At 59.4% G+C, this 55,575-nt stretch carries 43 protein-coding genes and 7 pseudogenes; 22 read left to right on the forward strand and 28 right to left on the reverse strand.

The genetic code is table 11. From position 1 onward, the window contains the following. The 4 genes from X756_RS0135465 to X756_RS139165 all read right to left on the reverse strand — a co-directional run. The coding region (locus X756_RS0135465) for an FAD-binding oxidoreductase (RefSeq protein WP_156941416.1) at positions 1–503 on the reverse strand (503 nt) is incomplete at its 3' end. A 65-nt stretch (positions 504–568) separates the two neighbouring features. Further along, complete coding sequence (locus X756_RS1000000168150; RefSeq protein ID WP_084569978.1) at positions 569–1,183, reverse strand: short chain dehydrogenase; 615 nt, start codon at positions 1,181–1,183, stop codon at positions 569–571. Positions 1,184–1,200: 17 nt separating this feature from the next. Continuing rightward, a complete protein-coding gene (locus X756_RS139170) occupies positions 1,201–2,073 on the reverse strand; it encodes a dihydrodipicolinate synthase family protein (RefSeq protein WP_023731455.1) in 873 nt (290 codons plus the stop codon). 17 nt (positions 2,074–2,090) lie between these two features. Next, positions 2,091–3,446, reverse strand: coding sequence for an FAD-binding oxidoreductase (locus tag X756_RS139165; RefSeq protein ID WP_245264585.1), 1,356 nt, complete (start codon positions 3,444–3,446; stop codon positions 2,091–2,093). Positions 3,447–3,583: 137 nt separating this feature from the next. Between X756_RS139165 and X756_RS139160 the strand changes: the two genes are divergently transcribed. The 7 genes and pseudogenes from X756_RS139160 (at position 3,584) to dddP (ending at position 10,332) form a co-directional block, all read left to right on the forward strand. Next, the gene (locus X756_RS139160) at positions 3,584–4,492 is read left to right on the forward strand and encodes a LysR substrate-binding domain-containing protein (RefSeq protein WP_023731458.1); all 909 of its coding nucleotides are present in this window, start codon (positions 3,584–3,586) and stop codon (positions 4,490–4,492) included. Between the two features lie 243 nt (positions 4,493–4,735). Beyond that, complete coding sequence (locus tag X756_RS139155; protein ID WP_031239487.1) at positions 4,736–6,277, forward strand: trimethylamine methyltransferase family protein; 1,542 nt, start codon at positions 4,736–4,738, stop codon at positions 6,275–6,277. 62 nt (positions 6,278–6,339) lie between these two features. Next, the gene (locus tag X756_RS139150; protein ID WP_023731460.1) at positions 6,340–7,989 is read left to right on the forward strand and encodes an ABC transporter substrate-binding protein; all 1,650 of its coding nucleotides are present in this window, start codon (positions 6,340–6,342) and stop codon (positions 7,987–7,989) included. A 93-nt stretch (positions 7,990–8,082) separates the two neighbouring features. Next, positions 8,083–8,460: pseudogene (locus X756_RS1000000169005) on the forward strand (B12-binding domain-containing protein); the annotation flags it as partial. Between the two features lies 1 nt (position 8,461). Beyond that, a pseudogene (locus X756_RS1000000169010) lies at positions 8,462–8,749 on the forward strand (cobalamin-dependent protein); the annotation flags it as partial. 4 nt (positions 8,750–8,753) lie between these two features. Then, positions 8,754–8,927: pseudogene (locus X756_RS1000000169015) on the forward strand (cobalamin-binding protein); the annotation flags it as partial. A 73-nt stretch (positions 8,928–9,000) separates the two neighbouring features. Further along, entirely contained in the window at positions 9,001–10,332 is a 1,332-nt protein-coding gene (gene dddP / locus X756_RS139145) for a dimethylsulfonioproprionate lyase DddP (RefSeq protein WP_023731463.1), read from the forward strand. 119 nt (positions 10,333–10,451) lie between these two features. Here dddP and X756_RS0135475 read toward each other — a convergent pair whose 3' ends face one another. From X756_RS0135475 to X756_RS139130, 4 genes are all read right to left on the reverse strand, one after another. Further along, a complete protein-coding gene (locus X756_RS0135475) occupies positions 10,452–11,690 on the reverse strand; it encodes a GlxA family transcriptional regulator (protein ID WP_023731464.1) in 1,239 nt (412 codons plus the stop codon). Continuing rightward, entirely contained in the window at positions 11,687–12,736 is a 1,050-nt protein-coding gene (locus X756_RS139140; protein WP_023731465.1) for a betaine/proline/choline family ABC transporter ATP-binding protein, read from the reverse strand. Before X756_RS139140 ends, X756_RS0135475 begins: the two co-directional genes overlap by 4 nt. Continuing rightward, entirely contained in the window at positions 12,733–13,617 is an 885-nt protein-coding gene (locus X756_RS139135) for a proline/glycine betaine ABC transporter permease (RefSeq protein ID WP_031239491.1), read from the reverse strand. The genes X756_RS139140 and X756_RS139135 overlap by 4 nt, the downstream gene beginning before the upstream one ends. A 168-nt stretch (positions 13,618–13,785) precedes the next feature. Continuing rightward, positions 13,786–14,769 carry a glycine betaine ABC transporter substrate-binding protein gene (locus X756_RS139130; protein WP_031239494.1) on the reverse strand — a complete coding sequence of 328 codons (984 nt, stop codon included), beginning with the start codon at positions 14,767–14,769 and terminating at the stop codon, positions 13,786–13,788. Between the two features lie 301 nt (positions 14,770–15,070). Between X756_RS139130 and X756_RS139125 the strand changes: the two genes are divergently transcribed. The 5 genes from X756_RS139125 (at position 15,071) to X756_RS139105 (ending at position 20,320) form a co-directional block, all read left to right on the forward strand. Continuing rightward, positions 15,071–15,775: a GntR family transcriptional regulator gene (locus X756_RS139125; RefSeq protein ID WP_023731468.1), complete on the forward strand. Its 705-nt coding sequence runs from the start codon at positions 15,071–15,073 to the stop codon at positions 15,773–15,775. Positions 15,776–15,788: 13 nt separating this feature from the next. Continuing rightward, the gene (locus X756_RS139120) at positions 15,789–16,694 is read left to right on the forward strand and encodes a dihydrodipicolinate synthase family protein (protein WP_023731469.1); all 906 of its coding nucleotides are present in this window, start codon (positions 15,789–15,791) and stop codon (positions 16,692–16,694) included. Between the two features lie 2 nt (positions 16,695–16,696). Then, positions 16,697–18,196, forward strand: coding sequence for an aldehyde dehydrogenase (locus X756_RS139115; RefSeq protein WP_023731470.1), 1,500 nt, complete (start codon positions 16,697–16,699; stop codon positions 18,194–18,196). Positions 18,197–18,267: 71 nt separating this feature from the next. Further along, a complete protein-coding gene (locus X756_RS139110; RefSeq protein ID WP_023731471.1) occupies positions 18,268–19,533 on the forward strand; it encodes an FAD-binding oxidoreductase in 1,266 nt (421 codons plus the stop codon). Then, the gene (locus X756_RS139105) at positions 19,526–20,320 is read left to right on the forward strand and encodes an SDR family NAD(P)-dependent oxidoreductase (protein ID WP_023731472.1); all 795 of its coding nucleotides are present in this window, start codon (positions 19,526–19,528) and stop codon (positions 20,318–20,320) included. The genes X756_RS139110 and X756_RS139105 overlap by 8 nt, the downstream gene beginning before the upstream one ends. Here X756_RS139105 and X756_RS139100 read toward each other — a convergent pair whose 3' ends face one another. The 4 genes from X756_RS139100 to X756_RS139085 all read right to left on the reverse strand — a co-directional run bounded on the left by X756_RS139100 (position 20,321) and on the right by X756_RS139085 (position 24,546). Continuing rightward, positions 20,321–21,058, reverse strand: a complete 738-nt coding sequence (locus X756_RS139100; RefSeq protein ID WP_023731473.1) for an SDR family oxidoreductase — start codon at positions 21,056–21,058, stop codon at positions 20,321–20,323. Positions 21,059–21,060: 2 nt separating this feature from the next. After that, positions 21,061–21,780, reverse strand: a complete 720-nt coding sequence (locus X756_RS139095) for an SDR family oxidoreductase (RefSeq protein WP_031239501.1) — start codon at positions 21,778–21,780, stop codon at positions 21,061–21,063. 85 nt (positions 21,781–21,865) lie between these two features. Further along, positions 21,866–23,422, reverse strand: a complete 1,557-nt coding sequence (locus X756_RS139090) for a trimethylamine methyltransferase family protein (protein WP_031239502.1) — start codon at positions 23,420–23,422, stop codon at positions 21,866–21,868. A gap of 245 nt (positions 23,423–23,667) precedes the next feature. Beyond that, a complete protein-coding gene (locus tag X756_RS139085) occupies positions 23,668–24,546 on the reverse strand; it encodes a LysR family transcriptional regulator (protein ID WP_023731476.1) in 879 nt (292 codons plus the stop codon). 156 nt (positions 24,547–24,702) lie between these two features. On the opposite strand from X756_RS139085, the gene X756_RS139080 reads away from it, so the two are divergent. After that, a complete protein-coding gene (locus X756_RS139080; protein WP_023731477.1) occupies positions 24,703–25,941 on the forward strand; it encodes an aromatic ring-hydroxylating dioxygenase subunit alpha in 1,239 nt (412 codons plus the stop codon). A gap of 4 nt (positions 25,942–25,945) precedes the next feature. Next, the gene (locus X756_RS139075; RefSeq protein WP_031239504.1) at positions 25,946–27,007 is read left to right on the forward strand and encodes a hybrid-cluster NAD(P)-dependent oxidoreductase; all 1,062 of its coding nucleotides are present in this window, start codon (positions 25,946–25,948) and stop codon (positions 27,005–27,007) included. Between the two features lie 120 nt (positions 27,008–27,127). Here X756_RS139075 and X756_RS139070 read toward each other — a convergent pair whose 3' ends face one another. Together X756_RS139070 and X756_RS139065 are read right to left on the reverse strand one after the other, a co-directional pair. Next, positions 27,128–27,730, reverse strand: a complete 603-nt coding sequence (locus X756_RS139070) for a dimethylsulfoniopropionate lyase (RefSeq protein ID WP_023731479.1) — start codon at positions 27,728–27,730, stop codon at positions 27,128–27,130. A 46-nt stretch (positions 27,731–27,776) separates the two neighbouring features. Continuing rightward, positions 27,777–29,813: an NADH:flavin oxidoreductase gene (locus X756_RS139065; RefSeq protein WP_023731480.1), complete on the reverse strand. Its 2,037-nt coding sequence runs from the start codon at positions 29,811–29,813 to the stop codon at positions 27,777–27,779. A 148-nt stretch (positions 29,814–29,961) separates the two neighbouring features. On the opposite strand from X756_RS139065, the gene X756_RS139060 reads away from it, so the two are divergent. The 3 genes from X756_RS139060 to X756_RS139050 are packed head-to-tail and all read left to right on the forward strand — an operon-like array spanning position 29,962 to position 33,430. Next, a complete protein-coding gene (locus tag X756_RS139060; RefSeq protein WP_031239506.1) occupies positions 29,962–30,591 on the forward strand; it encodes a TetR/AcrR family transcriptional regulator in 630 nt (209 codons plus the stop codon). 15 nt (positions 30,592–30,606) lie between these two features. Then, a complete protein-coding gene (locus tag X756_RS139055; protein ID WP_023731482.1) occupies positions 30,607–31,401 on the forward strand; it encodes a pyrroline-5-carboxylate reductase dimerization domain-containing protein in 795 nt (264 codons plus the stop codon). A 43-nt stretch (positions 31,402–31,444) separates the two neighbouring features. Then, on the forward strand, positions 31,445–33,430 hold the full coding sequence (locus X756_RS139050; protein ID WP_023731483.1) for an FAD-dependent oxidoreductase: 1,986 nt from the start codon (positions 31,445–31,447) through the stop codon (positions 33,428–33,430). Here X756_RS139050 and X756_RS1000000169020 read toward each other — a convergent pair. The 4 genes and pseudogenes from X756_RS1000000169020 to X756_RS1000000170125 all read right to left on the reverse strand — a co-directional run. Next, positions 33,425–33,601: pseudogene (locus X756_RS1000000169020) on the reverse strand (cobalamin-binding protein); the annotation flags it as partial. The gene X756_RS139050 and the pseudogene X756_RS1000000169020 sit on opposite strands and share 6 nt — an antisense overlap. A 4-nt stretch (positions 33,602–33,605) precedes the next feature. Further along, positions 33,606–33,830 (reverse strand): annotated as a pseudogene (locus tag X756_RS1000000169025) (cobalamin-dependent protein); the annotation flags it as partial. Between the two features lie 761 nt (positions 33,831–34,591). After that, entirely contained in the window at positions 34,592–35,353 is a 762-nt protein-coding gene (locus tag X756_RS139045; protein ID WP_023731486.1) for a hypothetical protein, read from the reverse strand. 454 nt (positions 35,354–35,807) lie between these two features. Beyond that, positions 35,808–36,440: pseudogene (locus tag X756_RS1000000170125) on the reverse strand (tyrosine-type recombinase/integrase). 547 nt (positions 36,441–36,987) lie between these two features. On the opposite strand from X756_RS1000000170125, the gene X756_RS139040 reads away from it, so the two are divergent. After that, entirely contained in the window at positions 36,988–37,878 is an 891-nt protein-coding gene (locus X756_RS139040) for a LysR substrate-binding domain-containing protein (protein ID WP_023731488.1), read from the forward strand. A 133-nt stretch (positions 37,879–38,011) separates the two neighbouring features. Here X756_RS139040 and X756_RS139035 read toward each other — a convergent pair whose 3' ends face one another. Together X756_RS139035 and X756_RS139030 are read right to left on the reverse strand one after the other, a co-directional pair. Next, entirely contained in the window at positions 38,012–38,524 is a 513-nt protein-coding gene (locus X756_RS139035) for a hypothetical protein (protein ID WP_023731489.1), read from the reverse strand. Between the two features lie 221 nt (positions 38,525–38,745). Next, on the reverse strand, positions 38,746–39,378 hold the full coding sequence (locus tag X756_RS139030) for a tyrosine-type recombinase/integrase (protein WP_023697492.1): 633 nt from the start codon (positions 39,376–39,378) through the stop codon (positions 38,746–38,748). Between the two features lie 355 nt (positions 39,379–39,733). On the opposite strand from X756_RS139030, the gene X756_RS139025 reads away from it, so the two are divergent. Then, on the forward strand, positions 39,734–42,367 hold the full coding sequence (locus X756_RS139025; RefSeq protein WP_023731490.1) for a PD-(D/E)XK nuclease family protein: 2,634 nt from the start codon (positions 39,734–39,736) through the stop codon (positions 42,365–42,367). Beyond that, on the forward strand, positions 42,367–45,669 hold the full coding sequence (locus X756_RS139020; RefSeq protein ID WP_023731491.1) for a UvrD-helicase domain-containing protein: 3,303 nt from the start codon (positions 42,367–42,369) through the stop codon (positions 45,667–45,669). The genes X756_RS139025 and X756_RS139020 overlap by 1 nt, the downstream gene beginning before the upstream one ends. A gap of 231 nt (positions 45,670–45,900) precedes the next feature. Here the strand turns inward: X756_RS139020 and X756_RS139015 are convergent, their stop codons facing one another. The 3 genes from X756_RS139015 to X756_RS139005 form a co-directional block, all read right to left on the reverse strand. Beyond that, on the reverse strand, positions 45,901–47,313 hold the full coding sequence (locus tag X756_RS139015; protein WP_155923635.1) for a hypothetical protein: 1,413 nt from the start codon (positions 47,311–47,313) through the stop codon (positions 45,901–45,903). Continuing rightward, complete coding sequence (locus tag X756_RS139010) at positions 47,303–48,508, reverse strand: MFS transporter (RefSeq protein WP_023673783.1); 1,206 nt, start codon at positions 48,506–48,508, stop codon at positions 47,303–47,305. The genes X756_RS139015 and X756_RS139010 overlap by 11 nt, the downstream gene beginning before the upstream one ends. 106 nt (positions 48,509–48,614) lie before the next feature. Then, complete coding sequence (locus X756_RS139005; protein WP_023829990.1) at positions 48,615–49,502, reverse strand: AraC family transcriptional regulator; 888 nt, start codon at positions 49,500–49,502, stop codon at positions 48,615–48,617. A gap of 278 nt (positions 49,503–49,780) precedes the next feature. Between X756_RS139005 and X756_RS139000 the strand changes: the two genes are divergently transcribed. Together X756_RS139000 and X756_RS138995 are read left to right on the forward strand one after the other, a co-directional pair. Further along, the gene (locus X756_RS139000) at positions 49,781–50,776 is read left to right on the forward strand and encodes a class I SAM-dependent methyltransferase (RefSeq protein ID WP_023694972.1); all 996 of its coding nucleotides are present in this window, start codon (positions 49,781–49,783) and stop codon (positions 50,774–50,776) included. A gap of 11 nt (positions 50,777–50,787) precedes the next feature. Continuing rightward, positions 50,788–51,723: a LysR family transcriptional regulator gene (locus X756_RS138995; RefSeq protein ID WP_023716199.1), complete on the forward strand. Its 936-nt coding sequence runs from the start codon at positions 50,788–50,790 to the stop codon at positions 51,721–51,723. Between the two features lie 56 nt (positions 51,724–51,779). Here the strand turns inward: X756_RS138995 and X756_RS138990 are convergent, their stop codons facing one another. The 5 genes and pseudogenes from X756_RS138990 to X756_RS1000000169525 all read right to left on the reverse strand — a co-directional run. Then, positions 51,780–52,007 carry a DUF2274 domain-containing protein gene (locus X756_RS138990; protein WP_023716200.1) on the reverse strand — a complete coding sequence of 76 codons (228 nt, stop codon included), beginning with the start codon at positions 52,005–52,007 and terminating at the stop codon, positions 51,780–51,782. A gap of 1 nt (position 52,008) precedes the next feature. Beyond that, complete coding sequence (locus X756_RS138985) at positions 52,009–53,253, reverse strand: TrbI/VirB10 family protein (protein ID WP_023694970.1); 1,245 nt, start codon at positions 53,251–53,253, stop codon at positions 52,009–52,011. Next, positions 53,250–54,389 (reverse strand): P-type conjugative transfer protein TrbG, encoded by a 1,140-nt coding sequence (gene trbG / locus X756_RS138980; protein ID WP_023829991.1) that lies wholly within the window; start codon positions 54,387–54,389, stop codon positions 53,250–53,252. Before trbG ends, X756_RS138985 begins: the two co-directional genes overlap by 4 nt. Beyond that, positions 54,386–55,069: a conjugal transfer protein TrbF gene (trbF, locus tag X756_RS138975; protein ID WP_023731494.1), complete on the reverse strand. Its 684-nt coding sequence runs from the start codon at positions 55,067–55,069 to the stop codon at positions 54,386–54,388. The genes trbG and trbF overlap by 4 nt, the downstream gene beginning before the upstream one ends. A gap of 2 nt (positions 55,070–55,071) precedes the next feature. Then, a pseudogene (locus X756_RS1000000169525) lies at positions 55,072–55,575 on the reverse strand (P-type conjugative transfer protein TrbL); the annotation flags it as partial.

Consider the following 55,575-nt stretch of genomic DNA (forward strand, 5'->3'; position numbering starts at 1 on the left):
TCCGACTTTCCGCCCTTCTCCTCGGCCAGCGCCATGGCGATGTTGGCGGGATCGCACTGGCCGTCGAGCGGCAGATGCACGGCGCCGACCACGTCGGACACGTTCAGATGCGGGTACATTGCCTTGACTTCACCAGGCGAGATCTCGCGCACATCGACATCGAAGGCGCGGGCGAGCGAGGCCTGCCGGTAAATCTCGTGCTTGCGCTCCTCGGTCAGCGCCACGGTGATCGAGCCGACCTGGCGCATGCCGGTGCCGACTTCCGTTTCGGCCTCCAGCTTGACGTAGAGGTCGGCCGAATATTTCGCCAGTCGCGTCATGTTCTGCGAGCCGCGCAGCTGCCCGATCAGCCCAGCGGCGTGCCAGGTCGTGCCCGAGGTCAGCTGCTTGCGTTCGAGCAAGACGACGTCGGTCCAGCCGAGCTTGGCCAGATGATAAGCGACCGAGCAGCCGGACACGCCGCCGCCGATGATCACGGCGCGGGATTTGGACGGAACAATCAAGCGGTCTTACTCCCGTTACCAGACTAATCCGTGCGGGCAACCAAACGGCCGTCGATGCAGTCAGCTCAGCGATCTCGTGACCATCCAATCCTGTAAATGCATCCAGTTTGCTTGCCCTCGACACTTTTAACGTAACCAAGCACCACATCGTTTGTGGCGACGGCCTTCGAACCCTGAAAGTAGGGACTGTAGAGCCGAGACGACTCCTCGAGCATAGTCGGACTTACCAGATTGATCCGCCGATCTTGGCGAAGCTCAATTGCAGCACTTCGGACAAATCCCTCGAGCGCGCCATTGACCATCGCGGATGATGTTCCGAGCGGTATCGGATCGTCGTTCGTTGGACCGGAGGTCAACGTGAACGATCCTTCCTCACGAAGGAATCCAAGTCCAAGTCTGACAAGGTTCACCTGCCCTATGAGTTTGCTTTGCAAGCCGATTGCATATTGCTCAATGGTGAACTCCGCGAGCGGGCCGAAATGAACCGTGCCCGCTGTGCATACCAGGGCATCGAACTCGCCGATCTGGCTGAACATTCGACTTATGCTCGAGGGATCGTCGATATCGACCCGGAAATCGCCGGTGCTTCGGCCGACAGCTATGACATCATGCCGTCTGCCGAGTTCGGCCGACACCGCCTTGCCGATCACGCCACTCGCACCAACATGAACTATTCTCACGAAGCCTTCCCGTCGCTCTAGACGCCCAGTGGTTCAAGCGAACGGCGAAGCTGCGCTTCTTGATCTGCCGATAGCTTTCTCAATGGGCTGCGAACATTCCCTGTTCCGTAGCCGCGCAGTTGCGCCGCTCGAAGTACCGACGGCGTATAGGGCGACCTCCAGATAAAGAGCAACGAGGGCAACATGCGCTGCCAGAGCGCTAGCGCCTGTTCGTATTCCTTGCGGTCTACCAATCTATATAGCTCGACCGCTTCAGAAGGCATGTAATTCGCACCGCCCCATATGACCCCGCGTGCCCCGGCCATCAGCGCGTAGAGTGTGGTGGTGTCGCAGCCATTGAGGACCGTGCCGCTTGTCTGCAGGTATTCCTGATGGACAGTAAAGTCCCCTGCACTGTCCTTGATGTAGTTGAAGTTCTTCAACTGGCTCAGGCGCTCAAACAGCTGTGGTGAAACCGAAATGCCGGTGGCCTGTGGAATGTTGTAGCCGACCAGGTCGATACCTAGTTCAGCATCGACCGCTTTGTAGAAGTCGAAGATTCCCTGCTCATCACTCGGACCCTCCAGGTAGGGTGGCAGCACCATCAATGCGTCGGCGCCGACGGACTCCGCGTGACGCGACCTTCTGATGACTTCGTCCATATTCAAAGCGGAGGTCTGGCAAATGACGTTGCAGCGACCAGCTATTCGCTTTGCGCCTACTTCGTAGAGGCGGTTGCACTCGGCCTCGGTAAGATAGGGATGTTGCCCGGTCCCTGCGCCAAGCACCAGCCCGTGAACACCTGCGGCGACGTACTTGTCGATCAGATCCTCGAAAATCGAATAGTTGATCGCACCATTCTCATCGAACGGTGTTTGCATTGCCAGATTTATGCCCTTCAGGTCCGCCATGATCTCTCTCGTTGTATCTAGACTTCAGCGCCGGCCTGTCGGAAACGGACGGCGGTTAGGATTCGAACGCCCATCGCTGTGACAGGCCTGGGATACGGCTTGCTGGGACTTGCGCGAGTCTTGAGGATGTCGACTACCGGCGACGATCGCGCTGACGCCAGGTCGGCTATGGCCTTGCCGAAGGCAGCTCCTCGCGCGACGCCTGTACCGTTGCAGAATGCGGCGCCGTAGACCTTCTCCGCCAACTCGCCGAAGACCATTCCGCCATTTTGCGCGAGAGTAAGAAGGCCACCCCAACTGGCCTCGAAGCCCATCGACGAGAGCTCCGGCCACCGCCGATCTAATGCGATCTGCTGCTGCACCCGTGCCTTCATCACGTCCTGCGTGGTGGTCTTGAAGTCAGTCGCATAGGAATAGACGTTGCGAAGGAACAGCCGGTTGTCGATCGTGCGACGAACCGTCGTGCCGAAGCTGTTGGCTGGGATAAGTCCGTAGGCTCTCTTATTCCCCACCTGCGAAAGCTCGCTCTCGGTGAGCTGTCGTGTCATGCTCGCAAATGTGTACAGCGGTATGGCGCGGTTGTCGAAGAAACCGAACTTGGTCAGATAGCCTGACGCGCAGATGATGACCTTCGACGCCCTGATAGTTCCGGTGGGGGTCTCGCAGACGTGCTTCGGTGCCCCGAACTGCACCGCCACGATGGGGGTGTTTTCGTGAACGGTGACGTTCGCAGGCAGGCTTCTTGTCGCATTCTGGAGATATTTCGCAGGCTGGACCAAGACGGTGCCGGGATGATGCAAGGCTTTGATGTAGTGCTTGCTGCCGGTGATCGCCTGAATTTCGGGGGTCTCCACCCAGCTGTAGTTCTGGCCAAGCTTATCCAGCGCCTCCGAAAAGCGGTGCAGGTCCTCCACGCCGTGAGCGGTGGCCGCGCTGTGGTATTTTCCCTGCGCGTCCCAGTCGCAATCGACCCCATGCTCTTCGACAGCGCTTCGGATGTAGGCGATCCCGTCCAGGTTAACGAACAGCTCTTCCTTGTTCCCTTTGATGTCTTCGACGAAATCGCGCTTCCGAGGGTTATGCGCGAGATCGATGACGAAACCCATGCACCGTCCGGATGCATTGTTGCCAATGCGGCCGGCATCTACCAGGACAACCGAAGACTGCGGGTTGAGTTCGGCAAATCGACGGGCCGCGTGCAGCCCCATCCAGCCGCCGCCAATCACCAGGCAGTCACATGCAACGTCGCCTTCTTGAGGTAGCAGCGCCAACTCCGGCCCTGACGTAGTGTACCAGCCGGACATAGTCAGTTCGGGATGGGGTGGCTGAACGACTTTGCGCTCTTTCGTCATCGTTTGGTTGAACGAATTCACTGCCAACTCGCTGGGTTCAGGCGACCGATGACGAAGGCTTGGCAACAATCCGCGGTCGCATTGTTTCCCTGTTCGAATAGACCAGTTGGCGGGCATCTCGTAGACGGAAAAGATGGCGTCTGATATAGAACTGCTTCATGTCAAAGCTTCGTAGCCTGGTGCCTTCGACGCATTCGCTTTTTGTCTTCGAAGCGGCTGCCCGAACCCTGAGTTTCAAAAGCGCAGCCAGCGAGCTCAACGTGACGCAACCGAGCGTCTCGCACTCGATCAAGTCGTTCGAGAAGCATTGCGGGACCGCGCTCTTTGCCCGTGATAATCGAGGCGTACAGCTGACGGAGGCTGGCCGGCAGCTCTACGATGAGGTGCGCACCAGTTTCCGCCGTCTGGAACAGAGGCTTGAGACCATCTCCGATCGCGGAAAGAAATACATCACTTTTGCTGCGTCGACATCCCTAGCCGCACATTGGCTTGCGCCTCAACTCTATCATTTCCAGGAAGAACATCCGGACGTTATGATCAAGGTTGTCGCCACCGATCGAGATATCGAGCCCGATCACGAAGTGGACGTCACCGTATGGGTGCGCCCACGGGATTTTGACAGTACGAATAGTTGGTTCGTATGCGACGAGATCATTTTTCCCGTCTGCTCCCCCGCATATCTTCTGGCACATGTCGCTCCAAAGAGCGTCGATGAATTGGTTCGACACCAGCTCATTCATTCGTCCGATGCTTTTCGCAAGCGAATGAGCTGGCCGGAATGGGTCGCGCTTGCAGGCGGAGATGCCAACGAGACAAAGCCTAACATTGTATTCAATGACTATCAGCTGACGCTTCAAGCAGCTCTTGCAGGCGAAGGAATCGCATTGGGATGGTCCCTGACCGCCCAACACCTGCTCAACAACCGCCAGCTGGTTCGGCCCATCGCGACCGAGATCAAGACCGACCGCGCCTTCTTCCTCTTGTCAAATGAAGATGCCGGCAAAAACAAGAAGTGCAAGGTTCTTGTGGACTGGTTCCTCGCTCAGTCGAAGGAATTGCGCCCTTAGACCGGCTACCGGCGTCGCGCCCCGGTTCCTTACCCCGCCGCGTCGGCTATCCTTACCAGGTAACCGGCACCTGCGCCGTCGACCCAGGTATAAACTGAGTTTAACGCCAGCGAAACCTTTTGCGAGTCCTCAGGGCGTTCGCCGAACCCTATCATCAAAGTCAATGAGCAGAACCGCGTTCCTTACGCGGACCGAAGAAGGCTCTTTTGACGGCGACCTTTTGCGCCGCTCTGGGAAAACGCGATGTTGGACACTGATACTCCCGCAATCCGGCGCCGCGGAGGACGCGCGTCGGTCGTAGCCGCCCGGGAAGCAGAGAAGAGGCCTCGCGTCTCGACCATCAGATACGGCATTCGGCCTGTGGAGGCCGTCACGGCTGAGCAGCTTGAGCGCATTCACCAGGCTTCGTTGGCGATCTTGCGCGAGATCGGAATCGAATTCCGCGATGAAACGGCGATCCGGCAATGGAAGGAGGCTGGCGCCGACGTCCAAGGCCAGCGTGTGCGCCTCGATGGCGAGATGCTGATGCATCTGATCTCCAAGGCGCCATCCCGTTTTGAGATGACATCTCGCGATCCGTCACAGCGTTTCGAGATCGCGCCGGACACAATGACCTTCGGCGCCATGCAAGGCGCGCCAAACGTCCGTGACCTTCAGGGTGTGCGACGCGCATCCACGATCGAGGATCTGCGGAACATGAACCGGCTGACCCAGATGCTGCCGGGGTTCCATATCGCCGGCGGGTTCACCTGTGAGCCGACCGACATCGCTGTTCCATGGCGCCATTTGCACATCAACCATTCGAGCCTGGTGGAAACCAACATGCCCTTCTTCGGTCTGACGACCGGGAGACAGCGAGCCGAGGACTCGATCGCCATGGGGCAGATCGTCCATGGCACGGCTTTTATGGACCAGAACGCGGTGATGATGGGGCACGTATCGGGAAACTCACCGCTGGTTTGGGATTCGACCATGCTGGAAGGGCTCCGCGCTTTCGTCGAAGCGAACCAGGTCGTCCTGCTGTCGCCTTTTGTGCTCGGTGCCGCAAACACTCCCGCCGACATCCCGGCCACAATCGCCCAGTTGAACGCCGAGGCGCTGGCAGCGCTCGCCTACACCCAGTTGGTCAGGCCCGGCGCCAAAATGATCTATGGGCAATATTCAGTGTCGGTGTCGATGCGCAGCGGCGCCCCGATGTCCGGCATGCCCGAAGTCACTCTGATCAACGCCGTCATCGGCCAACTGGCAAGGCGGTATGGTCTGCCGTGGCGAACGACTGCATCCCAGTCATCCGCCAAGACCTTTGATGCTCAGTCCGGCTACGAGTCGGCGATCGCCTACATGTCAGGGGCGAGCGCATGCGCGAACCTGATGATGCATGCAGGCGGCTGGGATGAGGCCGGCCTCGTATGCTGCATGGCGAAGTTTGTCGCCGATGCCGAACAGAATTTGCTGATCGAAAAATACGCGCAGGGGATTTCTTTCGAGCATTTCGACGACGCTCTCGAGGCCGTGCGGCGCATCGGTCCCGGTGGCCACTATCTCGGAGATTCCTTCACGCTCAAGCGCTTCAAGGACGCATTCTTCGCGCCGGAGATCCTCGATTACCTCAGCTACGAGCAGTGGAAGGTCAAAGGCTCCAAGGACATGGCGCAGCGCTGCCGTGAGAAGGCGAAATCGATCATCACGAGCTACGAGCAACCGCCGATGGACCCTGCCGTGCGCGAGGAGCTCGATGCTTTCGTGGCGAAACGCCAGGAGGAGATTTCGCCAAGCATTGCCTGACGCTCTGCCTCCGACTCGACCAACAAAGTCAATCAAACGGCAACACAACAAGGGAGAACAAAATGGGATTTTTCAAAAGCAATGGGGACCGCATACCCGCAGCGATCGAGGACATGGCGGGTGAGGTCAAGGCTGGCAGGATGGATAGGCGCGAGTTTCTGGCGCTCGCAAGCACCTTCGGCGCCTCCGCAGCGATGGCTTATGGCCTGATTGGAGTGGCCCTGCCCCAAACGGCGCGTGCAGCCGAACCAAACAAGGGCGGCACCCTACGCGTCTCCATGCCTGTCAAGGCGCAGAAGGATCCCCGCACCTACGACTGGGTGGAAATGGCCAACATTACACGGAGCTGGCTCGAGCCCCTTGTGACTTACACGCACAAGTTCACGTTCGAACCCGTCCTGCTCGAAAGCTGGGAGGTCAACGACGACGCCACCGAGTATACGCTCCACGTCCGCAAGGGCGTCACTTGGAACAACGGCGACGCGTTCGACGCCGATGACGTGGTCTTTAATATCACTCGCTGGTGCGACAAGGGTGTATCGGGCAATTCAATGGCGTCCCGTGTCGGTGCCCTGATGGACGCCAAGTCCGGCAAGGCGCGCGACGGCGCGATCGTCAAAGTCGACGACCACACGGTCAAGCTGAAGCTTAGCCAACCCGATATCGCAATTATCGCCAATCTTACCGACTACCCTGGACTGATCGTGCATCGCGACTTCGACAAGGACGGCGCCGATCCGATCAAGACGCCGATCGGCACCGGAGCGTTCGAGCTCGTCTCGTACTCGGTCGGCAGCAAGGCTGAGGTAAAGCGCCGGACCAATGGCAAGTGGTGGGGCGGCGAGGCCCTGCTCGACGGCGTACAGTTCATCGACTACGGAACCGACTTCCAGGCGACGGTGTCGGCATTCGACTCCGGCGAGGTCGACATGAACCTCGAAACGCCGGCGGACTTCATCGACATCCTGAATAAGATGGACGTGGTCAAGTCGGAGGTCGCCACCGCGACGACGTTGGTATGCCGCACCAACACGACGAACAAACCGTATGACGACAAGAAAGTCCGCAACGCTCTTCAAATGGCAGTCGACAACAATGCCGTTCTTCAACTCGGCTACAATGGCCGCGGCGTCGTCGGTGAGAACCACCATGTCAGCCCGATCCACCCTGAATACTATGCGTTGCCAGAGAAGGCGCGCGATCTCGATGGCGCCAAGAAGGTGATGGCAGACTCGGGACACGCCAACTTCGAGCACGAGCTGATTTCCATCGACGAGGAGTGGCAGAAGAATACCGGCGACGCGATTGCGGCCCAGTTGCGCGAGGCTGGCTTCAAGGTGAAGCGCACGGTGCTTCCAGGCTCCACATTCTGGAACGACTGGGCGAAATACCCGTATTCCCTGACCGTCTGGTACATGCGGCCGCTGGGCGTCCAGGTGCTCGCTTTGGCTTATCGGACCGGCGAGGCATGGAATGAGACCGCCTACGCTAATCCTGATTTCGATGCCAAGCTCAAAACGGCGTTCTCGGTCAGCGATCCCGCCAAGCGGAAAGAACTTATGAAGGACCTCGAAACCATCTTGCAGGACTCCGGCGTGATCATCCAGCCATTCTGGCAGAGCCTCTTTGGTCACATGAGCAAGAAGGTCCAGAACTACGCGATCCATCAGACTTTCCAGATGGATCTGCAGAAGGTCTGGCTGGCAGCCTGATCAACTCCCAGGGCTGAGCCGGAAGCCTGGTCGGTGCCCATTCATCACGAAGGGGTACCGATCTTTTGAATTCGTAGATCGGACGATTACCAAATGGCTGACGAAGAGATCATCCTTTCCGAGCTTTCCGACGACGAGTTGGTGCAGCAGATGCACGACGACCTCTATGACGGGCTGAAGGAAGAGATCGAGGAAGGCACCAACATCCTGCTCGAGCGTGGCTGGGTGCCCTACAAGGTGCTGACCGAAGCGCTGGTCGAAGGCATGCGCATCGTCGGCGAGGATTTTCGCGACGGCATCCTGTTCGTTCCCGAAGTGCTGCTCTCCGCCAACGCGATGAAGGCCGGCATGTTCATCCTGCGGCCGCTGCTCGCCGCCACCGGCGCGCCCAAGCAGGGCAAGATGGTGATCGGCACCGTCAAGGGCGACATCCACGACATCGGCAAGAACCTCGTCGGCATGATGATGGAGNGGCAAGATGGTGATCGGCACCGTCAAGGGCGACATCCACGACATCGGCAAGAACCTCGTCGGCATGATGATGGAGGGCGCCGGCTTCGACGTCATCGACCTCGGCATCAACAATGCGGTCGAGAAATACATGGCAGCGATTGAAGAGCACCAGCCCGACATCATCGGCATGTCGGCGCTGCTGACCACGACCATGCCCTACATGAAGGTCGTCATCGACACGATGAAGGAAAAGGGCATTCGCGACGACTATGTCGTGCTGGTTGGCGGCGCGCCGCTCAACGAGGAATNTCGACACGATGAAGGAAAAGGGCATTCGCGACGACTATGTCGTGCTGGTTGGCGGCGCGCCGCTCAACGAGGAATTCGGCAAGGCCGTCGGCGCCGATGCCTATTGCCGCGACGCGGCGGTAGCGGTCGAGACCGCCAAGGATTTCATGAAGCGCAAGCACAACGTCCGCAACTGAGTACCCAATACTGCCGATACCCGCAGAACAGAGGCACAGGCATTCTTTGCCGAACCCAAGAGACTTCGCCAACATGTCCTCGTTTTCGATCATCAGTCACAAAATCGATCCCACTAGGGGAGAGATCGCGCGAAGGCCTGATGGGAGCATCGACGACAATGATCGTGTCGAAATAGGACCGACGGACATCGCGTTTGCCGAGTGGGCTGCATTGGGTCTCTCGGCTCCCACCCTCGATCGGATGAGAAGCACGCGCCTCCAACGGATCGTGAGCCAGCTACGCAAGCGGGACTACGCCGGCGTGCTATGCTTCGATCCACTGAACATCCGATATGCAACTGACTCCTCGAACATGCATCTTTGGATCACGCACAATCCGTCACGGGCCGTTTTTGTTTCAGCAGATGGCTACGTTGTTCTTTGGGACCTCCATCACTGCGGGCACCTTTCGGAGCATCTGCTATTGGTGAACGAGATTCGCATGGACGGTGCGGGCTTTTACTATTTCGCGGCTGGCGATCAGGAGGAAGCCGTTGCCAAAAGTTTTGCAGGGCAAATTGATGAGTTGTTGCGAACGCATGGGGGCAAGAACCGCCGCCTTGCAGTCGATAAGATCGAGATCCCCGGCTTGCGCGCACTGGACGCCGCCGGCATCGAGATCTGCAACGGTATGCAACTCATGGAGCATGCAAGGGCTGTAAAGGGTATCGACGAGATCAATGCCATGCGCTGCTCCCTGGCAACGTGCGAAATCGCGGTTGCGAAAATGCGCCAGCTTTTGCGACCAGGTATTGCAGAAACCGAATTGTGGTCAGTTCTCCATGCAGAAAACATCGCGCGCGGAGGCGAATGGATCGAGACACGAATACTCACTTCTGGCCCGAGGACAAATCCCTGGATGCAGGAAGCAGGACCCCGAAGGATAGCGGCAGGAGATCTGGTTGCCTTCGATACCGATATGGTGGGACCATATGGTATGTGCGCAGACTTTTCGCGAACCTGGTTTTGCGGTGAAGGGCGCCCCAGCGATGAACAACGCAGACTTCACGCCATAGCTCTTGAGCACATAACGACCAACATGGAACTTTTGCGGCCAGGCATCGCCTTCACTGAGCTCACCCAGCGCGGCCACAAATTACCTGAAGAATTCGTAGATCAACGATACGGGGTCATGATGCATGGTATCGGGCTGTGTGACGAATATCCTGCGATCTATTACCCTCAAGATTTCATTCCGGGAGCGTTCGACTACATCCTCGAGCCAGGCATGACATTGTGCGTAGAGGCTTACATTGGTGCCGTCGGGGGCCGTGAAGGCGTAAAACTCGAAGAGCAGGTCCTGATAACCGAGGACGGGTACGAGAAGCTCACGAGGTGTCCTTTCGACGCTGCATTGATCAGTTGAGCCGCTGTCTCCAGGTCTGGTTTCGATGTCGGTGGCATTGGCGGCCGAACCATCGCCCTCCTGCTATTCGACGACCAACCCCATGCCACGCCAAGGTTGGTTGCTGTGGAGCAAGCTGATCAGATACCGGGAAACTGCCTTTGGAGGCCGTGCCGACTCGACTCTTCAGATACTTCCCGGCTGCGCGTTGTCGGCCATTCCTGACGACGCACAAGCCGCTCTCCCTGCCTGTGCGCAAACGGCGATTCCCCATAGGTGGCTTTGTACAGCCTGGAAAAATGACCGTGGCTCGCAAACCCGCAAGCGAAGGCAACTTCCGTTACAGCGGTTTCCGTCTGCAGGATCAAATGTCGCGCGCGCTCGAGCCGGATTTCCAAGAAATACTTCTTGGGTGTCGTTTGGAGGTACCTCTCGAAGAGACGCTGCACTTGTCTAGGCGTGATTCCGATGCGGCGGGCGATCTCAGCGGCCGACGGCGGTTCCTCGATTCGCTCGCGCATGATCTGAATGGCCTCGATCAAATGCCTGCTTCGGATGCCGCTGCGCGCCTGTAGCGAGAAGCCCTGTACAGAGCTGGCGGTGCGAACGCCGCTGTAAACCATCTGCTCCGCCACGGCGATCGAGAGATCTCGGCCGTGCTTCCTCTCAATCAGGTGAAGCATCAAATCCGTGGCAGCAGTGCCGCCTGACGCGGTGATGCACCTTTCGTCCGCGACGAATACGCTGCGGACCAAGTCTACTTGAGGAAATTCCTGGCGGAAACTGTCATGGTACTCCCAATGGATTGCGGCGCGCGCACCATCCAGAAGGCCGGCCCGGGCCAGGATGTGTGCACCCGAGCACAAGGCCCCGATTTGCACGCCGCGGGCGCGCTCCCGTCTTACTGCCGAGACCAGCAGGCGGATATCTTTGTGCTGCATGTCTATTCCAGAGAGCACGAACAGCATGTCACAAGCCGGAAGCCTATCGAACCTGTGATGCACCTTGGTCTCGAAACCGTTGGAGCTTTTAGCTGATGCCCCGTCCGCCGAGGCAAGCGACCATGTGTAGAGTTGCTTTCCGCTCACAAGATTGGCCAGACGAAGCGGCTCGCTCGCGCATGAAAACGCGAAATGCGTGAAGTCATCAACCAAAGCGAACAAAAAACGTTGGGGCGTCTGCGATCGTGCCAAGCCTGGTTCGAGGGACTTTTGACGCACAAGATTGTAATCAGGCTGCTCGATCCTGGCTTGCTGAGCGTGCTGCCTTGTGCCGGCTGAAACTCTTGTCTCCCTGCCGGCAAAGGCGGCGTCGGATAGCTTACCGAGCTTATTGTCTGACGTATTGCCCCCGACAATCGGATGGCGGATCCCGGTCATTTCACCTCCGCCTCGCCTTCCGATGAGATGGCCGCCGTGATCAGGCGCAGGGAAACCGCTCCGATAGGGCGATCACTGTCATCAATGATGATAGCCGTATCGAAGGATGAACTCGTCAGTTCTCCGGCGGCGACCTCGAGCGTCGTACCGGACTTCAACTTTGGCATTGAACCGGTGTCGGATTGTCCGGGCGCCTCCATCACCGCGTCCACCTTCAGGTAACGCGCGCGGTTCACATCCTTGATGAAGCGCTTGATGTAGTCGTCGGCAGGGTGAATTAGGATACGCTGGCTGTCACCTTGTTGGATGATCTCCCCGTCACGTAGAATCGCGATCGAATCGCCAAGCCGAAGTGCCTCGTCGAGGTCGTGAGTTATGAACACCACGGTCTTTTTCAGTTCCTTTTGCAATTCCAGCAACATCTTCTGCATGTCGGTTCGGATCAGCGGATCAAGAGCCGAGTAGGCTTCATCCATCAGCAGAATGGAGGCGTCGTTGCTCAGGGCGCGAGCGAGTCCGACCCGCTGCTGCATACCGCCCGACAACTCATTGGGATAGCGCGCTTCAAACCCATTGAGACCGACCCGTTCGATCCAGCGCATGCCGATCTCGCGGCTTTTGGCCTTATCCATCCCGCGCACTTCCAACCCGAACGTCACGTTGTCGATGACGCTGCGGTGCGGCAGCAGGCCAAACCGCTGGAAAACCATGGCCGTATGGGTGCGCCGAAACTCACGCAGCTCCGTTTCCGGCATGTCCAGGACGTTGCGCCCGTTAACAAGTATGGAACCGGAGGTTGGTTCGATCAGCCGATTGACGTGGCGGATCAGAGTCGACTTCCCGGACCCCGAAAGGCCCATGACGACCTGGATCTTACCTCCCTGCATCGAGATATTGATATTGTTCAGGCCCAGAATATGCCCATGGACCTTGCTCAGTTCGGTCTTCGTCAGACCGTTCTTAATCGAAGCGACGTACTGCCGAGGCGAAGGCCCGAATATCTTGTAGAGATCACGAATCTCGATCGAAGTTTCATTGCTGCTCATGCCGCGCCGCCTCGGTGCTTCTGCAGCCGCTGACCATATGCCTGGCTGATCCTGTCGAAGATGATGGCGATGCCGACGATAGCGAAGCCATTGAATATTCCCTGTGTGAAATACTGGTTGGCGATGGCCTGAAGCACGTTGAGCCCAAGGCCTTGCACGCCGATCATAGAGGCGATGACCACCATACCCAGCGCCATCATGATGGTCTGGTTGATACCGGCCATGATCGTGGGCATCGCGAGTGGAAACTGAACCTTCCAGAGCTTCTGGGAGCGTGAGCAGCCATAGGCGTCGGCCGCCTCGAGCACTTCCTTATCGACAAGCCGGATGCCAAGGTCGGTGAGGCGGATGATCGGCGGGATGGCATAGATAACGACGGCAATGAAACCGGGCACGCGGCCGATGCCGAGCAGCATGACAACGGGAATGAGGTAAACGAACGGCGGCATGGTCTGCATGACGTCGAGGAGTGTCTTAAGGACGCCGCCGAAACGCTCCAAGCGGTTCATCATGATGCCCAGGGGAATGCCGATACCGATGGAGAAGATCGTCGCGGCGAAAACAAGCGAGATCGTCAGCATCGCATCGTGCCAGAGGCCCAGTAGACCGATAGCGATCAGCGTGCCGACCACTCCCGCGACCACGCTCCATTTATGGGACGCAAACCAAGCGATGCCGGCGAGCACCAGAATGATGAGCGGCCACGGCGCACCTGTCATGACGTTCTCAAAGAAAGTCAGCATACGCTGCAGTGGATAGAAAGAGTTCTCGATAGACTGGCCATACAGGCGAGTCAGCGCTTTGAGAGAACCGTCAATGCCGCGCTTGATAGCGAGAAGAGCCTCGGGACTTACCTGAGGGAACTTGAACAGCCAATCCATCTCTATTCCCCCTTCTGCGCCACCTTGCGCCGAAACCGTGCATGCCGGATCGGCGGCGGCGAATTTGAGTTCCGCCGTGTCCATCGCACGGGCAAAGGGCATTTTGGTCCGTGGGCTTGCGATCCGGGAGGCCCCGGAGTCGCCGGGGCCTCCCGGTAGTCTCAGGTTTTAGAGAGCGGCCTTGACCTTCGCTGCGACCTCGGCGGGAACCCACTTCTCCCAAACTTCCGGCATGTTCTTCAGGAACCACTTGGCACCATCGGCACCGTTTGCCTGGTTATCGGTCATCCAAGCCATCACCTTGCTAACCTCTGCCTGGTTCCAGCTGCGCTTGGCCAAGTAGTCTTTGACAGCCGCATCGGCGCGATCCGAAAACGACTTGCTTGCCAACGTGACCATCTCGGCCTGCTTCCAATAGTTCGGCTTCGGGTCTGGGCAGTCCTGCTTGGAGGTGCAGCGTGCCCATTCAGCTTCATCGTGTGCCATCTCGAGGCGCACCATTGGGTATTTGACGAGAAGGGAGGTCGGCGCCCAGTATTGGGTGATAAAGCCCTGCTTCTGCTCATATGCCTTGGAAATGGCACCATCGAGAGCAGCGGCCGATCCGGTCGGCACCATGACGAAGTTGGGATTATTCAGAGCCTTGAAGAGCTGAGCGGTGACAACGGTGTCGCCCCAGCCTTGCGGGCCCTGGATGACAGCGCCCTTCGACGAGTCCTCGCTTGAGGGGAACAGTTCTGGATGCTTCATGGCATCCTCGACTGTCTTAATGTCCGTATGCGCCTTGGCGAAGTATTCCGGAATGTACCAACCCGAAACCTGACCGTCGCTGATTGCCGTGCCAACCTGGCTGATCCGGCCTTCCTTTTCCCCATCCGTGTAGACTGCTCCAAGCAGACTCGGTGTCGCCTCAGAGGCGATATCCGGTTGGCCCTTTTCAATCATTGCGGTGATGGTCGGGACGGTATCACCGGCCACGACGGTCGCGTTGCAGCCATAGCCTGTCTGCAAAATCACCTGATCGACATTCGTCATGGCCTGGCTGGACTGCCAGCTAAACTCGCCCAATGAAACATCGCCACAATCTGCATAAGCTGACCCAGCAAAACATGTTGCAGCGATGGCGACCGTTGAAAGAAGTATATTCTTCACTTTATTCTCCTCTGCAGTGATATTAATGTAGCGATCCGACAAGCATTCCCTTGTGCATATTATAGAATACTTTTAGATTGCTGGTATAGAGCGTTTGCCTACTGCAATTTCATGATCGCAACTTGGTGAATGCTCGCCAGCTGGAATCGCAGCAGGTGATCGGCCCCAGTTCCCAGTCGCCCTTCTTGGCGATCTTACCTGTGCTAAAAAACACAAAACGAAGCTGTAGACAATATGTATTTTATCCCGCTACAAAGAACCTTCACTAAGGTTCGCGTCGAGGCGATCGGGAGCGAGGGCTATGGAAGAGGACAATCGGAGTAGGAAAGCGATCTGCCTGGATGCGCTGCGGCGGCGAATTTTGACTCAAGACCTGGAACCCGGTCTTTACGTCGACGAGACGCAACTGGCCGATGCCTATTCAATCTCGCGTCCGCCGCTTCGCGAAGTGCTGCGCCAGCTGGCCGGGGAAGGTTATCTCGTCTTGCACGAAAATCGCGGAGCTCAAGTTGCCCCGATGACGCACAAGACGTTGCGCAACTTCTTCGTTGCCGCACCGATGATCTATTCGGCTGTTTCGCGGCTGGCTGCGGAGAATGCCAAGCCGGCACAAGTGATGCGACTGAAGGATATCCAGTTGCTCTTTCGTGCCGCCATCCGCGATGGAGACACCGCAGGTAGAGCCCTTATGAACGAACGCTTCCATGCGGTGATTGGCGAGATGGCTGACAATGATTTTCTGATACCAAGCCTGCGGCGGCTGCTGATCGACCACACCCGCATCGGCATGACCTTCTACAATCCGCGCAATCCGGCACTGGCAGCGCAGCGCGCCATAGCCGCCGACCAGCACGATGAATTCATCGACTTGATCGAGGCTGCCGATTCTGACGGCTCCGCCGCCCTAGCGATTGCTCACTGGGAATTGTCTCGAACAGAAATCGAGAGTTTTGTCCGTGTGCCCAGCATCCAGATTCCTTTGGGTCGCGCACCCGTCGCCGAGTGAAAGTGAGGGAATTATGAAGTTCGAGGGTATTTACACACCTGTCATCACTCCGCATCACGACGACGGTTCGATTGATCGGGATGGTTTTGTCATGATGGTCGAGCATCTGATCGAATCTGGTGTCCAAGGCATCATCAATGGCGGATCGACCGGCGAATACTACGCCCAGACCATGGATGAACGGATCGAGATGGCCAAGCTTACCAAGGAGGTCATCGGAGATCGGGTAGAACTGATCATCGGCACCGGCGCGATCCGCTTACCCGATTCGATCACGATGGCCGACACCGCAGCGAGTATCGGCGCCTCTGCTATCCTGATCGGCTCGCCTCCCTATTCGGTCCCAACGGAACGCGAGAATGCCTTGAATGCGCTTGCCATCGACCGCGCGGCCGACCTTCCGATCATGCTCTACAACTATCCCGGCCGCATGGGCATCAACATGGGCGAAGAGTTTCTCGACAGGGTGGGGCGAAGCCGGAATTTCTGCGCCATCAAGGAAAGTTCCGGCGACATCAACCGCGTCCATCTTCTGGCGCGAGACTATCCGCATATTCAGATGTCGTGCGGGATGGACGACCAGGCGCTTGAATTCTTCGCATGGGGCGCGCGCAGCTGGGTCTGCGGCGGCTCCAACTTTTTGCCGAAAGAACACATCGCGCTTTACAAGGCTTGCGCAATCGACGGTGACTTTGACAAGGGCCGACGCATTATGTCGGCCATGCTGCCGCTGATGCGCGTGCTTGAACAAGGCGGCAAGTTCATTCAGTGCATCAAGTATGGCTGCGAGATGGCCGGCTTCAAGGCCGGCCCCCCCAGGCCGCCCCTGCGGGCGCTGAACAGGGATGATATGCGCGAGCTCGAACAGGTCGTCCAGGTACTGAAGCGGACGATCTCGAAAATCCAGGCGGAGGCATGACAATGGGCAATCTTCTCACATACGAAGAATATGCAGCGCTTGCCGCCAAGATCGAGTTCCCGACCCAGGCCTTCATAGACGGCAGCTTTCGGCCCGCGATCTCCGGAAAAACCTTCGATACGACCAATCCGGCGACTGGAAAAGTCCTTGGCAAGGTCGCGGCATGCGCCGTCGAGGACGTGGAATTCGCCGTCCAGAAAGCACGAGACGCCTTTGAGGACGGTCGCTGGTCGCGCCTGCATCCGACAGAACGCAAGCAGATACTGCTCCGCATGGCCAAGCTTATAAAGCGCAACGCCCGCGAACTCGCGGTACTCGAAAGCCTCGACAGCGGCAAGACAATCTATGACTGCGAGAACGTCGACGTGCCCGAGACGATCCACTGCTTGCAGTGGCATGCGGAGCTTATCGACAAGATCTACGATCAGGTGTCTCCAACCTCCGACAACCATATTGCAATGATCGTTCGGGAGCCGATCGGCGTCGTGGGCCTCGTACTGCCCTGGAACTTCCCACTGCTGATGCTGGCGTGGAAGATCGGTCCGGCACTTGCGGCAGGCAATTCCGTCATCGTCAAGCCAGCCAAGGAAACGACGCTGACCGCACTGCGGATTGCCGAACTCGCGATGGAAGCGGGCGTACCCGCCGGTGTATTTAATGTGCTGCCAGGTGGCGGCGCCGAAGTTGGTGAACCTCTCGGACGCCATATGGATGTAGACATGGTGTCCTTCACCGGCTCGACCGCGACAGGACGGCGATTCCCTCAATATTCGGCCGACTCCAATCTCAAGGAGGTGACCCTCGAGATGGGTGGCAAAAATCCGGCCGTGGTTCTCGACGATGCGGAGAATCTCGACCGTGTCGCCGCCCACATTGTCAACGGCGCGTTCTGGAACATGGGCGAAAACTGTAGCGCGGCCTCACGTCTTATCGTCCAGCGCGGCATCAAAGACGAGTTGATGAAACGGGTGGTGGCGCACGCTCGGGAATGGCCGATGGGCGATCCGCTCAATCCGGAAAATCGCGTCGGCGCGTTGGTCTCGAAGGCGCACTTCGACAAGGTATGTTCCTATTTCGAGAAGGGGCAAAAAGTGCTTCTCGGCGGCAAGGCCAAGGACGGCTTTGTCGAACCCACGATCATCGACGTCACAGACACGAGCTCCAGGATCGCTCGCGAGGAGGTGTTCGGCCCGGTACTTTCGGTACTCACGGTTGGCAGCTTCGAGGAGGCGATCGCGCTGGCCAACGACACGGAATACGGCCTTGCTGCATCGATCTTCACCAGCAACGTCAAGCGCGCGTTGCGCGGCGCCCGCGCCATTCGAGCGGGCACCGTGACTGTCAACTCGTTCGGCGAAGGCGACATCACGACACCCTTCGGGGGGTTCAAGTCGTCTGGCTTCGGTGGCCGTGACAATGGCATTCACGCGCACGATCAGTACACTCGCATCAAGACCATCTGGGTCGACCTTGCCAACGACGCCGACGAGGCTGTGGATTGAGCTCATACTCCGCGCGGCGCTTGCCGGTACGTCTAGGACCGGCGGCCTGGAACGCCATCCTTGGACCACAGGTGTCGCTCCCGCGAATTGAGGGCGACAGCACCGCCGATTTCGTCATCATCGGCGGTGGTTTCGCCGGCCTGTCAGCGGCAAGGCGGCTGACAGAGTTGCAGCCGGGAGCGCGTATCACGGTTCTCGACGCCGGGCGACTGGCCGAGGGGGGCACCGGGCGTAATTCAGGATTCATGATCGACCTGCCGCACGAAGTGCAGTCTGACAATTATTCCGGCGACGGCGACGACCGCGCAATGATCGGGCTCAATCGCCACGCCATCGCCTATGCACGCGATGCCGTCGATGAATACGGTATAGACCGGAACTTCTTTGACCCAGCAGGCAAGATCAACGGTGCAGCGAGCGCCGCCGCCGATGAACACAACAGGAGCTACGCCAGCCACCTGACAAAGCTCGGCGAGCCGAGCGAACTGCTCGGCGAACGGGCCATGCGTGAGGTCACCGGCTCGTCGCATTACGTTTCCGGGCTTTACACGCCCGGTACGGTGATGCTGCAGCCGGCCGGATACGTCCGGGGTCTCGGTGCTGGTCTCGTGAGCAAAGGCGTCACCATCTTCGAGAACAGCCCGGTCACTGGCTTCGTGCGCGAAAGCGGATGCTGGCGCGTGATTGCGCCAACCGGCTCGGTGAGCACCCCGCGCGTGATCCTGACCGTCAACGGCCATCTTGAAAGCTTCGGTTTCGAGCAAGACCGGCTGATGCAGATATTTCTGTTCGCCGTGATGACACCCGAACTTGATGCTGAAGCGCTCAAAAGCCTCGGCGGCCAGCCACGCTGGGGGGTTACACCTTCCGATCCCATGGGCACCACCGTGCGTCGCATCGACCTCGGCCAGGGCGGAAACCGAGTCGTGACACGCACCTGCGCAGTACTGAGGCCGAACTGCGAGGCGACGCAAGCCGACCTCCAGCGCGCCGCCAGAGTCATGCAGCGCAAATTTGATCAGCGCTTCCCGAGCCTCGCGGGCATGACCATGGAGTATGCGTGGTCCGGACACCTATGCTTGACGCTCAACGGCGTTGCCGTGATGCGCCAGGTCGACGACGGCGTCTATTCCGGCTGCGTCCAGAACGGTCTTGGAACGACGCGCGGAACCTTGACCGGCATTGGCGCAGCCGAACTGGCCTGCGGACAGACCAGCATTGTCACGGACTATTTTACGGCCCAAGCGCGCCCCAAGAAACTGCCCCCGCAACCGTTTCGCCAGATTGGCGCTAACTTCTTGCTGCGTTGGAAGGAATGGAAAGCGCGCGATGAATAAAGCCAATCCGATGCAGAGAACAGGCACGATCATCGTCACCGGCGCGACCCAGGGTATCGGCAAGGCGATCGCTTTGGCAGCCTTGCGTGAGGGCAAAAGAGTGATCGCGGTAGGACGGTCTCAAGAGAAACTTGAGGCGCTCGCCGAGGGTGTGGGCGACGCCGCCTACGGGTTGGTTGCCGAAGCTCTTGATCTTCGCGACGCGCGAGCCTTTGGTGCTCGACTGGCGACCTGGATCGATACCGATCCCAATATCATCGGGCTGGTGAATGCCGCCGGTGTGCTGGAGACAGGCAGTCTGCTGCATTGCGACCCTGAAAGCCTGCGTCGGGTTATCGATCTCAACCTGATCTCCACACTGGAAGTTACGCTACCGGTCGCGCGGCATATGGCATCGCGACAAGCGGGCAGCATCGTAACATTGGGGTCGAATTCAGGCACAGCGGCGCGCATGGGGCTCGGCTCTTACCCGGCTTCCAAGGCCGGCATCATTCATGCGATGAAGTGTCTTGGATTGGAGCTTGCCGAGTACGACGTTCGCTGCAACATCGTATCGCCGGGCTCAACGAACACCGAAATGCAGCAACATTTTCAGACGACAACAGGCAGTCGAGAAGGCGTTTTGAAGGGTGACCCGAAACGCTACCGCCTTGGCATCCCGCTCGGCCGCATGGCCGAGGTGGAGGACGTCTGTGATCTCGTCCTGTTCCTGCTGTCGGGCCGTAGCCGCCACATAACCATGGAAAACATCGTCATCGACGGCGGCGCAACGCTCGGCGCCCGCTAATCACTGTGGCAGACTGAGCTTCGCCATCCGGCCGCCGTCCACGGTCCAGACTTGTCCAGTGACAAAAGCCGCCTCTTCGGATGCCAGCCAGGCAACCAAGGCTGCAACCTCTTCCGGCTTGCCGGTGCGACCGACGGGATGAATTCGGGCGATGTCGCGGCGAAAGGCGACCGGGTCGGGCATGCTGTTGATGAAATCAACGTTGAGGTCGGTGTCTATCCAGCCCGGCGCCACTGCATTGCAACGAATGCCTTCCCCGCCGTGATCGACCGCCACGGCACGGGTCAGCCCATGCAGACCAGCCTTCGACGCGCAGTAGGCGGCGTGCTTCGGGTTGGAGCCGAGACCTTCGATCGAGCCAACGTTGACGATGCTACCCTTCACTGCGCGCAGGTGCGGCAGGGCTGCCTTGATCAGGAGAAACGGCGCGGTCAGATTGATGCGCAAGGTCCGCTCCCAGTCGGCGAGCGACACGTCTTCGACGCGGGCTTCCTGCATCATGCCGGCATTGTTGACCAGCACGTCGAGGCGCCCGGCGAGCCCGACGACGTCGTCGATAATGGCCTCGGGGGCTCCGCCGTCGGCGAAGTCGGCGGTCATCGCTTCGAACTCGGCATGATCGCCTCGCTGTGCGGTGAACACGCGCGCGCCGTCCTCTCGCAGGCGAAGCGCAATGGCGTGACCGATGCCGCTGCGCCCGCCGGTGACGAGCGCCACCTTTCCGGTGAAGCGGCCCATACTCAGAACTTCGCTCCGTTCACTTCAACAAGCGCGCCGCAGACGTAGCGCGCCTCGTTGGATGCGAGGAAAACCACCACATCGGCAATGTCTTCCGGTTCGGCGATGCGGCCAATCGGTACGGTCTTGTTTAGCTCCCCAACTGCTGTATCCGGGTCAAGCCCGCGTATCGAGAAGCCGGTGCGCAACATCGGCGTGTTCACTTCATTGGGGCAAACGGCGTTGATCCGGATGCCCTGCGGCGCGTGATCGATTGCCATGCATTGCGTCAGCGATGCGATGGCCGCCTTCGTCATGCAATAGACCGCATGGTTCGGGCCGGGTCGTACGCCCCAGCAGGAAGAGATGTTGACGATCGCGCCTCCGCCGGCTTTGGCCATGAGCGGAATCGCGGCGCGGCTGATGCGGAACGGCGCCTCGACATTGACACCTAGGGACAGCGACCAGTCTGCGTCAGTCGTTTCAGTGACTTTGCCGCGCGTGATGACACCTGCATTGTTGACGACGATATCAAGGCCGCCGAGGGCTTTGGCGACCGCTTCTGGAAGTGCGCCCGAATAGGCAGCGTCGCGGAGGTCGCCCGGAAAATGGGCGTCGGCTTCGACCGCCGAGACGTCTCGATCGGCGACCGCGACTTTCACACCCCGCGCACGAAGGGCTCGCACAACTGCCGACCCTATACCGCCCGCCGCGCCGGTCACCAACGCTACTTTACCCCTCATCACAGCCTTCCTTTTCTTCACGAGCAACAGATCAGCCGCCCTTGCATTGTCGTTTCAACGCAGACACTCGCCAGCCATCAGAAAACTAGTAGCTTTGATTGAGTTCATCGGCTGCCGGGATTTCCTGCTCACGACGAGCGATGTAGTCCCTCAGCGCCTCGTCCTTGGCCTCGTCGAGCTTGGGTTCTTGGTACTCCGACAGCAGCCGGCGAGCGTGGTTCAGGGCGCGTTTCGTGGTGTCGAGGGCGCCTTCCGCCTGCCATTGCTCGACCGAGTTGTTGTCAAAGAGTTCGGGCATGAAGTACGCTTTTTGAAAATTCTCCAATGTGTGAGGATGGCCCAGATAGTGCCCGCCCGGTCCGACATCGGGAATCGCGGTTAGGGCCTGATCGAAATCGTCCCATTTAGGTCCCTCGGCCATTCGATAGGCCATGGCGCATTGCTCCGCGTCTACGACGAATTTTGCGACCGAGCAGTGCATCCCGGCCTCATTCCAACCCGCAGAATGCCAGATGTAGTTCGCGCCCGAATGCAGGACCGCCGACATCGTCGTTGCGCTTTCATAGCCGGCTTGCGCATCGAAGGTCTTGGCCCCACCGAGATGGCTCGATGTGCGCCATGGCAGGTTATAATGGCGCGCCATTTGCCCTATCATGAAGTTCATTAGGGAGATCTCGGGCGTGCCTGCCATCGGGGCGCCGGATTTCATGCTGACGGTCGACAGGTAGTGGCCATAGATCGCCGGCGTCCCCTTGCGGATGACTTGGGTGTACGCCAGCGCCGAGAGTGCCTCGGCGTTAAGCTGTGCGACGGTCGCAGGCACGGAGGCTGGCGTGTTGGCGCCGCCGAGCACGAACGGAGAGCACAGCACCGGCTGATTGCGCCGACAGAACGCCCGCATTGCACCCAGCATGACCTCATCCCAGACCAGCGGAGAATTTCCGTTGCAGTTGCCGGTAGTGACGGGATGCGTTTCCATGAAATCTTCGCCGAAGAGGATCGCACACATATCCATCACATCTTCGGCGTTCTTGGCGCTCGTCGTCATTCCCATGAACATCTTGTCGGAATGCTTCATCGAGGAATAGGTAATGCGAAGATGCCGCTGGCTGATCGGATGATCATAAGGTTCCACGATGTGATGGGCCGATGAATGCAGTGCGGGCATCATGTGGCTCAGCTTGTGGAACATCGCCAGGTCTTCGAGCATGGGATTGCGCCTAACGTCATCCAGGTCGCGCAGATAGGGGGCGCCCGTCATCGGGACAAAGACCGAATGCCGTCCGCCGAGACGGACATTGTTGGCGGGATTTCTCGCGTGGTAGGTGAAATCCGATGGGATGGTGGAAATGAGTTCACGCACCAATCCACGGTCGAGGTAGACCATCTCTCCCTCGACCTTGGCGCCGGCGCGTTTCCAATCGTCCAGCGCGATCGGATCGCGAAAAAGCACGCCGATGTTTTCGAGGATGTGCATGGACGCATTGTCGATCTTCTCGACTTGGGATCCATCCATAACCTCACAGACGGGGATGCCACGGGTCAAACCGGGCAGCATTTGAAAGTCGGGGGTTGTACGCAGGATTTGTCGCGCTGCACGACCTCCTGATCTTATTCTGCCTGACGTCGCGGTGTTGCTCATGTCAAATCTCCGAATGGCTGGACACTGACACTCGTTGGCCACCGAGCCTTACACAAAACGGAACTGAACATGCCGAATGCGACATGCAAGTCAGCCACACAGACGTTTAACTCAACTAGCGCGAGCCCGACCCTTTGTGGGCTCGGCAGCCATCGGGAGCATTATCACTCAACGCAAGTGCGAGCGGATGGCACCACGTAGCGCTAGCCTGTCTCGGTCCCGGGCAGAAACATTTTTGGCAAACACTATGTGCTCTTTACGAGCCAGTCCGCGAAAAGCCGGGCTTTCGGGCCTGCCCTGGGATGGATTTTCAGATAGAATGCCCTGGGCGATGGAATATTGTCGGGCACAAGTGCGACCAGCCGTCCCTGATCCATCAGACTTTTGACCAATCCATCCCAACCCAACACCGCCCCGATATCATCCTGAGCGGCCTGGAGGGCAATCATGTAGTTGTTGACTGAAAACCTTCGGCCCTTTGGGATGGTGTGTCCAAGCGCTTGAAACCAGTCCGACCAGTTCTCCCAGTCGGTTTCCTCGTTACTCGTATGAATCAACGGTGCCTTGAGCAGATCCTCCACTCGCCCAATGCCATGCTCAGCGGCGAATTTTGGAGTTCCCAGCGCGACGATGCGATCGTGAAAGAGTTTGTGGCACTCTTCGAGATTCTCCTGCGCATCCCCGTATTGAACACTTAGATCGCAACGGATGGCTGCTCCAGGCACATCGCTGACGATCTGTGAGACCGTGATGGTGGGATGGCTTTTCCAGAAGGTAGAAATCTTCGGCGTAAGCCAAAGCGAACTGACGGCCGTCGTTATCCGGATGGTCACGTCTGCGGCTTCCGGCCGATCACGCATGTGACTAACGGCGTCGGAAATCGTCTCAAGGCCGCGCTGCACCGCAACGAACAAGAACGCCCCCTTTTCGGTCAACTGGACACCGCGGCTCCTGCGCAGGAACAGGCTGCATCCCAAGTCACCCTCAAGCGCCTTGATTTGGTGGCTGATGGCCGCGGGTGTCACGTTCAATTCGCGAGCGGCATTCTTGAAACTTGCATTTCGGGCAGCCGCCTCGAAGCAGATGAGAGCGGTCACCGAGGAGAGATCGTATGGTCTTGGCATCACAGCCCTTCGGAGCCGCTTGTTGGCCCATGGGAGCTCGCGGCGTGCAAGACATTAGCTGAACTAACTCGTGCTGAAAATTACTGCTGTTGCGCAAAAGGCGTTCAGGTCAGAAAATTTCATTGCAAATAAGCCTGCTATCTATGGAATTTCCGCATGAACGCCGCCTCGCCGTCCATCCAAGAGCTGCTAGCGCGCCGCGTCTCGGGCTATGCCCTTGAGCAGCCGTTCTACACATCGCCGACAATTTACCAGCTCGACCTCGAGCACATCTTCTACCAGGAATGGCTCTACGCGACCCCGGCGTGCCAGCTTGCCAAAACTGGTAGCTATGTGACGATGCGCGTTGGTGCCTACGAGGTGATCGTCGTTCGAGGCCGCGATGGCGAAATCCGCGCCTTTTACAATTCCTGCCGGCATCGCGGGTCACTGATCTGCAAGGCGCGCGAAGGCCACGTGGCCAAGCTCGTTTGTCCCTATCACCAGTGGACCTATGAGCTCGATGGCAAGCTGATCTGGGCGAATGACATGGGTCCGGATTTCAATGCCTCAAAACATGGTTTGAAACCCGTCAATCTTCGCAATTTCGACGGCCTGATCTACATTTGCCTGTCCGATACGCCGCCTGATTTCGATGCGTTCGCCCGGTTGGCCCGACCTTACCTCGAAATCCATGACCTTAAAGATTCCAAGGTCGCTTTTACGTCCACTATCATCGAAAAGGCCAATTGGAAGCTGGTGTGGGAGAACAACCGCGAATGTTATCATTGCAGCAGTAATCATCCGGCGCTGTGCCGCTCCTTCCCGCTCGATCCCGAAGTCGCTGGCGTTCAGGCTGATGGGAGGGTATCGGCGAAGCTCCAGGCGCATTTCGACCGTTGCTCGGCCGCCGGTGCGCCGGCGCAGTTCCAGCTCGCTGACGACGGGCAATACCGCGTGGCGCGGATGCCGCTTCAGGAAAAGGCTGTCAGCTATACGATGGACGGCAAGGCGGCCGTCGCCAAGAACCTTGGCCGGGTTGCGCCGCCCGACGCCGGCTCGCTCCTCATGTTCCATTATCCCTCGACATGGAACCACTTCCTGCCGGACCACTCTCTCACCTTCCGGGTGTTGCCGATCAGCGCCACGGAAACTGAAGTTACCACCACGTGGCTTGTGCACAAGGAGGCGGTCGAAGGTGTCGACTACGACCTCAAGCGCCTGACCGAGGTCTGGATCGCTACCAATGACGAAGACCGCGAGATTGTCGAAAACAACCAGCTCGGAATCTTATCGCCGGCTTACATCCCTGGCCCCTATTCGCCTGGGCAGGAAAGTGGCGTGACACAATTTGTCGATTGGTATGCAGCCTGGCTTGAGCGCGCGCTTGCGCCGCTTCAAGTTGCAGCGGAATGACCCGATGAGCGCATTCAAAAAGCTCTCGTTCTGGACCGACGCAGAAGAGTTGGAATGCGTCACCCGTACTCCGGAAGCGCCGAATGTCGTGACCTTCAGCTTTCAGAGTCCGTCAGGCGCGCTGTTCAATCATGAACCGGGACAGTTCGTCACCCTTGAACTACCTGTTCCTGAGGGGCCGGTCTATCGCACATATACGATCTCGTCTTCGCCCTCGCGTCCGACTGCCCTGACCGTCACTGTCAAGGCGCAGGAAGGGTCCATCGGCACCAGATGGATGCTCGACAATTTGCGCAAAGGCGCGCGCATCAAGGCTATAGGGCCGACTGGGAAATTCTCGATTGTCCACCATCCGGTCGAGAAGTACCTTTTCATCTCGGCCGGTTCCGGCATCACACCGATGGTGGCGATGACCACTTGGCTTTACGATTCCGGGCGCGAGCCGAACATCGTTTTCATCAACTGCGCCCGCCGCCCGTCCGACATCATTCTGCGCGACAGGATGGAACTCATGGCATCGCGCATCGTCGGCATTGATCTCAAGTGGGTCGTCGAAGAGGCAGATCCCTTCCGGTCCTGGACCGGCTACCGCGGGATGTTCAACCAGATCATGCTGGGCCTGATGGCGCAGGACTATCTGGAGCGCGAGGTGTTCTGCTGCGGACCTGAGCCTTTCATGCGGGCAGTGCGTGAGGCGCTTGCCGGTCTCGGCTACGACATGAGTCGCTACCATCAGGAAAGCTTCGCGGTAGAGCCGGAGCAGGCCGAGGACGTACCTGACGACGTGATGCCAAACGAAGAGAATCAGGCTGAGATCATCTTCGCCTCGTCTGGCGTCACAGCGAAATGCGCCGAGACTGATACCCTTCTTGCAGCAGCACGCTCTGCGGGCCTGGTGATCCCTTCAGGATGCTCGATGGGAATCTGCGGGACCTGCAAGGTCCTCAAGACCGAAGGGCAGGTGCACATGGTGCACAATGGCGGCATCACGGACGAGGACATCGCCGATGGCTATATCCTTGCCTGCTGCTCTCGCCCGATCGGTCGTGTGAGCGTCGCCGCATAGAAAACATTCGATCGATCCTCGATCCGGTCCGTCTTCGATGCGCGGCGCTCCGCGCTCAATCGAAGATGGATGGCGCTAAGGCATCGACGAACAGTTCTATGGAGCTGCTGGAAAAGTCGTTCAATGATGGGTCTGTTCTACCAGCAGCGCCCAGAAAGCGAAAAGCGGTGACTCCAGCGATCTCATCGCGTGCTTGATGCCTGGCGGATTGTAGAATGATCCACCGATGCCCGGCGAAAACCACTCCTTGTCAGCCTGCCTGAACTCGGAATCCGAAAGCACGAGGTAGGTTTCTTCCGGCGGATGATTGTGGTCGGGATACCGGACGTGAGGAGCCATCAAAGTGACGCCGAGCCACAGATCGTTTCTGTCCTCGATGCCGCCCGGACCAAGGATCATCGCGTTGGCGTGACCGTCAGCGAAATTGCTGCTGGCAGACGGGGCGGGATTTGATTTCGGCCGCCATTCGAGCAGCGGCTCGATCGCCTTGAAGCGTTCGATCAAGTTGCGGAGCGTGGACGGGATCGCTTCTTCCGCCAACGCCGAGCCAAGATAAGAGCAGACCGGCAAACGGCTCCCGGCCTTGGTCCTTTCCGGCCCAGGAACCTCCGATTGGGCGAAGAGTTGGATGATCGATCTGCGCGATCGCAGGTCGTGTGCGAACTGGTCGAAGGCCACGAACGCGGTGTCGACAAAATATTGCAGGGCATCACTTCTGTTCATCTTGCAGCCCTTGGTGTGAGCGGGTGGTATCGTCCGTGGCCGGACGTCAGATATCTTTCGCCAGTCGAAGTGCGTCGTAGATCGCAGCGTGGGTGTTGCGCGCTGAAACGGCGTCGCCGATACGAAACAACTGGAATTGGCCTTGCGGATTCCGCACCACCGACTGCGGTTGTCCGGCGATCAGCTCATCGTGTGAAATCTCGCCGTGATTGGTCGATTTCGGTTTCAGCTCGAAATAGATGTCATCGAGTGGAATGGTGCCGTGGTTGACGACGACCTGGTCCACGATGCGTTGCCTGGATATGCCGCCGTAGTCGCTGCCGACATTTGCAATGAGCTGGTTGCCATTCTTTTCAACAGACTCGAGCCGATAGGTGACCGTGAAGGTCACATCGAGCTTTTGCAGGGACCGCATGTAAGGCACTAGGTTCATAGCCATCACCTCGGGGGAGAAGGACCGATCCGGCGTCATGATCTCAACCTTCGCTCCCCCACCCGCGATGAATTCCGCGGCCTGGAGTGCGGCATGGTCGCCGGCGTCGTCGAAGATCAGGACATTGCTACCCGGCTTTACGTCTCCGGAGATGATGTCCCATGAAGACACCACCAACTCATTGCCCTTGGAAAGGACGTCGGTGTGCGCCACCCCGCCCGTCGCAACGATGACGACATCCGGATTTTCCGCCTCGATGGTTTCGGCTTCCGCCCAGGCGTTGAACTTGATGGTCACTCCGTATTTTTCGCACTGGGCAATGCGCCAGTCGATGATGCTCATCATCTCCTTGCGGCGCGGGCTCAGCGCTGTCAGGCGGATCTGTCCGCCAGGGTTGCTGGCAGCCTCGAAGACCACGACCTCGTGTCCTCGCTCGCCCGCCACGCGGGCGGCCTCGAGGCCGGCCGGACCTGCGCCGACGATGACAATTTTCTTGCGGGTTTCTGCCTTGGGGATGATGTGAGGCATGGTCAGTTCGCGGCCGGTTGCGGCATTGTGAATGCAGTATGCCGCCCCGCCCTGGTAGATGCGGTCAAGGCAATAGTTGGCGCCCACGCAGGGCCTGATTTGGTCTTCGCGCTTTTCGATGATCTTGCGCACGAGGTGTGGGTCGGTCATGTGGGCGCGCGTCATGCCGATCATGTCGACCTTGCCCGATGCAATCGCGTGGCGCGCCGTCGCCACGTCCGGTATTTTCGCTGCATGGAAGGTTGGGAAGTTGGTCGCGGCACGAATCTCGCCGGCAAAATCAAGATGCGGTGCATTCGCCATCCCCTGAATTGGAATGACGTCCGTCAGGCCCGCATCGGTGTCGATGTGGCCGCGGATCACGTTGAGGTAATCGATAAGTCCGCTTTCCTTGAGGCGCTTGGAGATTTCAATGCCCTCCGACCTGCCGGTGCCGCCGGGGAGACATTCATCCGCAGTGTAACGCACGCCCAGGATGAAGTCGTCGCCGACCCGCGACCGGATGGCCTTCAAGACGTCCATGCAGAAGCGCATGCGATTATCAAGGGAACCACCATAGGGACCGTCAAGGTCATTCGTAAGAGGCGATGTGAACTGTTCGAGCAGGTGGCCGTAAGCCTCGAGCTCGACGCCATCCATCCCGCCTGCCTTCATCCGCTCCGCGGCGTCCGCGAAGTCCTTGATGATGCGCTCGATATCCCAGTCTTCAATTTTCTTGGGAAATGCGCGGTGTGAGGCTTCACGATGATGGGACGGCGCCACGACGGGGAGCCAGTCGCCTTTGTCCCAGCGTGTACGCCGTCCAAGGTGGGTTAGCTGGATCATGATGGCGGCGCCCTCTTCGTGCACCGCATCGGTCATTTGCCGGATCCACGGCACGATCTCGTCCTTGTAGGCGAGCAGGTTGTTGAAAACCGGGGGACTGTCCTTCGAGACGGCTGCGGACCCGGCTGTCATCGTCATCGCTACACCGCCCCGCGCCCGCTCTAGCGTGTAAGCGAGATAGCGCTCCTTCGGCATCCCGTCCTCCGGATAAGCCGGCTCGTGAGAGGTCACGATGATGCGATTGCGCAGCGTCAAATGCTTGAGTTTGTAAGGTTGCAGAAGAGGATCGCTCGACATCTGACCGGCTCCGGGCTGGTAGGACAAGCGCGAACGCTAACCGGAAATGTACACATATGTCAAGTTTAGCTTCGGTAGGGTCGACAGAGTCGACACAGGTGTACATTTTGCTGGTTTTCAGTTTGACCTTTTGTTAGGCTGGTCGCCCATGGAGCAGATTTCGAACGATAGCGGATGGCGCGGATCGCCGGAGGGATGGCTTGAGGCCGCCTACGACCTGCTTCTCGAATCCGGCGTCGACACGGTGAGAATCTCGCCATTGGCCAAGAAGCTGGGCCTGTCGCGCACCAGCTTCTATTGGTTCTTTAGGGATAGAGAGGAACTGTTGGCTGGCCTCGTCACGCGTTGGCGGGACAAAAACACTGGCAACCTCGTCAAGCAGGCCGAGGCCTATGCCGAGACGGTGGCCGAAGCGATGCTGAACGTTTTCGACTGCTGGCTCGACAAATCCATGTTCGATGCCCAGTTCGAGTTCGCAGTCAGAAGCTGGGCGATTCAATCCCCTGACATCCTGGCGGAGGTCCAGAAAGCCGACCAAACGCGTCTCTATGCAATGAGCCAAATGTTCGTCCGCTTCGGCTACAAGGAAAGCTTGGCCGATGTTCGAGCGCGCACCGTCTACCTCGTGCAAATCGGCTACATCTCAATGCAGACCAGGGAAGATCTCACGGCCCGCATGAAGCGCATTCCGGGGTACGTGGAGATTTTTATAGGTGAGGCCCCGCAGCAGCGCGAGTTGGATCGGTTCTTCGCCAGACATGACTATTTGGCGGACTGAGGAAGAGTTACGACAATGAACGAACCCATGAGCATCGGGATAATTGGTGGAGGGGGCTGGCTTGGACGCGCCTTCGCCGAGGCCATTGTCGATGCACAAATAGTTGCCGCAGAGCACCTCACGCTCTCTTACAGAAGCGGGCAACCCGGCTTTCTGCCAGACGCTATTTGGACCAGGGACAATCAGGAACTGGTGGATCGATCTGATGTCATCATCGTCTCGGTCCGACCCCAGGATTGGCCGGCCATCGAGATTTCAGCGCCCGGCAAGCTCGTGATGTCGGTCATGGCCGGGATCCCTCTCTATCAATTGGCCAAACGTCTCAAGACCGACCGCGTCGTCCGTACGCTTCCGAACGCGGCGGCAGAGGTGCGCAACTCCTACACGCCCTGGATCGGTTCTCGGAGCGTCACGGCGGATGATCGCAACGTCGTTCGCCGGATTCTGGAAGCCTGTGGCGCTTCCGATGAAGTCAAAACCGAAGCAGACATCGACTACATGACCGGCCTCACCGGCTCCGGCCCGGCGTTTCCGGCGCTTTTGGCGGCGGCGATGATCGACGATGCGGTCAGCCGAGGAATGAACCCAGATATTGCCCGGCGGGGCGTCAGCGCGGTGCTTGTTGGAACCGGAAAACTCCTCGAGGCTCGCGCAGACAATCCCAAAGATATCGTCCAGACCTTCCTCGACTACCGCGGCACCACTGCGGCAGCAATCGAAGCCATGCGTGCAGCCGGGTTTGAATCTGCCGTGGCGGACGGCCTTGCCGCAGCGCTTCAGAAATCCGTGACGATGGGACAAGCCAACTGACTGCCGCATAAGCCGCGCCTCCCTCCGACCGCTGGTGAGATAAATGTCAAAACTCTTTCCGCATCTGTTCTCACCGGTAAAGCTGGGCAGCCGCACGCTGCGAAACCGGATCGTGTTCGGGGCTCACACCGCGAACATGGCGGAGAACGGCGTGCCGACCGAACGACACGTCGCCTACTATGCCGAGAGAGCCATCGGCGGGGCCGGCATGATTGTTGTCGAACCCATGCCCGTTCATCAGGCCGCGGTTCTGACACGCGGCAATTTTCGACCTGGCGACGATAGCGTCGTTCCGCACTTCCAGCCGGTTGCGCGCGCGATCAAGGACCACGGGGCGATCGCCATCCAGCAGCTCTATCACGTCGGTGCGCATGGGGATTCAGACAACTCGTTTCATGCACATTGGTCGCCCTCGGGCCTGCCAAGCTACCATGACAGCGACGGTTCCCACGCCATGTCCGAGGATGAGATCTGGGAGACCATCGACGGCTTTGTCCAGGCCGCGCGCCGCTGCCAGGAAGCTGGTTTCGATGGTGTCGAAGTCTGGGCCGCCTATCTCGGACTGGTCGATCAGTTCTGGACACCCTGGACAAACCAACGTGAAGACCAGTGGGGAGGCTCGCTCGAAAACCGCACGCGGATCTCCCGCGAAATCCTGACCCGCATCCGCGAAACATGCGGCCGCGATTTTATCGTTGGACTGTCGGTCAGCGATGAGCCCGACTACACAGTCGCGCTCGGTCGCCAGGAACTGGCGGAGATCGTTCGGCTGCATGATGAGCAGGGGCTGATCGATTACGTGACCTGCGGCACAGGCAGCTACCTCGATTTCTACAAGATAATGCCGACCTTTCTCTATCCGGAGAAGCTTGGCACCGATCTCGCGACGGTCCTTAAGGGTGTGGTCAAGACGGCGCTCGTGATCGCCGAAAGCCACATCAGGACGCCTGAAAACGCCGAAACGGTGCTTGGCGAGAAAGCTGCAGACCTGGTCTCGATCGTGCGGGGCCAGATCGCCGACCCGCACCTGGCACGCAAGGCCGCGGCCGACCGGCCGGAGGATGTGCGCGGATGCATATCCTGCAACCAGATGTGCTGGGGCCGCCGTTCGCGCGACTACTGGATCAGCTGCCTTATCAATCCCTCGGCAGGGCGCGAGTTTGAGTGGGGCGGTGACCGGTTCACGTCAGCCGCCATCAAAAAACGGGTGCTTGTCATCGGTGGTGGTCCCGCCGGCCTCGAGGCGGCTCGCGTTGCCGCCGAGCGGGGCCACGACGTGGTGCTGGCCGAAGCCTCCAGCAGATTGGGCGGGAACTTTCTGCTCGCCGGACTGCAGCCACGCCGCGGGCAAATCCTCCACCTTCTTGGGTGGTATGAGCGCCAGCTCGGCAAACTGAACGTCGACGTACGACTGAACACCTATGTCGAAGCTTCGGAAATCGCCTCATTCGAAGCTGATACCGTCATCCTTGCTACGGGGTCCGTGTCTCCTGAAACCGGGTTTCAGAAGGCTCTGCCGGCAATGCCGAGCCTGCCAGGCATCGAAAAAGGCAATGTCTTCTCGATCGAATCCGTTATGGCCCGCGTCTCGCGGCCGGGTAAGCGCGTGCTCTTGCTCGATGAGGGCGGCGGTTGGCGAGGCGGTGGCACAGCCTGGAAACTTGCCGAGGAAGGTCACCAAGTCACCATTCTGACGCCCGATCCGCTGGTCGGCAAGGAACTGCAGCGGACGGCTGCCGATTTCCCGCTGCGGCGGACATTGCGTCAGCTTGGCGTCACATGGCTGGTGGATGTCAGCGTGCTGGAATGGCACGGCGATGGCGCGACCATCGTCGACCACAACACCGGTGAAGAAAGCTTCGTGCCGGGCGATTGCCTGGTTCTGGCAACCACCAATGTGGCAGCGAATTGGCTGGCGAAAGAGTTGGAAAATACATCCCAGCCTTTCATGGAGATCGGCGACGGCGTCGCGCCGCGCCAGGCGCCCTATGCCTTCCACGAAGGGCGGAAGATTGCCTTGGGGCTATGACGCGCGGACGTTGTGCTTGCGCTTCATGTAGTCCTTGGCGGTTTCGACCGCCACGGCCGCATCGCGGCAATAGGCATCGGCGCCGACGGCCTTGCCGAATTCCTCGTTGAGCGGCGCGCCGCCAACCAGCACGACATAGTCGTCGCGAATGCCCTTTTCCTTCATCGTGTCGANATTCCTCGTTGAGCGGCGCGCCGCCAACCAGCACGACATAGTCGTCGCGAATGCCCTTTTCCTTCATCGTGTCGACGACGACCTTCATGTAGGGCATGGTCGTGGTCAAAAGCGCCGACATGCCGATGATGCCAGGCTGGTGCTCTTCAATCGCTGCCAGATATTTCACGACCGCATTGTTGATGCCGAGGTCGATGACGTCGAAGCCGGCGCCTTCCATCATGACCGTTGGAGCGGCCCGCCAGCCTATCCTCGCACCTGGTCAAAATGACGATCAAAGCAGTGACGAGCCACGCAATGAGCGGGGCAGGCCGAAGCCTTCCGACCTGCCTCCGCGGGGCTTTGCCTCACCTGTTGGACTGGCCACATTCGACTCCATCAGCGGCTCGAGATCGGCCGAATGGCAAGCGGCTTCGAGTGTTTTGAGCCTTCAGCCGAAGTCGAAACCCGCCTAATTGCACGTCGTAGCCGCCGTTTACCGCACGCATCTCTGGAAGGTCTTTTGAAGCCAGGAATGTTGAGCTACGTGTGACGGGTGCAATCAACGAGACGGAGAAGCCTGGCGAACAAGCCCAAAATCAGAAGCCAAAGGTTTCCGAAAGGGCTCAATGCAAACTCAAGGAATTAGGCGTAAGCTACTGATTTGTAACAAGTTGGTGGGCCCGGAGGGTCACCGTTTTCTACGGGAAATCAATACGTTAGCGGATGGTTCGCCAACCCATTTTCCTTCGTATTCTATAGTATGGCATGGCGAACCTAAGGACCAGGAGGAGGACTAGTATTCCATGCACGCGGTGTCTCCTTCATCCCACAATGAACCAGTCTTGACCATTGGGTGCGAGCGCGGCTGGTGATGTCCAGTCGTGCTTGCAAAAGGGAGGCTTCAGGATTGCATGACGCCTCGCCGCTGCTTCGGTGTTGTCGCGGACTTCTTCACACTCGGAACCATGAGTCAGAAACGGGTATTTGGCAAGCGGCCGAAAGCCCTCAAATGCCAGTCTCGAAATGGCTGCGAACCATGTCGCCGATAACCCGCCGCCCCTTTTCATCAAACGCCGCGGCAATCGTCGGGAGAAGCCGGCTGTTACCCGCCTTCTTCAGCACTGCCGCAATAAGCGCTACAATCCCTTCCAGCTCATCCTGACTTCGGGGACCGGATAGCATCTTCACCGCCCTTTCCACTTCCGCGTTATCCTCGTGACTCGGCGGTGCAATCGCGGTGTATTTCATGCGGGAAATGTCCTTCTGTCGACGCAGCGACATCTCGGATTTCGTTTCCCGCACCTGAGGCGGGGTCAACCGTATCTGGAGAGCGTGCTTTCCCTTGGTCACATCAGAAGTGTACCGGAGGTCGAGGCCGGCGCCATGCTTGGCGGCCGTTTCAACCATCCGCGTTGCTGATTTTGCTACGCTAGCACTCTGGTCGACGGTGAGCGGCGCAACCTCTTTCGGCTTGAGCTGACCTCGCAGGTATTCAACGTAGGTTTTCATATGGCCAGCGGCAGCCGCTATGGAAGAGAAGGAGCCCGCAACGCCACCCGCCGCGGCTATCGCGTCCTGCACAATAATCCATGCAGAGCCATTTTCATATCCGGCCAAGACCAACCGACCACGCGTTGCGCGCCTATAATCGGCAGCCATGTCGACGATAAGCTTCCCGACATCCGCCGCATCGACAGGATCTTCCGAAAGAATACCAACCGCCAACGTGTTCGGCCGCTCAAAGCTGCCCGGTACATTATCTGCCATGTTATCTCCTACCCAAGCGCTCTGAACAGCACTGCCCTTGCTACCACAAAGAATACGAATGTCTGGGGTAGCATTTCAGAATTCCCGTGGCAGGGAACATCACAGGAAATAGCACCGCGATGGACGCGCCGATACGTCAGAACGCTGTGATCCCTAGAATGGTGGCGAGAAGAGGATCGTTTGGACTCACAGTCTTTTTAAAGCAGTCGACAGAAAGACTTCGCGAAAACGGGAGAAACCGTCGTCAACCGGACTGCGGTTGATTCAAGTTCGCCGACTCGCGGCCTGCGGAGAGACCGTCGCAACCGGCTACCAAGCTTGCCGCAGGACACGATGCAGCTTGAAATCCAACCTGCAAAGGAAAAAACCTCCGGTCGGGTTCCCACCTCAAGACCGATAGGCAAGCATCCCATTCTGCAAGTAGAAGCAGCGCTGGTCGGACGGCCGCTCAAGGTCAGATTTCGGTTCGCTCGGCCAACAGCAGCGCATCCTCCACGGCAACGCCGGGATATCGGACAGTATTCTCGATCTTGGAGTGACCGAGCAGGATAGGATGGCGCGCAGATTGCCCGTCGCCTTATAGATCATTGATGCCTTCGTGCGCCGAACAGAATGAGTGCCATACTCTTCTCGTCGCAGTCCGATCGCGGTCACCCACTCGTCAACCAGGCGAGCGTACTGCCTCGTGCTCATGTGGTGCACGTGATCTGATCCGGCTCGGGAAGGCATAGTCCTCAACCGTGCCTCAACGCCGCTCGAGCCAAGCCAGAAGACTGGCTCTGACGTCGCTTGTGATTTCGAACTGAACTGGACGACCTGTCTTCCGCTGCACGACGATCGCGCGGGTCCGGATTTCCGGTCCGGCAACCAGATCACGAATCCTGATCTTGACCAGGTCGCAGCCGCGAAGCTTGCCGTCGATTGCCAGATCGAACAGGGCACGGTCTCGAACGCGTCTCTCGCGATCGAGAAAGAAGCGAACGGCCCAGATCTGCTTCTGCGTGAGCAGTCGCTTCGTCCCTACCTTCTTGCCAACTTTCCAAGCTGCGCGCTCACGGCTAGCATCATCGAAATGAGAATGACCCATGTGAGTTCTCCTCGGCCTTGATTGGCCAAAAGAGAAACTGGATCGCCAGAATTGCAGCTTATGGGGCCGGTAGCTGACCGGCAGCTTCGGTCTGCGAATCTTCAAGGCCGGACATTCGGGGTTGGCGTGGGCGCGTCGTGACTTGACCTGAAGGGGAAGCTTAGCGCACCCGACGAAGGGTTCCAGCTTTCAAGTGGTCGGCCTAGTCAGGATCCGATCATCGCCAGAATGGCTTTGCAAGTTCAGACTCCACTTCGTCCTTCGTCAATCCAATGTCGTCGATCATGTGCGGCGCTACCCCCGATAGTCGCGCTAGGTCACGGCGGTAGAAATGCCGTTGCCGCCATCTTGAGACATAGCCAGCTATTCTGATTGCTCGAACCTGCTGGAACAAGTCCTGAAACGTCGATGCAAGAAGATTGTTGCTCACCGTCAGGCCTCCGTGCCAACCTCGCGCTTGCAGATGACAGCGTAGGCAGACAGCGTACCGGCTACAAACCAGTCTTTCTCTGGGGTAGGCTCAGAATTCCTGAGGTAGTGACAGTCGATGCGTCTCCCTTCACTCAATGCGCTTCGGGCTTTTGAAGCAGCCGCGCGCCACGAAAGCTTTGCGCGCGCGGCTGAGGAGCTATGCGTGACCGAAGGAGCGATCAGCAGGCACGTCAAGCTGTTGGAAACAGCATTGCAAGTGGAATTGTTTCGACGATTGCCGCGCCGGTTGGTTTTGACCGATGCCGGGCGCAATTTTCAACCCATCCTAGCGGCCGCGTTCGAAAGCATTGCCGCGGGAGCTCAAGACCTGCAACGCCAGCCTCGGCATCTGAAGGTTATCTGCCCGCCCACCTTCTCCATTCGGTGGCTGCTCCCGCGGCTTGACCGTTTCAAGCAGCAATGGCCTGCAATCGGTATTCGGGTAACGACCGCTCCTTTTGACTGGGAAATTTTCTTCGGAGGTGAGTTCGATCTCGCCTTTGACTGCGGTTATCCAAATCGGCCGAAAGATATCGAGGCGGTGTTGGTGTTGCAATCGTTCGGCACCCCAGTTTGCTCTCCAAAGCTACTGGAGAGGGGCGTGCCAATAACGTTTCCTGCCGACCTGGTTCACCATAACCTGCTGCACGAGACGCCTGATCGGCACGATTGGAAAGTTTGGGCTGGGCAATTTGCGCCGAACCTTCTTGACGTGAACTCGGGTGAGGTTTTTCCCAGTGCCGATATGGCCTATCGTGCCGCGGCCATGGGCCAGGGCGTCGCGATCGGAGACCTCTCTGTGCTTCACGACGAGATTGCCAAGGGAGAACTGGTGCTGCCGTTCAAAGATATGCAGATCTCTGACGACACGGAGGCCTATCATTTGTGTTGCAGGAAAGATTGCTGGACCGACCCTCGTATCGCCGCGTTCCATAAGTGGGTTTCGGACGAGGCCACGTGGTCCTGAAGCCCGGGACGGTCAGGCCGCTGCCCGCCTCGTTGCGGTCGTTAGCCCTTCCCTCCGGCAAGGAAAGCTCCGGTCCCAAAGCTACCGCTCGAAACAATCAAGGCCGCATCGGGGCCTCCGATCCTGACTACATTCAGGATGGCCAAAGCGGCTTCACCCGCTCAATCCGATACCTCTTCTCGAACTCACGGAGCACCATTTCGAGCGTTGCCTCAAAAGCACTCTGATCGAACATCATCGATTTCTTTGCCTCGTGAAGATAGCGCCAGTCGGTGAAGGCATCTTGGTGTTGATACAGAATGTGACGAATGCTGTACTCGATGTAGAAACCATTGGGATGATACGGGACCACTGACCTTTTGAACTCCGCGTCGAGTTTCTCTTGGCTTTCGGGCTTTAGGCGATCAAACAGCCTTATCAGGTTGTGCGATTTGACGACTCTTGGATTTTCGTGGTCGAAGACGAACCACGCTTTGAGTGCCAGCTCCATAGAAAGCGCCAAAAGCATCGGTTCAACACCGACGTGTTCGCGTTCGCTCAGGTCTGCATGCTTTCCGAATTCTCGGCTTGGAAAGCTCTGAGTTTTTCGGAAGATCGCCTTTGCGGCTTCCCCGATCCTAATGGCCGTCGATAAGCGCGCACTCATTAGGGGTCCATTAGATTGATCTAAATTAACGCCGGAGCTGAGCTGAGATATTGCAAGAACGCAATCGCTTAGGCCAGGAGGCACGGAACACAACTTACTGACGACAAGTTAGAGTTGAGTTCACGGCCGGCGACCCGTTTTCGGAAGGTGTTACGATGACCGGTTGAACCCACCGGCGCAAATTGGTCACGGCTCCACTCGTGAAGTGGAGCCGCACCTGATCAAACCTCAGTTGCCTCGGAAAGTTCGAGAGCATCCTCAACATCGACTCCCAGATAGCGGACCGTGTTCTCGATCTTAGTATGACCGAGCAAAATCTGGATGGCTCGCAGATTTCCCGTCGCTTTGTAGATAATCGAGGCCTTGGTGCGACGCAGGGAATGGGTTCCGTATTCCTCTGGTCTAAGCCCGATCGCCTCGACCCATTCGTCGACGAGGCGTGCATACTGCCTTGTACTCATGTGAGCCCTTGGATTGATCCTGCTCGGAAACGCGTAATCATCGACTGTTCCGCCGCGTCGCTCCAGCCATGCGAGAAGGCTGGAGCGTACGTCGCTCATCAACTCGAACTGAACAGGTCGGCCAGTTTTCTGTTGGATGACCATCGCGCGAGTTCGGACTTCCGGTCCTACCACGAGGTTGCCGATTTTGATCTTGACGAGATCGCAGCCGCGCAACTTGCTGTCGATCGCCAAATCGAAGAGCGCTCTGTCTCGCAGACGCAGCTCTCGATCGAGAAAGAAGCGTATCGCCCATATCTGTCGAGGTTTCAGAGGTCGTTTCGTCCCGACCTTCTTCCCGGCATTCCATGCCCGGCGGTCGGAGTCGGTGAGGTCGTAGCACGAGTGTCCCATTTCGCTTCTCCTGCAGCCATGATTGGCCACCAGAGAAACGCCGCTAGACTGTTGCGGGGCCGGAAGCTGTCAATCCGCCATTCGATCGCAATTGCCGTAAGCCGCCGCTGCAGAACAAATCATCTGAATCCTCTGTCTGCACAAGCGGGCCGAAGGTGAACATAACTGGCCGCACTGGAGGTGACTCCCGCATCACTGCCAGGAATGGCGCAACGGCGGCTAACAGGCAATCTGGAGGTGGCCAGGGTGCTTTAGTACAGGGCGGCCTTGCAGTTCAGGGTCCCTGATCTACGATACGTCAGAATCTACCGTCGGAAGACCGGCTTGTAGCGCCGCAACAAGTGTCCTCTTCAGCATGAAACGTCACACCGTCGTCGTTGAAGGCAACTTGGCCTTTCGCATGCAGCGTGTCGCAGCCGCGCGAACAGGTGACCACGGTCTCGATGTCGCTACGGTTCCGCTGCTCGCGGCGCGCCTTGCGGGTGGTTTCAGCCGACCGGCCGATCACGCAACGCTTGTGCCGATCGTTGCTCAAGCACTTGCAGAGATTACTTTTGACGAGCTCGAAAAGGTGAAGGCGAGGCCTGGCATGGCGCGCGCTGTTCTCTCAAGCCTGGAGCGTGTGTGGGCCGCTGACCTTCGCCTCGACGATCCTCTCAATGCGAGGGCCAGGCTGAGCGACCTCGGTCGCATCGAAGCCTTTCTGCGCGAGCATCTCCCAATCGGCGCATTGTTGCCCGGGGATCTGCGCGATCGGGCGCTTGCGCGCATCGCTCACGCACCCGCCGTCGTCGGCCCTCTCCATCTCCACCGGCTCGTTTCCGTCGACCCGCTCTGGCGGCCGCTCATCGAGGCCCTCGCCTCTGTCGTCGAAATCACGTGGGACGCGGCAGGCACGCGCGACCGGAGCTGGTTTCCCGGTGCGATCCTGGGAAGCGCCCTGCATCCCCCCCAACATCTGATCTGTGAGGTTTGCGCCGACCCGCGCGCGGAGGTGGTTGAAGCGCTTCGTTGGGCGCGCGCGTTGTTGAGCGATGGTGTGACACAAGCCTGCGACATCGCGATCGCCAGTGCTGATTTGAGCATGTGGGATGATCACATGCTGGTCCTGGCGGCGGACGCTGGTCTCCCGATCCATTTCGCCGGCGGCGTCTCAGCCTTGAGCACGCGCGCCGGCCAGACCTGCGCGGCGCTCGCCGATGCGATGATCAACGGCCTGTCGCAGGATCGCATTCGCCGTCTGTCCCTGCTGTCTCCTTACCTGTCGGAGGCGCTTCCGGCTGACTGGATGAAAGGAATTTCCACCGAGGCGGGCCTTTTCGAGCCGGTACATTGGGCGCGAAGTCTGGAGACACTCTCCCGGACCGACGGTTCCCCGATCGCGACGGTCGTCATGCCGGTGCTTAATGACCTTGTGGACGGCCCCAAAGGAGCGGTCAAACTTGGAAAGTTGCTGCTGCGCGGCAGCAGCCTTGGGCTCTGGCAGGAGGCCCTTCGTTTGGCGCCGGCGGCGGCAATGGAGATGACCTTGACCTCGTTGCGCATCGCCGACGGTAGAGACCCTGCCAACAATGTGGTCTGGGCACGGGCGTCGGATCTGGTTGGCGCGCCACGCAAGCACATGCGTCTGCTTGGCCTTTCGAGCAGAAGCTGGCCGCGTGGCGACAACGCGGATCCGCTCCTGCCTGACCATGTGCTCAACGCACGCGAGTTGGTCGACCTGCCCCGCCTCGAGCGGGATCGGTTGGCCTTCGAGATTCTGACCGGCCATCCTGATTCCAAGGTGACGCTATCGCGCAGCAGGCGATCGGCCGAAGGCGCGTTCCTCGCCAAGAGTGGGTTGCTGCAGCATCAGGTTGCCGAGCGTCCCCTTTCCCGCACGAGGACGCCGGACCATGCCTTCAGCGAGGGTGATCGCCTGCTGGCTCGCGCCGAGGATGCGCTCGCCTTGCCGCGCATGCAGAGCGTCATTTCCTGCTGGACCAACTGGACGCGCAGGCTTGAGACAACGCCACATGACGGCGGGTTCCGAAAGGACCATCCGGCTGTTTTGCGAGCTCTGGGCTTGCCGCAATCCGCGACGTCGCTGCGGCGGCTGTTGCGTGATCCCTTGGGCTATGTGTGGCTAAGAGTATTGGGGATGACCGCGCCTGAGCTGGCGGTTCAGCCGCTGCAACTCGATGCGATGACCTTCGGTGAGCTCGTGCATGAATTGTTGCACCTCGCCGTCGAGCGCATGCCGAGCCTTGTCAGCGCAACGCCAGCAGAAATCGAGAGCGCGCTTGAGGCAGCCGCCAACAGCATCGCGGAACAATGGCCGCTGACCCGGGCCGTGCCGCCGCGGTTGCTCTGGCTGGATACGATCGAAGAGGCACGGCGACAGGCCCACCGCGGACTAACGGTCGATGACCGCTTCGGTCCTGGTACCCACAGCTTCAGCGAGGTGCCGTTCGGCACGCCAGAATCGCACGCAAAGCGTTCCGATCCCTGGCGCGAAGACCAAGAGGTCCTGATCGGCCGTTTCGGCATCCTCTTGAAGGGCCGCATTGACCGCGTCGACGTGAAGCCCGACCGCCGTGGCGTCCGGATGTCCGACTACAAGACCGGCAAGACACCGCGCGATCTGCGCGACGTCATCCTGGGCGGCGGAGCGGAGGTTCAGCGCACCCTCTATGCCACCACGATCAAACAGCTTATCCCCGAGGCAAGCACGATCATCTCCCGTCTCGTCTACCTCGACACTATGGAACCTCCGGCGCGTCTTGAAGGCGACGTGCTCGAGCAAGCGCAAGAGACGCTGCTGCGCTTCATCGATATCGCGGTCGAAGGGCTCAGAGCTGGGATCGCCTATCCCGGACCAGATGCGTTCACTGGCTACAACCAACTCAGGATCGCGCTACCTGCGGCGCTCGATCGCTACCAGGGGCGCAAGGACGAAGGTTTCCACACCGCGCAGCATAAGCTCGCGCCCCTCTGGAGGGAGCGGTGATGCTGAGCGATGCCCTCGAGCGCAGTCGTGTTCTCATGGAACTCGACAAGACGTTGCTGGTCGAAGCGGCCGCCGGTACGGGCAAGACATCGCTGATTGCTGGTCGTGTCGTAATGCTGATGTTGTACGGTGCGACGCCCCGCAGCATCGCCGCCATTACGTTCACTGAACTCGCCGCCAGCGAGCTGTCGCTGCGCATTCGCGAATACGCAACCCAACTGCTGGCAGGAGAAATCCCGAAGGTCCTGCGCGGCGCTGTAACCCTTGAGCTGCTCAATGAAAGGAAGGCTGTCCTCAGGTCGGCAATTGATGCCTTCGACGAGATAACCGCGTGCACGATTCACGCGTTCTGCCAGCAGATTATCATGGCCTATGCCGTCGAAACGGGACTCGACCCTGGATCGCGAATGATGGATGGGCCTGCGGCCGATGCGCTGTTCGAGAGCGTCATCTCCAAATGGCTGTTTGACCGCCTATCTCTGCAAGCGAGGGAAGGCGAGGATCCGGTCGCGACCCTTTCCAAGTTCGAACCCTTGAAGGTCGTCAAGGACAGCGTCGACCTTGCCAAGCTCAAGCTTGAACACCCAGGGGCCGGCACAGTTTCGGTCGACTTCTCGCTGCGCAAGGATATTGATTTTGTCGAGAGCGTCCGTGCCTTCCGACGCTGGCAAGCGGACTATCCCAAGGAACGACGCACCGGGACCCTGGTTGGTGAGTTCGAAACCCTCGCCGCGTTCTACCAGAACTGCTTCGAGACGCAGCCAACCTTTGCTCGCTTATGGGAACTTGCCGATCCGCCGCGTACTGCCTCGATGAAATGGAACGAGTTCGCGTTTAAGAAGCAGCGCAATCTCGGTTATTGGAAATCGGCCTATGGCAAGGAACAAGGCCCGGAACTCGACCAGCAGGCTGAGACGCATTCCCTTAACTGTGAGACGCAATTTGCAGAGCTCGTCGGCCAGATCGGCGACGCCATGGTCGATCAGATGTCACGTGCCCTCGACCCCGTCACCGACCTCTACATTGACCGCAAGGGTGACGCAGCCGTCCTCGATTTCGACGACCTTCTGCTGCGCGCCCACGCCCTGGTGACTACCAACGATATCGTGCGCGAGGCTGTCGGTCGACGCTTTGCGCATATTCTGGTTGATGAATTCCAGGACACCGATCCCATCCAGGCCAGCATCCTGTTTTCGATCGCGGCGCGCGCAATGCCCGATCGCTGGCAGGATGCCGACATTCGCGACGGGGCGCTGTTTGTGGTCGGCGATCCCAAACAATCCATCTATGCCTTTCGTGGTGCCGACATCGACAGCTACAATCAGGCGAAGCGGACGATTGCGCGCCTGGGGGACGACCGTATCGTCCACATCGGGGCCAACTTTCGCTGCCAGCCAGGCATCATTGACTATGTGAACGCCGTGTTCCAACCGGTTCTTGATGCCAGCGGTCAGCCAAGCTATGGCGCGCTCACCGCCACACGCGAGGGCGCTTTGCATGGACTGCCCTCCGCGTCCCATGTGACCATTGGCGACGGCCGAAAGGCGAGGATGCCCGAGCAGCGCGATGAGGAAGCGGCCATCGTTGCGCAGATATGTTCCAAACTCGTTGGCGCAATCGAAATCGAAGATGAACACGATGGCACGCGGCGCCTCCTTGAAGCGGGCGACATTGCCCTGCTCGCCCCAACCGGCACTGACCTCTGGCGCTACGAACGGGCACTCGAGACGCTCGGGCTTGCCGTAGCGTCGCAGGCCGGCAAGACGCTCCTGCTCCAGCAGGAGACCCAGGACGTTCTGGCGCTGCTGCGCATGCTGGCGGATTCGCGCGACCGGCTTGCCTTCGGCGCCTTCATGCGCGGACCCATAGTCGGTCTCAGCGACGAAGAGTTGCTCGACATCGTAGAAGAGGTTCACCGAGCCGGACCAGACGCTTCGCCGACTGGCCTCTTTGACATCACGACACCGCCGGCTCTGGTGTCCCATCGCATCGCCCGTCCCATCCTCGAGGCGCTGCAAAAGCTCCGCGCGCGGGTGAACATCACGACGCCGCGCATTTTGTTGGCCGAGGCCATAGAGCAGCTTCAGCTGCGTGTCGCTCTGTCAGCGCGAAGCGGGAATAACCGGGCCGCGCGCTCACTTGCCAATCTTGATCGCATCGTTGAACTGGCGCGGCCATTTGACGTCCGGGGGCTTCGGTCTTTTGTCCGTCATCTCCAGCTCGATTGGGACCGTCGCGCGTCGCGGCAGGAGGGCCGGATCGACGCGTCGAAGGACGCGGTCGAGATCGTGACCATTCACAGCGCCAAAGGCCTTGAGTGGCCGGTGGTGATCCCCATCAACATGGGCACGCGTGCAAGACCCTCCGAGAGTTTTGTCCATCGTCAATCCGACAACACGCTGCACTGGGTCATCGGCGGTGTCTGCTCCTCTGCACTTAGGCGTGCTCGCGAGGAGCAATCACAGCGTCAGGCGCTGGAACATCAGCGCATGTGGTATGTCGCCTCCACCCGCGCCCGCGACCTGTTGGTCGTTCCCAATCTTTCGTCGGCCGAACCAGGCGCGTGGTCGAAACTGCTCAATCTGAGATTCGACCTGCTTGAAGAATTGCGGTTCAACCAACTCGAGCCACGAACGACCGCCAATTTCGACGCAGCCGCGTTACCTCAGGACGCAGACACTTTCGCACGACAAGCCGCCATCGTTCAGGCAGCCTCACCAGTGCTGCGCTGGGTCAATCCCAGCGCCCACGATGCGGATCGCGCCGAGATCCTGGCACCGGCCATGGCACCCGAACCGAGCGGCGCGTTCGAATACGTAGAGCCCACTGGCGCTGGCAGGACACGCGGGCTGGTTCTTCATAAGCTCATGGAGGAACTTCTGACCGGCGAACTCTCACCCCAGGATGACGTTGCCGCACGCGCTGAACGTCTTCTCAACGAGCTTCTTGCCATCGACCCTGCAGAGGGACCCCTCCCGGCCCTCGGTGAACTCGCGGCGACCACGTTGCAGACCTACCGGATGCCGTATGTGCAACGTCTCTTGCCCATGCTTGTGCCAGAACTGTCTATCTGGGGCGAGATAGAGGCCGGCAGTCTTCTCGCCGGCCGTGTCGATGCAATCGCAATCAACGACGGCAAAGTCCTGGAGGTTCTCGACTGGAAGAGCGATCGCGACACAGGCCTGCACCGCGCCGCGTATGTCCAGCAGTTGCAGGGCTACCTTCAAGCAACCTCGGCGCCACGCGGGGCGATCGTTTATATGACCACCGGCGAAATTGTAGCTGTCCTACCCCCGCATTGAAACTCAAGGGCCGCGGACGGCAATTTTCGTTAACCGAAGGCGGAAAGTGAACCAACGGCATCACTTTTGTCGGCATTTCCGGCTAGGCAAAACGGTCAGGGCCAACCGTCGCCTCGTGAGCACGCTTAGGTGTCTGCTTTTGGGATGCGGTTGACGCCGGCTCAGCGACCGAGATGGGGCGCAAAGCTGCCATTCGTAACCGGCGTACACATAGGAAGTGCATAGGACATTTCAGGAAAAGGCCCATTCCGCATCGGACGGCGTGACCAACCCCTGCCGCAGTCGGCTGTGAAGTTCATTCCACGACGGGTCTGTCACGAAGCCTTTCATGCTTCCACAAGCCTCGGCGAAGGAAATGTCGCCCAAACGGCCGATGAGATCACTCATCGCGCCGTTCCTGCCCTTCAGGAATAGCTCGAGCGGATCATCATCACACTCAATTACCCGATGTCCCCAAGCACCCGGTACGTCGTCGCTTGCGAGAGCCTGCTGAAGATCTTCATCCACGCCTGTGGCCTCAAGCGCCCGGGAGACGACATAGCGCATCAGGGGGTAATAGATCGGCTGATAGCTGCCTCCAAGCGCGCGCACGCCGGGCAGGATCGACAAAACCAGAAACATCAGCAGGAGATTCGGGACAAGGCTGCGATTTGCCAGCCGCTCAAGGATATCGGGGGCTGTGAAGCACGCCACCTTCATACCGGTCGCGGGATCGATGAGCTCTCCGGCAACCAGACGCAGCGGAAGGCGTTTGCCATTTTCGTAGAGCCAGAAGAAGTCGGTACCGCGCGCGAGCCAGCCACTCCAGGGGCCGGACGCGAGCCCATCGATGCCGGCAAGGATATTGGAGGCGAACTTCGGGTCTTCCAGCAGTCTCATGCGTAGCCAGGAATTTTCGTCCGACAGATGGTCGGCCACCAAGTCGGCGATATCCTCGTCGTCGATCTGCAGGAAGGCAAAGCGGTGTCCGAACATTCTTGGCCAAAGGATGAGATTGGCTGCCTTGATGGCATGCGCCGGCCGGTCGAATTGCGTTTTCGGCAGAAGGCTACGAAGCAGCGTGAGCGCGTCTCCCCCAGTATTTGGCTCCCTCGGTAACAACTCGAACCTGTAAGGTCCCGGCCCGGCTAGCAGGCTGTATCCGATCATCCGGCTTCGGCTCAGGCCAAAGACGTTGACCGGCTTGCCGTCAACGGTGATCCAGCCTGGTCCCTTGCGTGGCTTTTCGACGAGATTCACCGTCGAAACGGCGTAGGAAACGTAGGTCGAACAGCCATGCGCCGAGAGACCAAGGAGGCTGAAGATATGCGTATAATAGGCTTCCGGCTCCAGGAGGAGAAACAAATGAGGGCCTGTCTGCAACACGCGGCGCCTTTGGAAATCCCTGCAGATTTCCAAGGCGGTATCGGCAGACAACCCGTTTCGTGTCGCTGCCTTCCTGATGATGTCGAGTAGTTTGGTGAAGGCTCGGAGCCGGATTTCTGGCATGGGAACCGAAGCCGGCGCCGTAAACAGGCGAAACGCATAATCACGGATCGGCCGGGAATGGTATGGGCTCATCCAGGGGTAGAGTGCCGTCAGCGACCCCAGGACTGCCTGTTTCGCATCTACGCCTGCTGTTAGCTCTTCCACCTCACGTTTCACCTTTTTCTCGTGTCTGAATTACACCCACGCTCAAACACAAAATACTGACGAGGAGCGCCACGCCAAAGCTCAAGAAAATCGTCGAAGGAAATGCTCGATCTCCGACAGCGGCGGCGATGCCGAAGATGAGTAACCCGAGCACCACGGCCACACTATGCATAATGCCTTTGGCCCGGCCCAAAAGATAAATGGATACATGCGACTGCAATGTGACTTCAACGCTGACGCGTCCAAGATTGTATAGAAATCCGAGCGCGACAAAAAGGATCACTGTCCAGGGCGTGGGCAGAGATGCCAGCGCCATGAGTACCAGCGCCGTTAAGCCCAAAAGCATGAGATGCCGCACGTGGGTACTCATCGCTCTTTCAATCCGGAACAGAGAGACCGCACCGATCAGTGAGCCCGCCGACCATGCAGCCTCAAGGTAGCCGAAATCCGCGGCAGTACCCTTCTGCTCCTGGAAGACGAAGCTAGATCCCATGACGCTGACAAGCACCGCGCTTGTGTAGAGAAGCGCGTAGACGCCGATGAGACGACGCAGGCTTGGATCTAATTGTGCTGCCGAGATTTTGGCGAAGCGGACATCACGCGAAACCGGTTGCAGCCGCATCAAGGCTAGGCAGCCCGATGAAAACAAAAAGAAGGCAGCAATAACGGTGAATGGCAGGACTGGGGAGCGATCATGCAGCAAAGGCCCTGCAAGCAAAGCTGCGCCGAGATTGCCGACCTGCATGACGAAGAAGACGGCGGAATTCGAGGCTACAAGATCGCGGCCGTCAGCTATCACGGGGATCATTGATTGAGAGCTTGTAAGCGCGACACGGTCGCAAAACGAAAAGAGGGCCGCTGACAGACAGATAATCACAAACACGTCCATGTCGAGAAGCGCGCAAGCGGTAGCCAGCATAACGACGAAGCGGCTGAGGTCTGCCGCAACGTTCAAGCATCGCCTGTCAAATCGATCCGCCGCTACACCGGCCAGAGGGCTCGCGATGAATTCGACAACGCTGACGATCGCAAGGAACGTCGCCACGCCGGCGGTTCCGTACCCTCGCTCGACGAGAATCCAGGCGGATGCGATGTAGTAGCCGTTTCGGGCAACGGCCGCCGATAGCGTGCTGGCCAGGAATCCGAGGCAGGGACTGGACCGGCCGGCCCGTCCTTTGCCATGATGAACTCGAACCAGGTTTGACATGAGCGGCGTATCCGGCTGACCGCCGATGGATACCGTCTTCCGCCAAGCCTGCTTTACTGTGATGTTGGGGTTTTCCGATACTTGCTGAGAACCGACAAGCGGGGGGCTAGATTCTGCAGTTACGACGAAACTCCGTCGGGACCGCGCCGAATGCCCGCTTAAAGGCGGTCGTGAAATGGCTCGAGCTGCCGAAACCACATTCCATCGCGATTTCCGTCGCCGACAGACTGGTCGATCGCAGCATGTCCGCGGCCTGCTCCAGCCGTCGCTGCGCAATGAATGCGTGCGGCGTCATGCCTGTCGACTGCTTGAAGGCCCTCCAGAAATGGAACCGGCTAACCCCAATTTCTTTCGCCAGATCGGCGAGCGTAGGTCTGCCGTCCGACAACGTCTCGATCATGTCCACCGCCCGCTTGAGATCGAACGATGACAAACCGCCTTTTGCCGGCTCCTGATGGAAGCCGTTCAACCTCAACATTTGGCCGAGCAATTGCGTGGCGTGGCACTCCACCATCGTTGCGCTGATGGGGTCAGGCTGCTTGAGCTCCAAGGCAATCCTCTGCAACGCCAACTCTACAGTGCCGTCCCGAAACCCGATCGACGGCGGCAGCACTGCCGGGCGATGGCGAGCCGTTCCCGCAAACACATCGTCGGCGAACTCTTTTGCAATCGAGACTAGGAGGTAGGAAGCGGTCGCGTCCCCCTCGTCCCACCCATTCCAATCACTGCCGGCGGGCATGAAGATTATCGAACCGGCCCGGCGCGGCAAAAAGGCAATCCGGCGCCCATCCACGATGTCTTCTCCGCGGCACGCCGTGCCCTTCAGGTTCATCAGGAACAAATGGTTTGGCTGCAGGATTCTTGTTTCCTGGCGCTCAAGCCCGGTTCTTTTGACCACGTCCGCCCGCACGCTCCCCCAATTCTCATATTTGTGTGTAAGCGACTGGTGCCGGGAACGGCGATTCTGGGTCGGGTCGAGCGCAAGAGTATTCACGTATCCGCAGCCTCCTTACTGGCGAGCGGCCAGTCGGCGCATGATGTGGCGAACCATGGGTTGCTGAACAACACGCAAATAACTCTGGATTGGTAGAAGATGTGACTTTAGCGAAAAAATGGCAAACGAGTGAAAGCCGCCTGTATCCGGCAGGCCTACCAGTTGGCTCAGCCAATACTTGAGCCCGGTGAAATATTAGACCCCACTTATCTTGGTGGAATTTCCCCCATCGACGTATCGGCATCTCACCAATGGAACGGTGCTGGAGGCATACTGCGATGCGTGGACTCGACGACTTTCTGGCTGAGTGCGACCACGGCCCACGGATCAACGGACTGGCAGGCTTTTTCGCGGCGACCGCCGCTGGCAAGAGCGGGATGCCAATCCGCAAGCCCGTCGCCGACGCCCGGCTTCTGCCGAGCGATGAACTGCTGCGCGGCCTGGTCAGCCTGCATGCGGCACGACAAGGCTTTTTTGACCAGCATTATCACGGCAGCATTCCCTACAGATTGGAGGAGGAGTGCCGGACGGCCTACGCAATGCTGAAATACGCACGGGATCGTGGTGGTCCGCATTCGCTATACAGCCTTGGAACAGCGGAAGGCACGATGGCGAGGACACTGTCCGAACTGTCGGAGGGACAGATACGCACACTGTCGTGCAGCCCGAACGCGGAGAATTACAATTGCTTCATGGCTTATGGCGAACCGCCGCACGCTGACTTCTTCGTCGGCCCCTTTCATCATTTGACAAAGGACGTCCTGCGTTCAGATCCGCGACTGGCAAATTTTGCCCACGGGTTCGACATCATTCTCGAAGATACGACCTTTCAGATGTACTCGCCCAACAGAGCAAGCCAGATCGAATTCGTGACCCAGCACCTCAAGCAGGACGGAATCTTCGTCTTCGTCGAAAAGTTCCGGGCAACCGAGGAGCCGGACTACAGGCGTCGCGAATACCAGAAGGATTTTGGGTTCAAGGCGCGCTATTTTCCCCCAGATGAAATCGAGAAGAAGCAAACCCTCGTTCTGGATACGATGTTCGGCAATGAGGTGACTTTGGCACAGATGGCCGACGCCATACGCCAGCATTTCAGCTACTGCTCACTGACGTGGAACAGCGGAAATTTCTGTAGCCTGGCGGCGAGCAATAGCGAGGAAAACCTAAACCGGTACCTCTCCCAGATGGCCACTCCGGCCATTCCGCACGAGTACGTCTACGAAACGAGCTTGTGTCCGCCCCTGCCCGTTAGCGTCCCTGCCGCGCAGGAATAGGCTCCTGCGCCTTGGGACAGGTCGACAACACGCTCCGCCGTTTGGACCATGTCTTCGCAGCTGTCGACCATGGCAGCCTCAGGCAGGCTGCAAGAGTTCTCAGAGTGAGGGAATCCTGTGTCAGCCGCAACATCGTAGCTCTCGAGCAGTTGCTCGACATGCAGTTGTTTGACCGCGACGTCCATGGCGTTCGGCTGACCGAGGCAGGCCGGGCCTGGGTCGATCTTGTCCGGGCCCATTATGAAGGCTTGCAGGATGCACTGGCTGGAGGTAGTCGCGGTCACCAGGATGTCAAAACGCTCAGGATAGGATTATGCGCCCAGATGGGGCGCACGTTCGTGACACGTCTCATCGATCGTTTTGGCCGTTTACATCCAGACGTGTGCGTCGAGATCGAAGACGTTCCACTCGAACAGTGCCTGGCGGCTATACGCCGCCGGCGCCTCGACATCGTCTTCACGCACGGGCTTGAGAACGCCGCCCTGTGCCGTAGCGAGATATTTGCGCACGAGCGTTTGTTCGTTCTCCTGCCCTGCTACCATCCGCTTGCAGAAAAGCCTGCGGTCAGATGGGCAGATCTTGCAGATACGTGTCTGCTGGTTTCAGGCGAATCCTCCCGGGATCCGCAATTGCTGGAGCATATCGCTGCGAATGGTGGCCCCGCTATCCAGATATGTCGCGCCAGCGAAGCAACGGTCATCCTCAAGGTGCAACTCGGTCAAGGCGTCACTCTGGCGGGCGAGGGTTTTGCCAGGACAGTCGCCATCGACGCCACAGTGTGGAAACCGATCCGTGGGCAGAGCAGCATCAGTTGGATCAAGGCAGTGTGGCTTGAATCGAACCCAAAGCGCGCGCTCTTGCGGCTGGTTGGGACCGCAAGAAACATGGCGACAGCAGCACGACCCGGGACCTGTCAATGGAGGAGCTCGCCGCGGCGCGATTTCTGAAGTCACGCCATGAATGGGAGGCGCGACTGACCGGTTCGACTTCGGTCCCCAGGCCCTTAGCCAGCACTTTCCGAACGCTTTGCCCTGGCAAAGCCCCGATCCGTCGCAATGAACCGCTCCAACATCGCAACGATGAGGCGCGGCGCATCGGCGGGCCGGTGCCCCGCTTCGCGGCCGAGGATCTCGGCATAAGCGGTCAGGTCACGGTGCAATGCCGCGGGAAGCTCCACCATGACCTTGACAGGTTTGTCGTCAGCGATTGGCCCCAGTTTCAGCTTGGCCATTTCAGCCTCCATAAGGTTCAAGCACGAGATCGCGCGTGACGATGACGCGCACCGGGTATCCCGGTCGGATGGTGAGTGTCGGCGCTATATTGAGCTGCCGCTGCACGATCTGCTGGCCTGTCTGGCTGATGCTGTCGGAAGCACCCTGACGAAGAGCGCGCATGATGTCGCTCTCCTGGCCCGATGAGCCTGCCTGCGCGCCGATGCTCAGAACCGTGGAGAGCGCTGCAGCCTTGAAGAGCTCGCCCCAGTGATAGTCAACGCCGTCCTCGAGCCCAGCATAGCCTTCCGCGTCCGCGCCAGGCTGACGTTCCAGAATGATGGAGCGGCCGTTCGGAAAAATCAGTCTGGTCCAGACCAGCAACACGCGACGCTGGCCGAAGCCGACACCATTGTCATACTGGCCGATGAGGCGCGTCCCCTGCGGAATGAGACGGACTTGTCCGGTGGGGCTGTCATAGACATTCTCCGTCACCTGCGCGGTAATCTGACCCGGCAGGTCGGAGCGAATGCCGGTGATGAGGGCGGCCGCGATGACAGCGCCCGCCTGCAGGACGTTTTTCGACGCCGGCGCCGCGACGCGATCAGGCGAGACGGTTCGCTTGTCCGCCGGCTGATCAAGGAACGCGCGCTGCCGGTCCTGCGCCGAGGGCGTGGCCGGCTGCGGCGCGAACCCAAGGCTGGAGAGATCAGGCCGTGGCACGGTTTCTGTCGTGACTTGAGCGACGGTCGTGTCACTTGCAGGCCGCGTTTGCGTGGACGCGAACAAGCGCGCCGTCCTCGCCGCTTCCAGTTCCTGCTCCCGGCGCTGCTCCTCCTGGTCCAGTCCAACGGGACCTGTTGATAGCGCGGGGCCGCCATTCTGCGCGGCGAGGATCGGGCGGCCGAGATCGCCGGGAAGCGGTGGGCCAAGCTTTGGGACGCCTGCATAGTCCTTTGGCAGGCCGGCGAGCCCATCGGGCGTCGAGCGATTGTCGGTTGAGTACAGCTCCTGACCCTGGCCTTGTTGACGGTTCTGCAGCGCGTAGATCAGCGCACCGCCGACAGCGAGGCTTGCGGTGAGCCCCAACGCGGCCAGCGCCTTGCGGGACAGACGCGTCACCCGCGGTTGCTCGGCGCGCAGCCGCATGGCTGCGGCCGGCTCGCCTGTCAGGGGCCGGGCGTCATCCTCGACCGACGCCTCCGGCCGGGCGTCATCCGCCGGCCCCCGGCCCTCTTCCTTCCCTGGATCCAATCTGTCGCTCATGATGACGACCCTCCCCTGTTTGTTCGGAGGGACGTCGCTTGCGGGGTCTCACCAGGGCCACGCATCCATGAAAATCGACTGCTCTTCACCCCATCGGTGCGGGAGATGCGGATGCGCTGCTGGTTCTTGCCGGCGCCGAAGCGCAACTCGGCGGCGGCAAACAGCCGGTCGACGATCATGTAGTTGCCGCGCACGCGATAGTTGACCAGCTCGGACGTGTCACCGTCCGGCCCGACGACGAAGAGTGGCGGCATCTCGCCCTGGCCGATGCCCCGCGGGAATTCGATGAACACCTGCTTACCATCGTCGAAGGCGCGCAACGGCCGCCAGGGTGCGCGATCGCCAGTCACGTCGTAGCGGAAATTGACGCGAGAAAGATCGATGCCCGTCGAGACCGGCTGCACAGCTTCAGCCTCTTGGTTCTGACGCCGCAAAGCGATGAGTTGGTCCTGCGGATATTGCCAGGAAACCGATGCCATATAGGTCGACGGCGTCGAGCGCAGTTCCATGTGATAGGTCCGCCGATCGGTGTTGATGACGAGATTGGTGAGAAGGTCGGCGCGCGTCGGCTTGACGAGGATGTGGACCTGCTTGGCGCCGCCCGTACCGCTCTCGGTATCGCCGATGATCCAGCGCACGGTGTCGCCGGCGGCGACGGGACCGGAGCCGACGAGCTGCTCGCCGGGCTGCAGCGCGATGTCGGTGATCTGCCCCGGCGAGGCATAAACCTGATAGAGCGCGCCATCGACGAACGGATAGACCTGCATCGAGTTGATGAAGCCGTTGCGGACAGGCTGGACGCGCGCGGCCGCATTGGCCAGGTTCACGCGCGCGGCCGGATCGGTCGGTTCCGGGTCGGGCTTTGCGGCCTTGCCGACCGGCTTCAACTGGCCTGGAAGCGGCAGCGGCTTGGACAGCTCCACCACCTTGACGGGCGGGGGCGGATCGACCGCCTGCACGGCCGGGACCGGATCGTCATAGGAAATCTCCGGCGGCTTCTGCCTGGTGGCACAGCCCGCAAGCGCCGAGGTCAAAAGCAGAAGTGCTGGAAAGGCCATTTTGCGTAAGGCCGGCATTGCGCGAACGAGGAAAGCCGGACACCCCCGGGGGGCGGTGTTGCAGAGTGCGGGCATCATTGTCCAAGCTCCTTCGACCAGTTGATGGCGTTGATGTAGATGCCGAGCGGATTCTTCCTCAGCGTGTCGGCGTCGCGCGGGGGCTGCATGACAATGGTGAGAATGGCCGACCAGCGCTCCGTGGAAGCGAGTGATCCATCCTGATAGCGGCGTTCGATCCAGGCGATGCGGAAGCTCGCCGGCGATGCGCGGATGACCGACGACACGTCGACGGCGACCTGCTGTTTGCCGACCTTGGTGAACGGGTCATTGGCGCGCGCATAGTCGTTGAGGGCCAGCGCCCCGCTCTTCGTCGCGAAGTCATAGGCGCGCAGCCAGTTCTGCCGCACGATGACCGGATCGGCGGGGATCGACCTCACCTGTTCGATGAAGTGTGCCAGGTAGAAGGCAATCTGCGGATCGCTCGGCTGATAGTCGCCGATCGCGGGTCCCACGGCCTGCGCCTGGCCGAGACGATCGACCTGCACCACCCAAGGCACGATCGAGCCTTTCGCGGATTGCCAGATGAGCGCTGCGGAGAAGCCCGCGGCGAGCGCCAGGCAACCGAAAGCCATATACCGCCAGTTGCGCGCCTGCACGCGAGCGGAACCGATGCGCTCGTCCCAGACCTGCGCAGCACGCTGGTAGGGCGTCTCGGGTTGTGGGGATCTGCCGTAGTGCGTGGACGGTCGTTTGAACATGCTTAGTCTCTTTCAGAGAGGTTGATCGAGGAGCCGCCGCCATGGCTGTCGCCACTGCGGACAGCGTGGGCGGCGGCCTGGACGCCATGGGACATCTGTTGCGAGCGCTTCATGCGCTTCGCCCAGGCAGGCTGACTTTCAGTGGCGGAGGACGCAACGGGAGCGGAGCTGGCTTCGGGCGCGTTCGCGCCGATTGTGCCAGCCGTGGAGGATCCGCCTGTCGTCTGGAAGGCAGCGCGAGCGCCGGACTGGAAGCTCTGCTTCATGCTGCCTGCCGCATTATTTGCCGCTCGCTTCAGCGGTGAGATGGCGCCCTGCGCGCCGGCGCTGATGACACCGCCGAGCCCGGATGCGACGCCGGAAAAGCCTGACTGTCCCGCCGCGCCGAGGCCGTAGGCTGTGGATGCCCTGCCCGCGGTGGCGGCACCGCCACGGGCCGCCGTTGCAGCACCGCTGCTGACAGCCACGCCTCCGGACACGATGGCGCCGCCGGCCGCTGTGCCCAC

Origin of the sequence: Mesorhizobium sp. LNJC405B00 (assembly GCF_000502615.1) — a bacterium.
Taxonomy (GTDB): Bacteria; Pseudomonadota; Alphaproteobacteria; order Rhizobiales; family Rhizobiaceae; genus Mesorhizobium.

Coding starts and splice junctions, on each gene's coding strand:
- X756_RS139090 (WP_031239502.1), bottom strand. CDS start 23,422: ATGAGCAACACCGCGACGTCAGGCAGAATAAGATCAGGAGGTCGTGCA.
- X756_RS139125 (WP_023731468.1), top strand. CDS start 15,071: ATGGAAGAGGACAATCGGAGTAGGAAAGCGATCTGCCTGGATGCGCTG.
- X756_RS139060 (WP_031239506.1), top strand. CDS start 29,962: ATGGAGCAGATTTCGAACGATAGCGGATGGCGCGGATCGCCGGAGGGA.
- X756_RS139155 (WP_031239487.1), top strand. CDS start 4,736: ATGTTGGACACTGATACTCCCGCAATCCGGCGCCGCGGAGGACGCGCG.
- X756_RS139095 (WP_031239501.1), bottom strand. CDS start 21,780: ATGAGGGGTAAAGTAGCGTTGGTGACCGGCGCGGCGGGCGGTATAGGG.
- X756_RS139000 (WP_023694972.1), top strand. CDS start 49,781: ATGCGTGGACTCGACGACTTTCTGGCTGAGTGCGACCACGGCCCACGG.
- X756_RS139045 (WP_023731486.1), bottom strand. CDS start 35,353: ATGGCAGATAATGTACCGGGCAGCTTTGAGCGGCCGAACACGTTGGCG.
- X756_RS139120 (WP_023731469.1), top strand. CDS start 15,789: ATGAAGTTCGAGGGTATTTACACACCTGTCATCACTCCGCATCACGAC.
- X756_RS139065 (WP_023731480.1), bottom strand. CDS start 29,813: ATGTCGAGCGATCCTCTTCTGCAACCTTACAAACTCAAGCATTTGACG.
- X756_RS139115 (WP_023731470.1), top strand. CDS start 16,697: ATGGGCAATCTTCTCACATACGAAGAATATGCAGCGCTTGCCGCCAAG.
- X756_RS139070 (WP_023731479.1), bottom strand. CDS start 27,730: ATGAACAGAAGTGATGCCCTGCAATATTTTGTCGACACCGCGTTCGTG.
- X756_RS138990 (WP_023716200.1), bottom strand. CDS start 52,007: ATGGCCAAGCTGAAACTGGGGCCAATCGCTGACGACAAACCTGTCAAG.
- X756_RS139160 (WP_023731458.1), top strand. CDS start 3,584: ATGTCAAAGCTTCGTAGCCTGGTGCCTTCGACGCATTCGCTTTTTGTC.
- X756_RS139170 (WP_023731455.1), bottom strand. CDS start 2,073: ATGGCGGACCTGAAGGGCATAAATCTGGCAATGCAAACACCGTTCGAT.
- trbG (WP_023829991.1), bottom strand. CDS start 54,389: ATGATGCCCGCACTCTGCAACACCGCCCCCCGGGGGTGTCCGGCTTTC.
- X756_RS139135 (WP_031239491.1), bottom strand. CDS start 13,617: ATGGATTGGCTGTTCAAGTTCCCTCAGGTAAGTCCCGAGGCTCTTCTC.
- X756_RS138985 (WP_023694970.1), bottom strand. CDS start 53,253: ATGAGCGACAGATTGGATCCAGGGAAGGAAGAGGGCCGGGGGCCGGCG.
- X756_RS139040 (WP_023731488.1), top strand. CDS start 36,988: ATGCGTCTCCCTTCACTCAATGCGCTTCGGGCTTTTGAAGCAGCCGCG.
- X756_RS139100 (WP_023731473.1), bottom strand. CDS start 21,058: ATGGGCCGCTTCACCGGAAAGGTGGCGCTCGTCACCGGCGGGCGCAGC.
- X756_RS139105 (WP_023731472.1), top strand. CDS start 19,526: ATGAATAAAGCCAATCCGATGCAGAGAACAGGCACGATCATCGTCACC.
- X756_RS139055 (WP_023731482.1), top strand. CDS start 30,607: ATGAACGAACCCATGAGCATCGGGATAATTGGTGGAGGGGGCTGGCTT.
- X756_RS139030 (WP_023697492.1), bottom strand. CDS start 39,378: ATGGGACACTCGTGCTACGACCTCACCGACTCCGACCGCCGGGCATGG.
- dddP (WP_023731463.1), top strand. CDS start 9,001: ATGTCCTCGTTTTCGATCATCAGTCACAAAATCGATCCCACTAGGGGA.
- X756_RS139010 (WP_023673783.1), bottom strand. CDS start 48,508: ATGTCAAACCTGGTTCGAGTTCATCATGGCAAAGGACGGGCCGGCCGG.
- X756_RS139025 (WP_023731490.1), top strand. CDS start 39,734: ATGAAACGTCACACCGTCGTCGTTGAAGGCAACTTGGCCTTTCGCATG.
- trbF (WP_023731494.1), bottom strand. CDS start 55,069: ATGTTCAAACGACCGTCCACGCACTACGGCAGATCCCCACAACCCGAG.
- X756_RS139080 (WP_023731477.1), top strand. CDS start 24,703: ATGAACGCCGCCTCGCCGTCCATCCAAGAGCTGCTAGCGCGCCGCGTC.
- X756_RS139150 (WP_023731460.1), top strand. CDS start 6,340: ATGGGATTTTTCAAAAGCAATGGGGACCGCATACCCGCAGCGATCGAG.
- X756_RS139050 (WP_023731483.1), top strand. CDS start 31,445: ATGTCAAAACTCTTTCCGCATCTGTTCTCACCGGTAAAGCTGGGCAGC.
- X756_RS139035 (WP_023731489.1), bottom strand. CDS start 38,524: ATGAGTGCGCGCTTATCGACGGCCATTAGGATCGGGGAAGCCGCAAAG.
- X756_RS139085 (WP_023731476.1), bottom strand. CDS start 24,546: ATGCCAAGACCATACGATCTCTCCTCGGTGACCGCTCTCATCTGCTTC.
- X756_RS139140 (WP_023731465.1), bottom strand. CDS start 12,736: ATGAGCAGCAATGAAACTTCGATCGAGATTCGTGATCTCTACAAGATA.
- X756_RS139020 (WP_023731491.1), top strand. CDS start 42,367: ATGCTGAGCGATGCCCTCGAGCGCAGTCGTGTTCTCATGGAACTCGAC.
- X756_RS0135475 (WP_023731464.1), bottom strand. CDS start 11,690: ATGACCGGGATCCGCCATCCGATTGTCGGGGGCAATACGTCAGACAAT.
- X756_RS139075 (WP_031239504.1), top strand. CDS start 25,946: ATGAGCGCATTCAAAAAGCTCTCGTTCTGGACCGACGCAGAAGAGTTG.